48 protein-coding genes and 3 pseudogenes (1 of these 51 running past the window's edge) are annotated in these 57,671 nt (G+C 62.8%); 19 read left to right on the top strand and 32 right to left on the bottom strand.

What is annotated here, in order from left to right; translation table 11 throughout:
• Positions 1–220 precede the first annotated feature (220 nt).
• Positions 221–535 (bottom strand): annotated as a pseudogene (locus HDG33_RS15995) (galactose oxidase early set domain-containing protein); the annotation flags it as partial.
• Between the two features lie 12 nt (positions 536–547).
• Between HDG33_RS15995 and HDG33_RS16000 the strand changes: the two are divergent.
• Together HDG33_RS16000 and HDG33_RS16005 are read left to right on the top strand one after the other, a co-directional pair.
• Positions 548–1,087, top strand: coding sequence for a class I SAM-dependent methyltransferase (locus HDG33_RS16000; protein ID WP_311548309.1), 540 nt, complete (start codon positions 548–550; stop codon positions 1,085–1,087).
• Between the two features lie 49 nt (positions 1,088–1,136).
• Positions 1,137–1,442, top strand: a pseudogene (locus tag HDG33_RS16005) (cyclic nucleotide-binding domain-containing protein); the annotation flags it as partial.
• 91 nt (positions 1,443–1,533) lie between these two features.
• On the opposite strand, the gene HDG33_RS16010 reads toward HDG33_RS16005, so the two are convergent.
• Genes HDG33_RS16010 through HDG33_RS16035 form a run of 6 tightly spaced genes read right to left on the bottom strand, consistent with a single transcriptional unit; the run spans position 1,534 to position 12,087 of the window.
• The gene (locus HDG33_RS16010) at positions 1,534–2,070 is read right to left on the bottom strand and encodes a chromate transporter (RefSeq protein WP_184030074.1); all 537 of its coding nucleotides are present in this window, start codon (positions 2,068–2,070) and stop codon (positions 1,534–1,536) included.
• Between the two features lie 44 nt (positions 2,071–2,114).
• Positions 2,115–2,741: a chromate transporter gene (locus HDG33_RS16015; protein WP_184030077.1), complete on the bottom strand. Its 627-nt coding sequence runs from the start codon at positions 2,739–2,741 to the stop codon at positions 2,115–2,117.
• Between the two features lie 9 nt (positions 2,742–2,750).
• Positions 2,751–4,385: an efflux transporter outer membrane subunit gene (locus HDG33_RS16020; RefSeq protein ID WP_184030080.1), complete on the bottom strand. Its 1,635-nt coding sequence runs from the start codon at positions 4,383–4,385 to the stop codon at positions 2,751–2,753.
• Positions 4,382–7,699, bottom strand: coding sequence for an efflux RND transporter permease subunit (locus HDG33_RS16025; protein ID WP_184030083.1), 3,318 nt, complete (start codon positions 7,697–7,699; stop codon positions 4,382–4,384). Before HDG33_RS16025 ends, HDG33_RS16020 begins: the two co-directional genes overlap by 4 nt.
• The gene (locus tag HDG33_RS16030) at positions 7,696–10,851 is read right to left on the bottom strand and encodes an efflux RND transporter permease subunit (protein WP_184030086.1); all 3,156 of its coding nucleotides are present in this window, start codon (positions 10,849–10,851) and stop codon (positions 7,696–7,698) included. Before HDG33_RS16030 ends, HDG33_RS16025 begins: the two co-directional genes overlap by 4 nt.
• A 15-nt stretch (positions 10,852–10,866) precedes the next feature.
• Complete coding sequence (locus tag HDG33_RS16035; RefSeq protein WP_184030089.1) at positions 10,867–12,087, bottom strand: efflux RND transporter periplasmic adaptor subunit; 1,221 nt, start codon at positions 12,085–12,087, stop codon at positions 10,867–10,869.
• A 441-nt stretch (positions 12,088–12,528) separates the two neighbouring features.
• On the opposite strand from HDG33_RS16035, the gene HDG33_RS16040 reads away from it, so the two are divergent.
• The gene (locus HDG33_RS16040) at positions 12,529–13,419 is read left to right on the top strand and encodes a 2OG-Fe(II) oxygenase (RefSeq protein WP_184030092.1); all 891 of its coding nucleotides are present in this window, start codon (positions 12,529–12,531) and stop codon (positions 13,417–13,419) included.
• Between the two features lie 188 nt (positions 13,420–13,607).
• On the opposite strand, the gene HDG33_RS16045 is transcribed toward HDG33_RS16040, so the two are convergent.
• From HDG33_RS16045 to HDG33_RS16075, 7 genes are all read right to left on the bottom strand, one after another.
• Positions 13,608–14,615: a response regulator gene (locus HDG33_RS16045; protein ID WP_184030096.1), complete on the bottom strand. Its 1,008-nt coding sequence runs from the start codon at positions 14,613–14,615 to the stop codon at positions 13,608–13,610.
• Positions 14,615–15,739 carry a hybrid sensor histidine kinase/response regulator gene (locus HDG33_RS16050; RefSeq protein ID WP_184030099.1) on the bottom strand — a complete coding sequence of 375 codons (1,125 nt, stop codon included), beginning with the start codon at positions 15,737–15,739 and terminating at the stop codon, positions 14,615–14,617. The genes HDG33_RS16045 and HDG33_RS16050 overlap by 1 nt, the downstream gene beginning before the upstream one ends.
• A gap of 8 nt (positions 15,740–15,747) precedes the next feature.
• Positions 15,748–17,103 (bottom strand): sensor histidine kinase, encoded by a 1,356-nt coding sequence (locus HDG33_RS16055; protein WP_184030102.1) that lies wholly within the window; start codon positions 17,101–17,103, stop codon positions 15,748–15,750.
• Between the two features lie 22 nt (positions 17,104–17,125).
• The gene (locus HDG33_RS16060; RefSeq protein WP_184030105.1) at positions 17,126–18,517 is read right to left on the bottom strand and encodes a class I SAM-dependent methyltransferase; all 1,392 of its coding nucleotides are present in this window, start codon (positions 18,515–18,517) and stop codon (positions 17,126–17,128) included.
• 551 nt (positions 18,518–19,068) lie between these two features.
• The gene (locus tag HDG33_RS16065; protein WP_090807737.1) at positions 19,069–19,476 is read right to left on the bottom strand and encodes a DUF2000 domain-containing protein; all 408 of its coding nucleotides are present in this window, start codon (positions 19,474–19,476) and stop codon (positions 19,069–19,071) included.
• A gap of 44 nt (positions 19,477–19,520) precedes the next feature.
• Positions 19,521–20,366, bottom strand: coding sequence for an AraC family transcriptional regulator (locus HDG33_RS16070; RefSeq protein WP_184030108.1), 846 nt, complete (start codon positions 20,364–20,366; stop codon positions 19,521–19,523).
• Positions 20,367–20,548: 182 nt separating this feature from the next.
• Positions 20,549–21,061: a hypothetical protein gene (locus HDG33_RS16075; RefSeq protein ID WP_409259025.1), complete on the bottom strand. Its 513-nt coding sequence runs from the start codon at positions 21,059–21,061 to the stop codon at positions 20,549–20,551.
• 350 nt (positions 21,062–21,411) lie between these two features.
• On the opposite strand from HDG33_RS16075, the gene HDG33_RS16080 reads away from it, so the two are divergent.
• Positions 21,412–23,919, top strand: a complete 2,508-nt coding sequence (locus tag HDG33_RS16080; RefSeq protein ID WP_260330439.1) for an alkaline phosphatase family protein — start codon at positions 21,412–21,414, stop codon at positions 23,917–23,919.
• A 66-nt stretch (positions 23,920–23,985) separates the two neighbouring features.
• Positions 23,986–25,359, top strand: coding sequence for a cytochrome-c peroxidase (locus tag HDG33_RS16085; RefSeq protein WP_184030111.1), 1,374 nt, complete (start codon positions 23,986–23,988; stop codon positions 25,357–25,359).
• 67 nt (positions 25,360–25,426) lie between these two features.
• Here HDG33_RS16085 and HDG33_RS16090 read toward each other — a convergent pair whose 3' ends face one another.
• Positions 25,427–26,059 carry an isochorismatase family cysteine hydrolase gene (locus HDG33_RS16090; protein WP_184030114.1) on the bottom strand — a complete coding sequence of 211 codons (633 nt, stop codon included), beginning with the start codon at positions 26,057–26,059 and terminating at the stop codon, positions 25,427–25,429.
• A gap of 233 nt (positions 26,060–26,292) precedes the next feature.
• Between HDG33_RS16090 and HDG33_RS16095 the strand changes: the two genes are divergently transcribed.
• Together HDG33_RS16095 and HDG33_RS16100 are read left to right on the top strand one after the other, a co-directional pair.
• Positions 26,293–27,288, top strand: a complete 996-nt coding sequence (locus HDG33_RS16095; RefSeq protein WP_184031192.1) for an aldo/keto reductase — start codon at positions 26,293–26,295, stop codon at positions 27,286–27,288.
• Between the two features lie 159 nt (positions 27,289–27,447).
• Positions 27,448–27,774, top strand: coding sequence for a hypothetical protein (locus tag HDG33_RS16100; protein WP_260330440.1), 327 nt, complete (start codon positions 27,448–27,450; stop codon positions 27,772–27,774).
• 10 nt (positions 27,775–27,784) lie between these two features.
• On the opposite strand, the gene HDG33_RS16105 is transcribed toward HDG33_RS16100, so the two are convergent.
• Positions 27,785–29,425 carry an MFS transporter gene (locus HDG33_RS16105; RefSeq protein ID WP_184030120.1) on the bottom strand — a complete coding sequence of 547 codons (1,641 nt, stop codon included), beginning with the start codon at positions 29,423–29,425 and terminating at the stop codon, positions 27,785–27,787.
• A 202-nt stretch (positions 29,426–29,627) separates the two neighbouring features.
• Between HDG33_RS16105 and HDG33_RS16110 the strand changes: the two genes are divergently transcribed.
• On the top strand, positions 29,628–30,869 hold the full coding sequence (locus tag HDG33_RS16110) for a cystathionine gamma-synthase family protein (protein ID WP_184030122.1): 1,242 nt from the start codon (positions 29,628–29,630) through the stop codon (positions 30,867–30,869).
• A gap of 103 nt (positions 30,870–30,972) precedes the next feature.
• Here the strand turns inward: HDG33_RS16110 and HDG33_RS16115 are convergent, their stop codons facing one another.
• On the bottom strand, positions 30,973–31,341 hold the full coding sequence (locus HDG33_RS16115; protein ID WP_184030126.1) for an NUDIX hydrolase: 369 nt from the start codon (positions 31,339–31,341) through the stop codon (positions 30,973–30,975).
• A 242-nt stretch (positions 31,342–31,583) separates the two neighbouring features.
• On the opposite strand from HDG33_RS16115, the gene HDG33_RS16120 reads away from it, so the two are divergent.
• Positions 31,584–32,495: a CHAD domain-containing protein gene (locus HDG33_RS16120; protein WP_184030129.1), complete on the top strand. Its 912-nt coding sequence runs from the start codon at positions 31,584–31,586 to the stop codon at positions 32,493–32,495.
• Between the two features lie 603 nt (positions 32,496–33,098).
• Complete coding sequence (locus HDG33_RS16125; protein WP_184030132.1) at positions 33,099–36,884, top strand: autotransporter outer membrane beta-barrel domain-containing protein; 3,786 nt, start codon at positions 33,099–33,101, stop codon at positions 36,882–36,884.
• A gap of 285 nt (positions 36,885–37,169) precedes the next feature.
• On the opposite strand, the gene HDG33_RS16130 is transcribed toward HDG33_RS16125, so the two are convergent.
• Entirely contained in the window at positions 37,170–37,421 is a 252-nt protein-coding gene (locus HDG33_RS16130; RefSeq protein ID WP_184030135.1) for a DUF1488 domain-containing protein, read from the bottom strand.
• 69 nt (positions 37,422–37,490) lie between these two features.
• On the bottom strand, positions 37,491–37,808 hold the full coding sequence (locus HDG33_RS16135) for a hypothetical protein (protein ID WP_090807765.1): 318 nt from the start codon (positions 37,806–37,808) through the stop codon (positions 37,491–37,493).
• Between HDG33_RS16135 and HDG33_RS16140 the strand changes: the two genes are divergently transcribed.
• A complete protein-coding gene (locus HDG33_RS16140) occupies positions 37,800–38,045 on the top strand; it encodes a hypothetical protein (protein WP_184030138.1) in 246 nt (81 codons plus the stop codon). The genes HDG33_RS16135 and HDG33_RS16140 overlap by 9 nt on opposite strands.
• 137 nt (positions 38,046–38,182) lie before the next feature.
• Here the strand turns inward: HDG33_RS16140 and HDG33_RS16145 are convergent, their stop codons facing one another.
• Complete coding sequence (locus tag HDG33_RS16145; RefSeq protein ID WP_184030141.1) at positions 38,183–38,788, bottom strand: TetR/AcrR family transcriptional regulator; 606 nt, start codon at positions 38,786–38,788, stop codon at positions 38,183–38,185.
• A 130-nt stretch (positions 38,789–38,918) separates the two neighbouring features.
• Between HDG33_RS16145 and HDG33_RS16150 the strand changes: the two genes are divergently transcribed.
• Entirely contained in the window at positions 38,919–39,842 is a 924-nt protein-coding gene (locus tag HDG33_RS16150) for an NAD-dependent epimerase/dehydratase family protein (RefSeq protein ID WP_184030144.1), read from the top strand.
• A 2-nt stretch (positions 39,843–39,844) separates the two neighbouring features.
• Positions 39,845–40,189, top strand: coding sequence for a DoxX family protein (locus HDG33_RS16155; RefSeq protein ID WP_260330441.1), 345 nt, complete (start codon positions 39,845–39,847; stop codon positions 40,187–40,189).
• A gap of 257 nt (positions 40,190–40,446) precedes the next feature.
• Here HDG33_RS16155 and HDG33_RS16160 read toward each other — a convergent pair.
• Both HDG33_RS16160 and HDG33_RS16165 read right to left on the bottom strand, forming a co-directional pair.
• A pseudogene (locus HDG33_RS16160) lies at positions 40,447–40,581 on the bottom strand (alkene reductase); the annotation flags it as partial.
• 30 nt (positions 40,582–40,611) lie between these two features.
• On the bottom strand, positions 40,612–41,316 hold the full coding sequence (locus tag HDG33_RS16165; protein WP_184030150.1) for an SDR family oxidoreductase: 705 nt from the start codon (positions 41,314–41,316) through the stop codon (positions 40,612–40,614).
• A gap of 349 nt (positions 41,317–41,665) precedes the next feature.
• Between HDG33_RS16165 and HDG33_RS16170 the strand changes: the two genes are divergently transcribed.
• The gene (locus tag HDG33_RS16170; protein WP_184031195.1) at positions 41,666–42,277 is read left to right on the top strand and encodes a TetR/AcrR family transcriptional regulator; all 612 of its coding nucleotides are present in this window, start codon (positions 41,666–41,668) and stop codon (positions 42,275–42,277) included.
• Between the two features lie 250 nt (positions 42,278–42,527).
• Here the strand turns inward: HDG33_RS16170 and HDG33_RS16175 are convergent, their stop codons facing one another.
• The 4 genes from HDG33_RS16175 to HDG33_RS16190 form a co-directional block, all read right to left on the bottom strand.
• The gene (locus tag HDG33_RS16175; protein WP_184030153.1) at positions 42,528–43,244 is read right to left on the bottom strand and encodes an O-methyltransferase; all 717 of its coding nucleotides are present in this window, start codon (positions 43,242–43,244) and stop codon (positions 42,528–42,530) included.
• Positions 43,245–43,318: 74 nt separating this feature from the next.
• Positions 43,319–43,615: a 4Fe-4S dicluster domain-containing protein gene (locus HDG33_RS16180; protein ID WP_184030156.1), complete on the bottom strand. Its 297-nt coding sequence runs from the start codon at positions 43,613–43,615 to the stop codon at positions 43,319–43,321.
• A 2-nt stretch (positions 43,616–43,617) separates the two neighbouring features.
• Positions 43,618–43,926, bottom strand: a complete 309-nt coding sequence (locus HDG33_RS16185) for a hypothetical protein (protein WP_184030159.1) — start codon at positions 43,924–43,926, stop codon at positions 43,618–43,620.
• Between the two features lie 12 nt (positions 43,927–43,938).
• On the bottom strand, positions 43,939–44,520 hold the full coding sequence (locus HDG33_RS16190) for an RNA polymerase sigma factor (protein ID WP_184030162.1): 582 nt from the start codon (positions 44,518–44,520) through the stop codon (positions 43,939–43,941).
• A gap of 305 nt (positions 44,521–44,825) precedes the next feature.
• Between HDG33_RS16190 and HDG33_RS16195 the strand changes: the two genes are divergently transcribed.
• On the top strand, positions 44,826–45,563 hold the full coding sequence (locus HDG33_RS16195; RefSeq protein ID WP_184030165.1) for a transporter substrate-binding domain-containing protein: 738 nt from the start codon (positions 44,826–44,828) through the stop codon (positions 45,561–45,563).
• A 283-nt stretch (positions 45,564–45,846) separates the two neighbouring features.
• On the opposite strand, the gene HDG33_RS16200 is transcribed toward HDG33_RS16195, so the two are convergent.
• Positions 45,847–47,043: a TIGR03118 family protein gene (locus HDG33_RS16200; RefSeq protein ID WP_184030168.1), complete on the bottom strand. Its 1,197-nt coding sequence runs from the start codon at positions 47,041–47,043 to the stop codon at positions 45,847–45,849.
• 261 nt (positions 47,044–47,304) lie between these two features.
• On the opposite strand from HDG33_RS16200, the gene HDG33_RS16205 reads away from it, so the two are divergent.
• Positions 47,305–47,640 (top strand): hypothetical protein, encoded by a 336-nt coding sequence (locus tag HDG33_RS16205; RefSeq protein WP_184030171.1) that lies wholly within the window; start codon positions 47,305–47,307, stop codon positions 47,638–47,640.
• 247 nt (positions 47,641–47,887) lie between these two features.
• Here the strand turns inward: HDG33_RS16205 and HDG33_RS16210 are convergent, their stop codons facing one another.
• On the bottom strand, positions 47,888–49,105 hold the full coding sequence (locus HDG33_RS16210) for an FAD-dependent monooxygenase (RefSeq protein ID WP_184030174.1): 1,218 nt from the start codon (positions 49,103–49,105) through the stop codon (positions 47,888–47,890).
• A gap of 173 nt (positions 49,106–49,278) precedes the next feature.
• On the opposite strand from HDG33_RS16210, the gene HDG33_RS16215 reads away from it, so the two are divergent.
• Positions 49,279–50,223, top strand: a complete 945-nt coding sequence (locus HDG33_RS16215) for a LysR family transcriptional regulator (RefSeq protein WP_184030178.1) — start codon at positions 49,279–49,281, stop codon at positions 50,221–50,223.
• A 36-nt stretch (positions 50,224–50,259) separates the two neighbouring features.
• Here HDG33_RS16215 and HDG33_RS16220 read toward each other — a convergent pair whose 3' ends face one another.
• From HDG33_RS16220 to HDG33_RS16230, 3 genes are all read right to left on the bottom strand, one after another.
• A complete protein-coding gene (locus HDG33_RS16220; protein ID WP_184030182.1) occupies positions 50,260–50,877 on the bottom strand; it encodes a dihydrofolate reductase family protein in 618 nt (205 codons plus the stop codon).
• A 512-nt stretch (positions 50,878–51,389) separates the two neighbouring features.
• On the bottom strand, positions 51,390–52,457 hold the full coding sequence (locus tag HDG33_RS16225) for a rhodanese-like domain-containing protein (RefSeq protein ID WP_090807797.1): 1,068 nt from the start codon (positions 52,455–52,457) through the stop codon (positions 51,390–51,392).
• 57 nt (positions 52,458–52,514) lie between these two features.
• Positions 52,515–53,171 (bottom strand): peroxiredoxin, encoded by a 657-nt coding sequence (locus HDG33_RS16230; RefSeq protein ID WP_184030185.1) that lies wholly within the window; start codon positions 53,169–53,171, stop codon positions 52,515–52,517.
• Between the two features lie 913 nt (positions 53,172–54,084).
• On the opposite strand from HDG33_RS16230, the gene HDG33_RS16235 reads away from it, so the two are divergent.
• Positions 54,085–54,366, top strand: a complete 282-nt coding sequence (locus HDG33_RS16235) for a DUF4148 domain-containing protein (protein ID WP_184030195.1) — start codon at positions 54,085–54,087, stop codon at positions 54,364–54,366.
• 511 nt (positions 54,367–54,877) lie between these two features.
• Complete coding sequence (locus tag HDG33_RS16240) at positions 54,878–56,860, top strand: phosphatase PAP2 family protein (protein WP_184030225.1); 1,983 nt, start codon at positions 54,878–54,880, stop codon at positions 56,858–56,860.
• Between the two features lie 695 nt (positions 56,861–57,555).
• Here HDG33_RS16240 and HDG33_RS16245 read toward each other — a convergent pair.
• Positions 57,556–57,671 carry the 3' portion of a sterol desaturase family protein gene (locus tag HDG33_RS16245; protein ID WP_184030237.1) on the bottom strand. 850 nt of this gene lie beyond the right edge of the window, so 116 of the gene's 966 nt are visible here — the last part of the coding sequence; the start codon falls outside the window, past its right edge; the stop codon is at positions 57,556–57,558.

Raw genomic sequence — 57,671 nt, forward strand, 5'->3', positions numbered from 1 at the left:
CTGTCCACACCGTGCGGCTCTGGCAGCAATGCTAACCCGCGTTTGATTCCTCACGGCGGGCCAGCCTTTGCCTCACGGGAGTCATACTGTCTAAAGATCTCACGTCCCAGTTCGATGGATCGGGACGAATCGACGCCATTTGCCGCGGGTTCGACCGCAACCAGAAATATGGCCGCCACCACGTATATCTTGAAGGCGGCCCGATTCGAGGCGCGCGTCATCAATGGATTCGAATCGTGGTCGAGACGCTCGGTACGCCGTTCGCGTCGAGCGCGAATAACATGTAATAGCCGGGCACTGCGACTCCGGAATCGCCCGGAATCTGCAGCTCATACTGGCCTGGTTTTTTGCTCGCGCCAAAGCTTAACGGAACACGTCGCTGCTCGTTGTTGAGCGAATGCGTTGCCGACGATAGGCGCATCATCGAAAAAGCGCTGACCGCTCTATCAGTGCTCACTGAGATCGACGAACCCAGACTTGCGTTGGAAGGCGCCGACAAGATCGTGGGGCGTGATGCTGGCGAACCGTCCGCATTGGAGTAGATTCAGTGACATCGTCAAATGAATTGCCCTCCAAAGGGCTATCTTTGGTGAAAGGTGACGGTTTGATTTGCGAATTCGGAGTGTTTAGCGGAAGATCGATCAATTATATTGCGAGTCACGTAAATACCGAAGTCTACGGTTTTGACTCTGTTGAGGGCCTTCCCGAGCGTTGGAGAGATGGATATGGCCAGGGATTCTTTAAGGTCGACAGACTGCCAAAAGTTTCAAAAAATGTCGTGCTAATCAAAGGATGGTTTGATAAAACGCTGCCCGATTTTGTCAAAAGCCAATCAAAAGCGGTCGCTTTCCTGCATATAGATTGTGACCTCTATTCATCCACGAAGACCATCTTCGACAATCTTGGGGAAAAATTAAAGCCGGGATGCGTAATCGTCTTCGATGAATACTTTAATTACCCAGGGTGGAAGGAGGGGGAAATAAAGGCGTTTCATGAGTTTCTGGAGACGCACCATCTCAAATATGAATATATTGGGTACAACGCAAAGCACGAGCAGGCGGCCGTTGTGATAAAAGCACCGGCATGACCACCAGACGAACAACCGCTTCATCGAGTTGAACCGTTTTTTTAGTCCTGACGCGTTGTATTTCATCGAGTGCGGACGTGTCGAGGTCTCGTTTCCGCTCGACGATGGACGCTCGGTCCGGCTGCGCTCGTTCGGACCGGGGACGGTTGTCGGTGAAATGGCGGTCTACACGCTGCAACAGCGCAGTGTGGACGTGATCGCCGAGACGCCGACGCGGGTTCGCCGCTTGTCGACAACCCCTCTCATAGGACTCGAACAACAGGATCCGGCGGCCGCGCAACAGTCTCATCGGTTTCTCGTCAAGATCATCGCGGCTCGACTTGCCGTCGTCGACGAGGCACTGCGTGCGGCGTTGTCAGCGGTTTGCGCGTCGTGGCCGCTTCCGTACCTTACTCACTTTGCGTACCGACGACGTACCGCCACGATAAGACCGCCCGCCCCGCGCCCTATAACAACCCCGCAAAATGCACGAGCACAAACACAATCGCCCCGCCCGCGATCAGCACCAACGCATTGATACGCGTCCCCATCACGAGCACGGTCGCAATCGCCGCGGTGAGCCACGCGACCCAGCCACCTTCGAGTTCCTTGATCAGCACATAAACGGCCGCAAGAATCAGCCCGGCGGCCACGGGCCGCAAGCCGGCCTGCAACGCGTTCAGCCAACGCGCGCCTTCGTGCCGGTTCCACACGTGCACGACGCCGTACATCAGAAACGCGGTCGGCCCGAATAGCGCGACGGTCGCAACGAGCGCGCCGCCGAGGCCACCGACCTGATAGCCGATCAGCGTCGCGAGCAGCGAGCCCGGACCAGGCGCGAGCCGCGCGATCGCGAAGTCGCTGAGGAATTGCGCATGGGTCATCCAGTGATGGACGTCGACGACCTGGCGCTGCACTTCGGCGATGATCCCCTGGCCGCCGCCGACGGTCACGATCGATAGCGGCGCGAAAACGGAAAACAGAGTGATGAGAGTTCGAGACACGACGAAAGCTTTTCCGGAATTTGACTAACGGCGATCCAGGGCGATCAGGGCTGGCGCGCCTCGCGCACGTATTCATAGCCGACGCTCAACGCGCCGGCGATCAGCACGGTCCACACCAGCGATACGCGAAACACCGCCGCAGCCGCGAACGTCGCGAGCAGCACCAGATACGGAAACACGCGACGCGGCAGCCGGCGTGCGGCGGTGATCGCCATCGACAGCGACAGCCCGATCGCGCCGGCCGCGGCGCCAGCGAGCGCGATATGCGTGAGCGGAAACGATGCGATCGCCGAGAAGAACGCGCCGAGCAGAATGATCACGACGGCCGCCGGAAAGATGATGCCGCAGAATCCCGCAACAGCGCCGCGCCAGCCGAGCAGCCGGTAGCCGATCCAGATCGCCAGATTCTTCACGTTGACACCGGGCAGCGCCTGCGACAACGCGAGGCCGTTGAGAAATTCGTCTTCGCTCATCCAGCGGCGGTCGTGCACGAACTCGCGCATGAACCAGCCGCTCAGTCCGCCGCCGAAACTCGTCAGACCGATGCGGGCGAAGATCAGAAAGAGGCCGAGGGAGGTCACTTCGCGCGGCGGTGGTGAGAGGTGTGGCGCGTCGTCTTCGGGTGTCGATACCGGGTCGCTGACGTCTTGCCCGTGGATGCCTTTGGCCAATGCTCGTCCTTAGTCGTTTTGATCGTGCCGCACTTGCCGCGCGCCCGGCATGATAGCCGCAGACGTCGCCGATGACGTAGCCGATGAAGCAGACGCAGCCGAAGGCGAGGAAGCCGAAGAAGGTGCCTTGGCAGCCGAAGAAGCCGCCGCCGGATGCCGCGGATCATGCAGCTCATCGGTCGACCACCCGCCGCCCAGATCGCCAAACAACGACGCCGCGTGCAGCAAGCGCGATTCCTGCACGTTCAGCGCGGTCTGCCGCGTCGTCAATTGCGTCGCTTGCGCAATCGCGACCGTCGTGTAATCGACGGTGCCCGCCTGGTATTCGTTGAACGCGATCTCCGCGCCACGGTCCGCGTCGCGCACCGCCGTTTCGAGCACGAGCGCCTGCTCGGCGAGAATGCGCAGGCCGGACAGATCGTCCTCGACGTTCTGGAACGCGCCCAGCACCGTGCCTCGATAGTTGGCAACGGCCGCGTCGTAGGCCGCCTTCGCCGCGTCGACATCCGCGCAGCGCAGGCCGCCGTCGAACAGCGTCTCGGTCGCGCTGCCGCCGAGCGACCACACGTAGTTCGCGGCCTTCAGCAAACCGGACAGCGGCGACTGCGTGAATCCGGCCACGGCCGACAGCGAGATGTCCGGGTAATACGCGGCCACCTCGACGCCGATCGCCGCATTCTGCGCGGCCATCTTGCGCTCGGCGGCGGCGATGTCGGGGCGGCGTTCGAGCAGCGTCGACGGCACGCCGACCGGCGCCGACGGCAGCGCCGGCATCGCGGTGCTATGCGTGATCGACAGCTCTTCCGGGTTCTTGCCGACCAGCACCGCGATCGCATGCGCGTTCTGCGCGCGCGCGACGCCGAGCGCGATCAGATCGGACTTCGCGGTATTCAACTGGCTGCGCGCGGTGATCACGTCGCTCGGCGGAATCGTGCCCGCGCGATCCTGCTCGGTGACGACGTCGAGATAGTGCTGATACGCGACGACCGTTTGCTGCAGCAGGTCGATGTTCGCGTCGCTGGTGCGCAGCTCGATGATCGCGGTCGCGAGCGCGACCTGCTCGGAGAGCGTCGCATTCGCGAGCGTCGCTTCGCTCGACTGCGCACTCGCGGCGTTTTCCTCGACGGTGCGGCGCACCTGGCCCCACAGGTCCGGCGCCCAGCTCACGTTGCCTTCCAGCGAACCCGAATTGACGATGCGCGCCGCCGTACCATTGACGAAGCTTCCCGAGGCACTGACCGAACCGCCGCTCGCGCGTTCGCGCGTCGCCGAACCGGTAGCGCCGATGGTCGGAAACAGGGCCGCGTGCGCGGCGCGCACTTCGGCGAGCGCTTGCTGGTAGTTCGCGTAGTCCACGCGCACGGTCTGGTTCGACACCGCGACGAGCGGTTCGAGTTCGTCGATCAACGGATCGTTGAACGCGCTCCACCATGTGCCCTTCGGGCCGGTCGCATTCGGCTCGGCCTGGGTCCAGCCCGGCAGTTCCGAGTACGTGGCGGGCACGCTGACCTGCGGCCGGTGATAGTCCGGGCCGACCATGCAGCCGGCGTTGAACAGCGCCAGCAGCGCGACGGCGAGCGTCGCGATGCTCGGCAACCCGGCGCGAGACCCTGTCATTCGTTCAGTCGAAATCTTCATCGTCATGCCTTCGTATCCGCTTGTCCCGGCTTCGCGTCGCGGTTCCAGCGCAGCCCCGCGGACCATCTGACCAGCCGTGCACGCAGACGGTCGAGATACAGATAAATCACCGGCGTCGTATAGAGCGTAAACATCTGGCTCAGGATCAGCCCGCCCATCACCGTGATACCGAGCGGCTGGCGCAGCGAGCCGCCCTGGCCCATGCCGACCGCGAGCGGCACCGCGCCGAGCACGGCCGCGAACGTCGTCATCATGATCGGCCGCAGACGGATCAGCGCGGCCGCGTGGATTGCGTCGCGCGCGGGCATCTGTTGCTGGCGCTGCAACTGGATCGCGACGTCGACCATCATGATGCCGTTCTTCTTGACGATACCGATCAGCAGGATGATGCCGATCATCGCGATCACCGAGAACGGCGTGCCGAAGATCAGCAGCGCGAGCGTCGCGCCGATGCCCGCGGACGGCAGCGTCGACAGAATCGTCAGCGGGTGGATCGAGCTCTCGTACAGCACGCCGAGCACGATGTAGACGACGCCGAGCGCCGCGAGAATCAGCAGCGGCACCACGCCCATCGACTGCGAATAGGCCGCCGCCGCGCCCGCGAACGAGCCGTGGATGCTCGCGGGCATGCCGATCTCGCGGATCGTTTCGTTGATCGCCGCGCCCGCCTGGCTCAGCGACCCGCCGGCCGGCAGGTTGAACGAGATCGTCGCGGCGACGAGCCCGCTCTGGTGGTTCACCTGCGTCGACGTATGGCTGTTCCTATACGAGGTCAGCACCGACAGCGGCACCATCGTTTCGGCAGCCGTGCTGTCCGCGCTACCGGTCGAACTGCCGCCCTTGCTGTTGGCGATGCTGTTGTTGGTCGCGTTCGACTGCGCGTCCGAGTTGCGCGAGTTCGTGTTCGACGACGTGCCGGTCGTGGTCGCGGTAGTCGTCGCCGCCGACACCGTGCCGCGCGGCATCCGTGTCGCGGCCGTGCCGGTCGGATTGCCGGCGGACGTGCTCAGATAGATCCGGTTCAGCGTCTCTGGATACTGCCAGTACTCTGGCGCGACCTCCATCACGACGAAGTACTGGTTCAGCGGGTTGTAGATCGTCGACACGGTGCGCTGGCCGAACGCGTCGTACAGCACGTTGTCGATCTGGTTCGGCGCAAAGCCGTAGCGCGCGGCGGTCGCGCGATTGATCGTCAGGTAGGTCTGCAGGCCGTTCTGCTGCAAGTCGGAGTTCACGTCGAGCAGCCGCCCGCGCTCCTTCGACAATGCGGCGACGAGCTTCGGCGTCCACGCAAACAGCGCGGCGGAATCGTCGCTCGTCAGCGTGTACTGGTACTCGGCCGCCGATTGCCGCCCGCCGATGCGCAAATCCTGCTGCGCCTGCAGAAAGAGCCGCGCGCCCGACACTTCGTCGAGCTTCGGCCGCAGCCGGTTGACGACCTGGGTGGCCGTTGCGTGCCGCTGCGACAGCGGCTTCAGCTCGATGAACACGTTGGCGGTATTGAGCGCGCGCCCGCCGGTAAAGCCCGCGACGGACTGCACCGCCGGATCCCTTTGCACGATCGACTGCAACTGCGCGAGCTTCTTCTGCATCGCCGTGAACGAAATGCTCTGGTCGGCGATGATCTGCCCGATCACGATGCCGGTGTCCTGCTCGGGGAAGAAGGTGGCCGGCACCAGCTTCAGCATGAACACGTTGCCGACCAGCAGCGCGAACAGCAGCAGGATCACCAGCAGCGAATGATCGAGCACGGCCGTCAGCGTGCGTGCGTAGACGTCCTTGAAGCGATCGAACTGCCGCTCGATCCACCGCGCCCAACGCGCTTTCGAATGACCTGCGTTGTCGCGGCTCAGCACGTACGCGCACATCGCGGGCGTGACCGTCAGCGAGATCACCAGCGAAATCAGGATCGCGATCGACAGCGTGATCGCGAACTCATGGAACATCAGTCCGACGATGCCCGGAAACAGGATGATCGGCAGAAACACGGCGATCAGCGACAGGCTCATCGAGATCACCGTGAAGCCGACTTCGCCCGCACCCTTCAGCGCGGCCTCTTTCGGACTCAACCCCTGCTCCATGTACCGCACGACGTTTTCGAGCACGACGACCGCGTCGTCGACGACGAAGCCGGTGCCGATGGTCAGCGCCATCAGCGACAGATTGTCGATGCTATAGCCGAGCAGATACATCGGCCCGAAGGTACCGACGATCGACAGCGGCAACGCGACCGCCGGTATCAGCGTCGCGCGCGGCGACTGCAGGAAGATGAACACGACGCCGACCACCAGCAGCACCGCGATGAACAGCGTGCGCTCGGTATCGCTGACCGACGAGGTGACCGACTGCGAGCGATCGATCGCGACATCGACGTGCACGCTGCTCGGCAACGTCGCTTCGATCGCCGGCAGCACGTTGCGTATCTGCTGCACGGTGTTGACCACGTTGCTGCCCGGCATCGGATAGACGATCACGAGAATCGCCGACTTGCCGTTGAAGAGCCCCGCGTTGCGGATGTTTTCGTTCGAGTCGCGCACCTGGGCGATGTCGCGCAACTGCACCGGCGCGCCGTCGCGATACGCGACCACCAGATCGCGATACGGCGCCGCGTGCGTGATCTGATCGTTCGACGTGACCACGTAGCGCTGATCGCCGACGTCGATATGCCCCTTCGCGCTATCGGCATTGGCCGCACTGATCGCCGCGCGCACGTCTTCCATGCCGATCCCGTAGCTATTGAGCTTGCCCGGCTGCAACTCGACGCGCACGCTCGGCAACGCGCCGCCGCCGAGCGTGATCTGGCCGACGCCCTGCACCTGCGACAGCTGCTGCTGGATCACCGAATCGGCGGAGTCGTAGAGCTGCGCTTTGGTCAGCGTGTCCGAGGTCAGCGACAGCACCATGATCGGCGCGTCGGCCGGGTTGTACTGGCGGTAGCTCGGATTGCTGCGCAAGGTGGTGGGCAGATCGGCGCGCGCGGCCTGGATCGCCGCCTCGACGTCGCGCGCGGCGCCGTTGATGTCGCGCTTCAGGCCGAACTCGACGATGATCAACGACGAGCCGACATAGCTGATCGAGGTCAGCTCCGCCACGTCGGCGATGGTTGCGAGCCGCCGCTCGAGCGGCTCGGCTACCGTCGACGCCATGATGTTCGGGCTCGCGCCGGCCATGTTCGCCTGCACGACGATCACCGGAAACGCGATGTTCGGCAGCGGCGCGACCGGCATGCGGAAATACGCGAGCGTGCCGGAGATCAGGATCGCGATCGCGAGCAGCGTCGTCGCGACCGGCCGCCGGATGAAGATCGCCGGGATATTCACCGCGTGCCCTCCGCGCCGCCTTCCGGCGGACGCCCGCCCGGCTTGTCGCCGCCGTTGCGCCTGGCGCGCTCGGCGCGCCAGCGGTTCACACGCGTGGCCATACGGTCGAAGAACAGATAGATCACCGGCGTCGTGAACAGCGTCAGCACCTGGCTCAGCGTCAGGCCGCCGATGATCGCGAGACCGAGCGGCCGGCGCAGTTCCGAACCGGTGCCGGTGCCGAGCAGCATCGGCAGTGCGCCGAGCATCGCGGCGAACGTCGTCATCAGGATCGGCCGGAAACGCAGCAGCGACGCTTCGAAGATCGCATCGCGCGGCGCCTTGCCATGATTGCGTTCGGCATCGAGCGCGAAGTCGACCATCATGATCGCGTTCTTCTTGACGATGCCGATCAAGAGCACGATGCCGATGATGCCGATCACGTCGAGATCCATACCCGCGAGCATCAGCGAGAGCAGCGCGCCGATACCGGCCGACGGCAGCGTCGACAGGATCGTGACCGGATGGATGAAGCTCTCGTACAGCACGCCGAGCACGATATACACGGCAACGAGCGCCGCGATCAGCAGATAGACCTCGCTGGAGAGCGAATCCTCGAACGCCGCGGTCGCGCCTTGCAGCGACGACGTGATCGACGGCGGCAGGTCGATCGACTGCTCGGCCTGGTGAATCTCCTTGACCGCGGTGCTCAACGATGCGCCCTTGGCGAGATTGAACGACACCGTCACCGACGGAAACTGCGCGAGATGGCTGATCACGAGCGGCGCCTTCGCGATCTGGATCTTCGCGATGCCGGAAAGCGGCACCTGACCCGTGCTGCTGGTCTGGCTCGGCAGATACAGATTGCCGATCGACTGCACGGTCGGCATCGTTTCCGGCTTCGCGACCAGAATGACGCGGTACTGGGCCGACTGCTCGAAGATCGTCGACACGATGCGCTGGCCGAGCGCGTCGTACAACGCGTTGTCGATCGTCGCGGGCGTGATGCCGAAGCGCGCGGCCAGTTGCCGGTTCACTTCGACGTTCACGCTGAGGCCGTCGCTATTGAGATCGCTCTGCACGTCCGACAGCGACGGAATCTGCTTCAGGCGCGCGACGAGTTCCGGCACGTACTTCTGGAAGGCCTGCTGGCTCGGTCCGCGCAACACGAAGCTGTACTGGTTCGGCGACACGGTCGTGTCGAGCGTCAGGTCCTGCTCGGGCTGCATGAACAGCTTCACGCCGGGCACGTGCGCGACTTCCTGCGCAAGCCGGCGCGCGATTTCCTGGGCGGTGTCCGAGCGCTGGTCGCGCTCGCGCAGATTGATCAGGAAGCGTCCGTTGTTCAGCGTCGCATTGGTGCCGTCGATGCCCACGTACGACGTCAGCGAGACCACGTCCGGGTCCTTCAGGATCGCCTCGGCGAGCGCGCTCTGGCGCTGCACCATCGCCGCGTACGACACCGAGTTGTCGGCGACGCTGATGCCCTGGATCACGCCGACGTCCTGCACCGGAAACAGTCCCTTCGGAATCACCACATACAGGATGCCGGTCAGCACCACGGTGGCGATCGCGACCATCAGCGTCAGCGTCTGATGATCGAGCACCCAGCGCAGGCCGCGCTCGTAGGCGGCGAGCGTCTTGTCGAACAGGCCCTCGCTGATGCGCTCGAAGCGGCTCGGATGGCGCTCGGCCTGCGCGCGCAGCATCCGCGCGCACAGCATCGGCACCACTGTCAGCGACACGACCGCCGAAATCACGATCGTGACCGCGAGCGTCACCGCGAACTCGCTGAACAGCCGCCCGATCACGCCGCCCATGAACAACAGCGGAATCAGCACCGCGATCAGCGAAATAGTCAGCGACAGGATCGTGAAGCCGATCTGCCCCGCGCCTTCGAGGGCGGCTTCGAGCGGCGACATGCCCTCTTCCAGATAGCGCACGATGTTCTCGATCATCACGATCGAGTCGTCGACCACGAAGCCGGTCGCGATGATCAACGCCATCAGCGACAGGTTGTCGATCGAGTAGTTGAGCTGGTACATCACCGCGAGCGTGCCGATCAGCGAGACCGGCACCGAGATGCTCGGAATCAGCGTGGCGGGCACGTTGCGCAGGAACACGAAGATCACCGCGACCACCAGCACGATCGCGAGAATCAGTTCGAACGCGGCGTCCGCGACCGACGCGCGGATCACGCCGGTGCTGTCCGACACCACGGTCACTTTCATGCCGGCCGGCAGCGTCGATTCGAGCTGCGGCAGCTCCTTCATGATCTGGTTGACCGTCTGGATCACGTTGGCGCCCGGCTGGCGCTGCACGTTCAGCACGATCGCGGGCGAGCCGTTGTACCAGGCGCCGCGCTCGACGTCCTGGGCGGCCTGGCTCACGCGCGCGACGTCGCGCATGAATACGGGCGAGCCGTTCTGGTAAGCGATTACGGTGTCGAGGTAGTCCTTCGGATCGGTGATCTGATCATTGCCGTTGATCGTGTAGTCGAGATCGGGGCCGTCGAAATTGCCCTTCGGCTGGCTCACGTTGACATAGCTCAGCAGCGTGCGCAGATCGTCGATGTTCAGACCGTAGGCGGCGAGCTTGTGCGGGTCGGCTTCGACGCGGATCGCGGGCACGTTGCCGCCGCTCGTCGTCACGACGCCGACGCCCGCCACTTCCGAGATCTTCGTGCCGAGGCGGTTGTTCGCGACGTCCTCCAGTTGCGTCAGCGACATCGACTTCGAGGTGACCGCGAGCGTCAGAATAGGCTGGTCGGCGGGATTGACCTTTGCGTAGGTCGGCGGTGCCGGCAAGCCAGACGGCAGATAGCTGTTCGCCGCGTTGATCGCCTGCTGCACGTTCTGCTCGGCGATGTCGAGGTTCAGCGACAGATCGAACTGCAGCGTGATCACCGACGCCCCGTCAGAACTGTACGAGGTCATCTGCTGCAGGCCCGGAATCTCGCCGAGCTGCACCTCGAGCGGCGCGGTCACGGTGGTCGCCATCACCGTCGGGCTCGCGCCCGGATAAAAGGTCTGCACCTGAATCGTCGGATAGTCGACGTTCGGCAGCGACGACACCGGCAGCACGCGCATCGCGATCAGACCGACGAGCACGAGCGCGATCATCAGCAGCAGCGTCGCGACCGGGCGAAGAATGAACAGGCGGGAAATGTTCATCGGCGCGGGGGTCCGTTACGACGAGGCGGCTTCGGACGCGGCGGCGGGCGCCTTCGGGCCGGTTGCGGACGTGCCGCTCGCCGCGGCGGCGGACTTCGGATGCGCCGGCTGGATCTTCGCGCCGTCGTTCAGACGATCCATGCCGTCCGTCACGACCTGGTTGCCGGCCGCGAGTCCCGACACGATCACCGTGTTCTTGCCGTCGCTCGGTCCGAGCTTGACCTTGTGCACGGACACCGTGCTGTCCGGATTGACCAGATAGACGAAGTCGCCCGGCGCGCCGGACTGTACCGCGGCGGTCGGCACGAGCACCGCGTTCTGCATCGTGTCGACGAGCAGCTTCACGTTGACGAACTCGTTCGGGAACAGCGTTTCGTCGTCGTTCGCGAAGGTCGCGCGCAAGGTGACGGTGCCGGTCGCGGTGGCCATCTGGTTGCTGACCGCGTACAGCGTGCCGGTCGCGATCTCGCGCGAGTTATCGCTCGAATACGCGGTGACCGGCAGCTTCGCGCCGGTGGCCAGACGCTGCACGATCGGCGCGAGCGAATCCTGCGGCACCGTGAACTGCACCGTGGTCGGCTTCTCGGTCGTGATGACGACGATGCCCGTCGACGACGACGCGGTCACGTAGTTGCCCGGATCGACGAGCCGCAAGCCGACCTTGCCCGCGATCGGCGCGGTGATGCGGCAATAGGCGAGGTCGAGATCGAATTGGGCGATGTTGGCGAGGTCGACCTTCACCGCCGCTTCGTCCTGCTGCACGAGGAATTGCTGATCCGCGAAGGTTTGCTGCGCGATCGACTTGCGTTCGTTCAACTGCGTATAGCGCTCGAGATCGGCGCGCGCCTGCGCGAGCGACGCGCGGTCTTTCGCGAGCGTCGCTTCTGCCTGCTGCTTGCTGATCTGATACTGGCGCGGATCGATCTGCGCGAGGAACTGGCCTTTTTGCACCTCCTGGCCTTCGTGATAGCCGACTTCGGTCAGATAGCCGCTCAGCTGCGGCAGCACGGTCACGGTTGCGATCGGCGTGACGGTGCCGAGCTCGCTCAGCGTGACCGGCATCGAACCGAGCGTCGCCTGCGCGACGGTGACGACGATCGCCGCGTTCTCGCGCACCGGCTTCTTGCGCGTCATCAGATGAACCACGACGAGCGCGACCAGCACGAGCACGACAACCGCGAAGATGATGAGCCCGCGTCGGGAGCGCTTTGGCGGCGGGGACACGGTTTCGCTCATGTTGATCTCCGGGAACGGATATGGGTGTTGATACTCGGTTGGAAGCTCGTCCGCTGACGGGACTGCGCAAAAGTGCCATGGTTCACGCGCGTTGTCATCAGTCGAACGCCTCCGGACGCGTTGTTATGAAGACGTAAGGAATTGGAATGAGGGCTTGAATACGGGCATGCGTGAATGTAACCGGCTTGCGCCGGCCTTGAGTTACAGGGGTGCAACATGTTGGCCAGTGGAAGAGTCCGGGGCATCGATCGGGCGGCACGTGGGGGCGGACACCCGCATGGGCAGAGTTATGGGCCCGGCGGGACATCGCAATATGCGGTAACAGACGACAGCCAACTGACAACCGGGCCGTGCGTCCAGAATCGTCACAATCGTCCGCTACCATCGCGAGCCAGCGTCGCGCGCGCCGCGACTGTCACGACACCCCACAACCTCGCCCCGATGTCCATCACCGTCAATTTCCCAGCCGAAGTCCGCGACTGGATCGCCGCCAACCTTTCGCGCGGCGTCGCGCCCCAAGCGATCGTCAACGAACTGGTGAGCCGCGACAACGCGGCCGAGCTCGCGTCGGCGATGGTCGATGCGGTCGCATCGGCGTTCCTGTACGGTATGGCGCTGCCCGGCGACAAGCTCGAAGTCGGCAGCGCGCCGCTCAGCTACCAGCCCGAGCCGCTGCGCGTGCCCGACGCTCCGCTGATCCAACTCGGCGAGCGCAAGGTGCGCGTGTTGTCGCGGCTGCAACGACCGGCCGCCGTGCACATCGCCAATTTCCTGAGTGCCGATGAATGCGAGCAGCTGATCGCGCTCGCACAGCCGCGGCTCGACCGGTCGGCCGTCGTCGATCCAGTGACCGGCCGCGATGTGATCGCCGGTCATCGCAGCAGTCACGGGATGTTTTTCCGTTTGGGCGAGACGCCGTTGATCGCGCGCATCGAGGCGCGCATCGCGGAACTCACGGCAACCCCGGTCGAGAACGGCGAAGGCCTGCAAATGCTGCACTATGAGGAAGGCGCGGAGTCGACGCCGCACGTCGACTATCTGATGACGAGCAACGAAACGAATCGCGAGTCGATCGCGCGCAGCGGCCAGCGCATGGGCACGCTGCTGATGTATCTGAAAGATGTGGACGGCGGCGGTGAGACGGTGTTTCCGCAGCTTGGCTGGTCGGTCGCGCCGCAGCGCGGGCATGCGCTCTACTTCGAATACGGCAACCGCTACGGGCTGTGCGATCCGAGCTCGCTGCACGCGAGCACGCCGCTGCGCACGGGCGACAAGTGGGTGGCTACCAAGTGGATTCGGACGCGGCGCTTCGCGCCGCGCGTTCAGGCTTGAGAAGTCAGGCCTGACAGGCAACGCTTGTCGAGGTGAAAAGAGCGTGCTGTCTGTCCGCGCGCGCGGAAAAACATTCGAACGACTCGCGCGAGCCGTTGTCAGCTTCGCGCTGCTAGCCGAGGCGGGTTGCAGCGCGAAGCCAGTGCGAGTAGTGGCGCGTCAGACGCCGCGCCCTCGAAGCAAGCTCATCAGAACTGCTCGATCCACGTGGCGAGGCGATCGGCGGCGAACTCGCTACCGCGCTGCGCCGGCCGGAACGCGATCGCATTGCCTTCACTTGCCGGCTGCAGTGCAACGTCATTGCCGTCGAGCCACAGAAGGCTCGCCAGCCATACCGCGTGCCCGCTCGACACCGCGTTGTTGCCCGGCTCCGCGAGAAACTCCGCGAGTGTGGCCGGCTGGTCGCACACGAGACCATCGCCTTCGCGGCGCACATTGATGCCTGCCTCGGAAAATACCCCGGTCAGCGCCGTCAGTGCGTCGCTCGCAGTCACGCTCGCGCTGCCGTGACGGTTACGCAGCGTGGCGAGGTGCGCGGCCACCGTATGACCGAACGCGCCGCTGCGGGCACTCTCGGCCGCGATCAGATCGGAGTAGTCCTGCAGCAGCCAGTCCGGCTCGGAGTTCGGCACGTCGGCGAGTACCGCTGCGGCGAGATATGTCTCGACCGGCTGAAAGCGCTCGGGCCCGATCAGCGTGGCCGACAGCGAACGCACCAGACCGATGCGAGTGGCGACCACCTGCTTTTGCAGCACGCCCAGCTTCTCGCGCACCAGCGTGTCGCGCTCCTTGCGCAGCTCGGCCAGCTCGAGCGCCTGCTTCAGCTCCATGCGCAGCGCCGTGATGTCCCAAGGCTTCTTGATGTAGCGATGGATATGACCGAGGTTGACGGCCGCGACGGTCTGATCGATTTCCGAATACGCGGTGGTCAGAATCCGCACGACATGCGGAAAGCGCTCGCTCGCATAGCGCAGCAGCTCGTTGCCGAACTCGCCCGGCATACGCTGGTCGGAGACCAGCACCCCCACCCTGTCGCCGTGCTCGTCGAGCAGCGCCTTGCCCTCTTCCACCGAGCCGCCAGTCAGGACCGGCGCCAGGCTTCCGATGGCACGCTGGAAGTACTTTACGGCGGTAGCTTCGTCATCGACGAAGATGATCGCCGGCGCCAACTCCTCTGTGGCTTTTGCTTCGTTCATCAACAACTCCTGTGCGTTTGACCTTTGATATGGGGGAAATCCAGCACTACGGTGGTGCCTCCCTCCGACGTGGACTCGATCCTGAGTCCGCCGCCACAGGACTGCATGACACGGTTGCATAGAATCAGGCCCAAGCCGTTCCCCCCGGATTTCGCGTGCGTTGTTATTGGGTCCGTCAACAGGCGGTCTTTGATTTCGGGCGGAATTCCCGGCCCGTTGTCGCAGATGCCGATGCTCGGGTGGGGTTCCGTTGTCACGGTAAAGCGCACCGACGGCGACGGCACATCCGCGAGCGCGCGCAACGCGTTGGACAACAGCGACGACAGCACGAGCGCCACGCAATTCGGCTGCGTGAGCACGGCAAAGTCGCTGTCGACGTCGACCTGCACCCACGAGCGCTGCGCGGTCGTAAACGGATACGTATCGAGCAACGCCGAGATCAGCCCATGCGCGGTACTCTCGATGCGCGCCTCGTCGCCCTCCAGTTGCCGGCGCCGCCCGTTGTGCACCGAGCGCCAGAAGGACGACACCACCGCCATGCAGTACTGCGCGCTCTCGCGCATCGATTTCGCGGCGCCGAGAATTTCGCCTTCCGCATCGCGCTCAGCGTCGATGCGATCTTCGATGCTGTGCGCGTTCAACGCGATCGCCGCGAGCGGCGTGTTCAGTTCGTGCGCGATGAACGCCAGGGTTTCGTCGATGGCAATCAGGCGCTGATTCTGCATCGCGCGTTCGTGGTAACGATCAAACGCCAGTTGCAGCGTATCGCGCACTGCCGCCAGCTTCAGCGGCTTTTCGAGGATGCGGAACACCTCGCCGGTGTTGACCGTCTGCAATAACATCTCGACGTCTGCGTAAGCCGTGACCAGAATCCGCACGATGTGCGGATATTCCAGCGCCACCTGGCGCAGCAGGTCGCCACCGTCACGCCCCGGCATGCGGAAGTCCGTGACCAGCACCGCGATGCGGGCGTTGTCCTGCTCGAGGATAGCGATCGCCTCGTCGCTGCTCGTCGCGAGCAGGACCTCGTAATCGGCACCTACGGTGCGCGCGAAATATTTACAGGCCAACTCTTCGTCATCGACGTAGAGAAGAGTGGGCTGTGTCTGTCGGATGTCATTCATGGCATTTCTCAGGGTGCGGGCGACAGATCGAAACTGAATGAAGCCCAACTTCCCTGCTCGCTCTCAGCAAACAGCAGGCCGCCATGACGCTCGATCACCGCATAGCTGATCGACAGCCCGAGGCCCAGGCCCTGTCCCACTTCGCGGGTGGTAAAAAATGGCTCGAACACGCGCGCGATATGCTCCGGCGCGATGCCCGGCCCGTTGTCTTTTACCGTCACATGCAGGCGGTCTTCGGTCCATCTGACGTTGACGTGAATCGCCGGCGCGGGCGTGCCCGCCTTGCGCATCGCCAGCACCGCATTCGACAGCAGGTTGATCAGCACGCCGATGATGGCCGCCTCGTCGCCCTGCACCAGCGTATCCGCGGGCAGTTCGCGCGTGACGGTGACGCCGCGCAATTCATGGCCGACGAGCCGGATCGCCGAATCGAGCGCCTTTTCGAACAGGAACGGCGTGCCCAACTCCGCCTCGGCGCCGGGCTTGCGATACGCGAACGTCTTCAGGTCCGACACGATGTGCTGGATCCGCTGCATGCCCTGCCGCGCATCGACCAGACATTCCTGCAGCGTCGGCTCCTTCTTCGCGATCGGCTCTTCCAGCGCAACCTCGATTGCCATCAGACAGAAGTTCACCGGATTGTTCACTTCATGCAGCAGGCCGGCGGCGAGCGTACCGATCGCCGCCATTTTTTCCTGCTGCAGCAGTTGGCCCTTGATGTCGAGCAACTGCCGATTGATCACTTCGAGTTCGGCGTTCTTCGCGGAGACCTCCGCGTTTTTCTCGGACACCTCGGCCTTCAGGCGAAACAGCATGAAGCGCACGCGTTCGTTGAAAAACGTGTAGACGGCACTTGCGGCAGCGGCGAACAGAAGGAGCAGAACATTGACGGTCATCGTGCCGAGCGGCACGCCGTCATGCGGAGGCAACAGGCAGGCCAGCAGATACAGAAAGCAGGACAGCACGCCGAACACGAGGTTTTGCCACAGACCGAATGGCAACGCAATGCCGGACGCGAAGATGGCCAGATTCAGGCCCATGTAGTAGGGCGACAGAACACCATCGGTGCGCCAGATCATCCATGAAATCATCGCCTGCGGCAGCAGCAGCCAGGACAGCGTCAGCCATGGAGTAAGCCGCCGCCCCATGCTGGTGTCGAGCAAGGCGATGATACCGCCGATCATCAACGACACGAGCAGGCGCGCGAGCGCGAACGACGTCTGATACTGCGGATACTGCGCGTAATCCAGCCCCACGCCGAGCAGCACGAGCGCAATCGCTGTGCACGCGCCGCCCCGGCTGAACGTGACGCGAAAGTCGGCCAGCTCGGTTTGATAGCCGCTCTGCAGGGGACTGGTAGTCATGAACAGGGATGTCGACACGGTTTCAGAGGATCGTGGCTTCCGCGAACACATTCACCCCGGTCTCGTCGACGTAGAGCTTCTGGTCAGTGGAGTTGGCGGGAAGCAGCGAGCTCATGCCGCTTTCGTTCCGATAAATCAGATACCACTCGAGCAGATGCTCCATCCCGTACTTCTCCGGATTCGCCGAATGGACGTTGGTGACCAGCAACTGGCCGCCAGCTCGCGTGCGAGCGGCGAAGTAACTCAGGAGACGCGCGCAGACCTTGTCCGACAGATAGTCGAACAGACCCGCGCAGTACACCGCGTCGAATTCGCGCGCGGAGGGGTCCGTTGAAATTTTACGCTTGAGCAGATCGTGCACCGACTGATGCACCATTTGCACCGAGGCTTTATGGCCCGCGGCATTCGCCGAGCTTTCGATCGCGTCCTTCGTAAACGCCAGCGTTTCCTCGCTGAAGTCGACCAGCTCGAACGACAGCAGCTCCGGATGCGGATATTCGCGCACGAAGCGCTGGATCTCGAAAGCGGGCCCGCAACCGACGTTGAGGATGCGGAACGGCCTGCCGGCAGCGCGCGCCGCTTCGGCCTGACGCGTCAGAAAGTCGATCAGCAGCGTGATGCGGTTGCGGTGCGCGGTCGCGACCGCCGCGTGCAGGAACGCGGTATTGACGATCTGGAAGTATGTGGTCGGTCCCTGCTGCGGATCGCTGAGGATCTGGTTGACCATCTCGTAGTCGCCGGCATAGCCGAGCGGCTTGGTGAACGTGCGGTAGACGAATGGCGCGCGCAGCAGCAACGGATGCAGTGCCGCTTGCGCATACGTGCGATGCACGGGTGCGGTCTCGGCGTCGACGCGCTCGGCCTCTTCCTCCAGGCGGTCGAGGAAGAACTTGATCTTGAGCATGATCGGCGTGGCGAGCTCGTAGAACAGGTCCTCGCGCAGCCTGCCTTCTTCGGTCTTCGGCAAGCTCTCGGTCAGGTCGACCTGCTCGACCCAGCGCGACACTTCCGACAGGAATGCGCGCATCTCGTTCACGACGATCTGATAGTCGCGCCGGATATTGAAGCGCGCGTCCCAGTCGCTGATAAAGAGTTCTGCTTCCCGGCCGACCGACTTCGCTTCATTGGGCAGAACGCTAAGCTCGCGCCATTCGTCGATGAGTGCCAGCGAAACCACCGCGGTCAGACCGGTGTTCACCAGACTCACCACCACCGCCTTGCCGAGATAGGCATTCTTGGTGCCCATGCGCACGCTCAGCTCGCTTAACACCTCGCTGACCTGCACGATGGAATAGGGGTTATAGACCTCCATGACCAAAGACTTTCTCTGGAGGTTAATGATCGTCCCACGCACGTGCTCGCGCTGCGAGTTGCGGAAGCTGATCACCGGGTCGATTTGCGTTTGAGAGTACACGGTATTAGTACCTGAGGAATCCGGGAACGCAGCAGGGTGTTGGAGAAGTCCTGTGAATGGCTGCCGCACGCACGACACCGGCGACAAGTCGTGGACGCGTTTCAAACCACTTTGAGCTGGAAACACCAAAGCCCTTTGCCAGAATGGCTCCAGCGGCTTGCAGTGTAACATCAACACGTTCAATTCTGACTGAGGTCAAATTCAGGATGAAACGTATATGCAAGGATTTCTTGCGAGCATGTCCGTGCTGTAGAAAGCCGTTTTTGCAAAGAACCATTTGAAACGAGTTGGCGAGCGCGCGGGTGCAATCGCCGACAATTCGTTTCTCGACAACGACTTGCAATCGCATTGCCACGATGGCGGCACGATCCGCTATTGAGGGGGTGCGTTACTTGTGCCTTTCTGATCTATGCCCTTTGGATATGCCCCGTGCATTCGCCGAATAAGCCTTTTTTGTTTTAACGCAATTCGCGTCCGGCGCGGCAAACGTTTTTCTTTTAGAGTTCGGCGCGAATACCGTCGACAATCGAGCGACTCGCGCACTCGTTGACTCATTCGTGCAAGGCCAAACCTTTCACGGCCTTATCGACGGCTTTCTTCGGTCCGTGCAGTGCGAGACCGACGAGATCGAGATTCGCCGCGTCCTCGGCGCGAAAGACTGCGCGATTCGCCGCGTCATGCCCCGTCGAAAACATCGCGTGCACATACGGCACGATTCCGAGCTCGCGCGACAGCGCCTGCCGATGCGCGCCCTGCAGACCGAACCGGTCGGCGGCGAACACCATCATCGGCTGGCCGAGCATGCGGCCGTAGCGGTGCCCGGCGGCATCCTCGTAGGGCTCGCCCAGCGCATCGGGCGCCGCGGCCGCGACACCGGTCGCGAGAAACGCGACCACATTGAGCTTCTGCCAGACCGCGAGATCGCTGCGCACGATCAGCGCCACTTTGGTATCGAACATGACGACTCCTCGTTGAGCCGCTCATGATCGACGATGCCGCGCGATCAGTCTGGAACGTTTGTGCACATCTGCCGGTACGCCGCCGGCGTCATGCGGTACGCCCGACGAAACCAGCGGCCGAGATGGCTCTGATCCGCGAAGCCGACTTCGGCGGCGACCTGCGCGGGCGTGCGGCCGGTCGCGAGCAGGCGCCGCGCGGCGCGCAGGCGCAAGCGCACCAGATACGCATGCGGCGAGGTGCCGAACGCGCGCCGAAACAGACGCGTCAACCTGAACCGGTCGATGCCGGCAACTTCGGCGAGTTCGTCGAGTCCGAGATTGCCGTCCATGTGTTCGTGCAACAGATCGCGCACCCGCGTGATCGCGGGTGACGCGGCGGGGTCGCCGGTCAGCGGCGCATCGCGCAGCTGGGCACCGAGTTGCAGCAGCAGACGATCCAGCGTCTGGTCGCGCGCGAGCCGGCCCTCGTTGCCGTAAATCGCGGCGAAGGCCCGGCCGATCGCATCGATGAGCGCACGGTCGTCGACCAGCGTATGGCCGAACGCCGCCTCGACGCCGGCCAGTCCCGGCAGATCGAGCCGCCGCGCCGCGCGCTCGACCCAGGCTTGCGGCAGATACAGCATCGCGTAGGTGAAGCCGGCCGCCTCTGGCGCGTGACCGTCGTGCAGCGCGCCGGGCTCGATCAGGATCGCGCGGCCCGGCACGCTCGTGTGCAACGACCGATGACACTGGAAGCGTTGCACGCCCTGCTCCGTATAGCCGATCAACATGTCGTCGTGATCGTGCGGATCGTAGGCGTGGCCGCCGAAATGCGCGCGCAGGCTCTCGATGCCGGTTTCGGCATCGCGGCGGGCGATTAGCCAGTTGGCGGGACTGAGTGAAGTGGGCATGGGTTGGAGCTGGCGGGCAGCGGGCAATGCGGCCAGCGGACAGTGTACGGCAGCGGGGGAATCGGGTCGGGCCAACGCCCCCGTCGGCGAGACGTCCTCACGATGTCAGTGCAACTCAACCGCCCGTCGCCGACCAGAACGACGTTGCCAACGAGCGTTCCTGTCGACGAAGGCAACCAGCGTCACGGCTTCTTCGAACGCGGAGGCCGTGCGTTGACGAACGGGTTATAGCCGCGCGAACCCGCCGGCCGATCCTGTTCGGTCGCGCGGCGGCGCTTGCTGGATCGTCCGTCGCCCGACAATTGCGCAAGCAGTTCTTGCGATTCGGACTCCGACTCCACTTCCGTTTCATCCACGGGCGGCGCGGTTTTTTTGCGTCGCGCGGTGTTTGGCTGCGCTGCTTTCTCGTCCGTATCCGGCGCGACGCCCGCGATGTGTTCGATCACGGTCATGAACGATGCCGATGCCGATCGGACAGGTTGTCCCGGCAGCATCGTCAGCGCGACGATTTCGTGCAGTGAACGACCGTCGACGGAGCGGCCCTGCACCGTGTCATGCCAGTCGACATCCGCTTGCGCGAAGGCGCCGATCACACGTTCGAGCACGGCCGGCGCCAGGACGCCGCCGTCGTACAACCGGATGACGACGCTTTCGAACATCTGGAGCGGGGCGATGCCCGTTGTTTTCGACGCCACGTTTTGTCATCCGGTTGGGTTCTCTTCCAGTATCAGCCAGCAAATCATATGCCGATGTGGCGAGTAACTCATCGTGATCGCCCAATACGGCATGCACGAGTCGTGAATCATGCTCGCATGCAGGAGGTCGGCCCGCTTGCACAAGCAGGGCGTCGCCGGTCGAGCCATATCGACCGCGCCGTCGTAGCAAATTAGAGAGAACCATCGATCGAGCCGCGGGATGTCATCACGGCCTTGTCATATGGCGTTGGGAAGATCGCGGCGCCAGCCAGGCCCGCGACGTCGAGCGGTCTTGAGTCTTGCGGCACAGAAAAAAAACGACGACCGATAACCCACACGACCCAACGACCATGAAAAGAAGCGCCTCGACACTCGCCGGTTTGGGAGTCATGCTTTCGCTCGCCGCTTGCGGCCCCGACAATGTCAGCTCGCCCGCCACCGGCTCGAGTGCCAGCGCGAATACCAGCACCAGCGTCACCGCGACGGGCATCGCCGCCGCCGGCGCGCCCATCGTCGGCGTCACCGTCACGGTGACGGACAGCGACGGGAAGAGCACGCAGTCGAGCCTCACCGACGCGACCGGCAAGTTCACCGTGTCGATGACGGGCAAGGCGCCGTTCGTTCTGACCGCGCCATTCAACGATGCGGACGGCACGCCGGCCACCCTGTCCGCGGTCATCGATCCCGCGCCCGCGTCGTCGGGTGCGGCCGTGTCCGTGGTCGCCAATCTGAATCCGCTGACGTCGCTGCTCACGCAGCGCGTGCTGGGGATCGTGCCCAATGGCGCGCCGACCAGCGCGCAGATCGCGTCGGCGAAGATCTCCGCGAGCAGCATCGCCCAGGCCGACGCGGCCGTCGCGGGCGCGTTGCAGCCACTGTTCAGCGCGTTCAACGTGCCGGCCAATATCGTCGCGGACCCGATCGGCACGCCCTATCAGGCGAATGCGAGTAACCCGCTCGACAACCTGTTCGATATCGCGCGCTTCACGGTGCACGCCGGCACGGTCGCCGCCGGTGTCGACGCCAGCCGCGCGCAGGTTTCGATCCCGCCCACGGGCGCGGTCTCCGGCGCGATGCCGGCCGCCGCCGTGAGCTCGGCGCTCGCGTTGAGCAACAGCGCGACCACGACGCCGATTCAGCACGTCATCGTCGTGGTCGGCGAGAACCAGACTTTCGACGGCCTGTTCGGCGGCTATGTCGCGCCGGACGGCCAGACGGTCAAGAACCTGCTGTCGGAAGGCATCATCAACGCGGACGGCACGCCGGGTCCGAACTTCGCGCAGGCCGCCCAGAACCAGGGCACGACGCAAACGGCCTACACGATCAACCCGACGCGCGGCGCGGCATACGCGACTCTGCCGCAGCCGGAACAGATCGGCATCGAAAACCTCCAGACCTTCACGACCGGCGGCGGCACGGCCGACACGCGCTTTCCGGCCACGCTGCCTAACGGCCCGTTCCAGATCACCAGGTACGTACCGTACGCGCAGCAGGTCACGGCCGTCGCGCCCTTGCTGACGCTCTACGCGATGACCGGCGACCCGGTCCATCGCTTCTTCCAGATGTGGCAGCAAACCGGCGGCGACAACAGCAAGCACGACATGTTCACGTGGGTGGCCACCACGGTCGGCCAGGGCGGCGATACGACCGGCATCACGCCGCAGAATCCGTCGCAGGGCGGCGAACTGATGGGCTTCATGAACATGTCGACCGGCGATGCGCCGTATCTCCAGTCACTCGCGCAAACCTACGCGGTCAGCGACAACTATCACCAGTCGATCATGGGCGGCACCGGCGCGAACTTCTTCTCGATCGCGACGGCCGACGAGCCGTACTTCAACACGGCCGGCACGGTCGCAACGCCGCCGGCCAACCAGATCGAAAATCCTGACCCGATGGCGCAAACGGCGAACTTCTACACGCAGGACGGCTACGAAGGCGGCTCCTACGTGAACTGTTCCGATGCGAGCCAGGCCGGCGTGTCAGCCATTCTCAATTTCCTCGCCGCGAAGAAGGTCGCAAGCAATTGCGACGCGGGCAAGTACTATCTCGTCAACAACTACAACCCCGGTTATGACCTGAACGGCAACGTCCAGCCGATCGGTCCGAACAACTACAACTACCCGCCGCAGACCGTGCCCACCATCGCCGAGGCGCTGGCCGCCAAGGGCGTGTCGTGGAAGTGGTATACGGGCGGGCGCACCACCAGCGACCTTGCAGCTGAAACCCAGCTGCTGGAACTCGCGGACGGGTTGCCGGCGGCGCAGGCGGCGGCGCTTGCACAGTCGGCGCAGTACAACGTCATCGGCGACCCGCTGGTCGCGTCGAGCAAGGTGATGGGCACGCCCGCGCTGAAGGCGAACCTGACCGATCTGACGACGTTCGCCAACGACATCAAGAACAGCACGCTGCCCGCGGTGTCGTTCGTCGTGCCGAAGAACCTCGACAGCGGTCACCCCGGCTATTCGGCACCGGCCACCTATGAGGCGTTCCTGAAGACCGTGATCGCCAACGTTCAGGCCAATCCGACGCTGTGGGCGCATACGGCGATCCTGATCACCACCGACGAAGGCGGCGGCCACTTCGACACCGGCGCGATCCAGAACCTCGATTTCTTCGGCGACGGTCCGCGCATTCCGATGCTCGTGGTGTCGCCGTATGCCCGCAAGGGGATGGTCGACCACACGTACTACGATCATGCGTCGGTGCTCAAATTCATCGAACGCAACTGGCGCCTGCAGCCGCTGTCGACGCGTAGCCGCGACCGTCTGCCGAATCCGGTCACCTCGACGCAAAGCCCGTATCTGCCGATCAACACGACTTCGATCGGCGACCTGATGGCGATGTTCAATTTCTGATCGACGAGAGCATCGAAAAAACGGTGGGGCCTTCGCTCCACCGTCTTCCGTTGAAACGACGCACGCATGCAGATGATTCGAGATTGCTTCAAAGTGGCGAGTGGATTGGGCGCTGCAACGATTGCCGCCTTCGCCGCCTTCACGCTGGGTGCGAGCTTTTCAGCCACGGCACAAGCGCCGTCGAGCAATGGACTGACGGCCGCCGCGGGCGGCTTTGCCGCGGCATCGAAAGCGGTGCCCAAGGCGGCCGCCAAAGTCTCGGTGCAAAGATGGGTTCGCTACCCCGCGAGCGCTGCCGCGTTGAGCCAGCGGGCCGAACTTGGCAAACAGATATTCTTCGACGCGTCGCTATCGGCCTCGGGAAAGATGTCATGCGCGAGCTGCCATAGTCCCGAGCACGCCTACGGTCCACCGAACGGCCTTGCCGTGCAACTGGGCGGCGCCGACATGCGCCAGCCGGGTACGCGTTCGGTGCCGTCGCTGCGCTATCTGAGCTTCACGCCGTTGTTCAGCCGGCACTTCTATACGCCCGCCTCGGAAGATACCGAGGACGAAGGACCGACGGGCGGCTTCATGCGCGACGGCGCCGCCGCATCGTTGCACGATCAGGCGTCGATGCCGCTGCTCAATCCGAACGAGATGGCCAACCGCAGCGCGGCCGAAGTCGTCGCGAAGCTGCGGCACAGCGCTTATGCCGACACCTTCAGAAAGGTCTTCGGCGCCCAGGTCTTCTCGCAGACGGACAAGGCATTCGCGCACATCGGCGAAGCACTCGAAGCGTTTCAGACCGAAGACATGAGCTTCCATCCGTACACGAGCAAGTTCGATGCGGCGATGTCGGGCAATGCGGACTTCACGGCGCAGGAACTGCGCGGCTACGCGCTGTTCAACAACCCCGACAAGGGCAATTGCGCAAAATGCCATCTGGACGCGCCGGGGCCCGGCGGACGGCCGGCGCAATTCGCCGATTTTTCGTTCATTGCGCTCGGGGTGCCGCGCAACCCGGACATTCCGGCCAATCGCGATCCGACGTATTTCGACCTTGGCCTGTGCGGCCCCTATCGCTCTGATCTGGCGAAGGAAACCGGCTTCTGCGGCATGTTCAAGTCACCGACGCTGCGCAACGTTGCGACGCGCTCGGTGTTTTTCCACAACGGCCGCTTTCATAAGCTCGAGGACGTGATGCGCTTCTATGTCGAGCGCGATACCAATCCGGCAAAGTGGTATCCGAAGGGGGCCAACGGCAAGGTCGACAAATTCGACGATCTGCCGCGCCGCTATCGCAACAACGTCGACTTCGCGGATGTGCCGATGGATCGGAAGCTCGGCGGCAAGCCCGCGCTGAACGAGGCCGAGATTCGCGACGTCATCGCATTCCTGCAGACGCTGGACGACGGCTATTCGGTCACGCCGGGCGGGCCGAAAGCGCTGGTGCGATAGCGGGGTTTGTTCGTAGCGAAACCAACGGAACGCCGGGGAAAGACGTAATCGAGCTGGCGATATTGGTCTACGCGAGCAGCAGTAGCGCATCCGCCAGTGACAGCACCGTTGTGCGTGAATCGAATGCGGTAGAAAACAGATGCTCGTGGACCACCTGGTCCGGGTCGTAGCAGCAGTCCTTCACCGTAAACAGGCGGAAGTCCGCGTCGCTGGCGTACGCGACCGAGGAGAGCACGACTCCGGTCGACGCGATGCCGACCATGATCAGCGAATCGATACCTTGCCCGGAAAGCTTCGCCTCCAGATCGGTGCCGAAGAACACGCTCGCACGATGCGCGATGACGAGCGGTTCGTTGGCCTGCTGGCCCAACTCTGGCGCGGTCCGGTCTGCGAGGAAGAGGCCAAGACTTTTGATTCCCTGCCCATTCCTGTTCAACGGGCTGACTTCCGGATAGCCCGGACTGAACCTGAGGTTGGCGAAATAGACGCTCACGCCTTTGGCCCGGGCCGCGTCGCATAAGCTGCGCGTATTGGCGAGCAAGGCGGGCGCGACCGACGGAAAGAGTCCGAGAATGTCGGTCTGGTAGTGCATGACAACAAGCGCGGTTCGCGATGGTGCGATGGCCGGAATCCGTGCACTCGTGCGCGTGCCGCCGAGCCCGTCGTTCGCGATACCGTCAGAACCTGCGTTGGTTGTCATTACGCCACCTTCTTCCGGGTTCCACGTCCTGTTGTCGGAGCAGCCGCTTCGATGCCGTGGAAATCATACTTCATCGCATCGCGCGGGCGATCATCGATTCCGTCCGGACGCATACCCCACTTCAACGGCCCTGTCCGCTTGCTACACTATGTACAAAGGTCGCCGGCGCTCCCGCAAGGGTCATGAACCACCTGCGACGCAACTTCGCAAAAAAACAGAGGATGAGCATCCAAATGACGCTTTCGACGAGAAAATTTGGTCGTACCGGCTGGAATGTGTCGGAAATCGGTTTTGGGGCATGGGCGATCGGCGGCTCGTGGGGCAGTGTTGCGGAAGATGACGCCAAGGCCGCGCTGAATGCCGCGCTCGATAACGGTGTCACGTTCATCGACACGGCCGATGTCTACGGCGACGGTCGCTCCGAACGGATCATCCGCGACGTGCTGCGGCAACGAGGCGGCGAACGTCCGATTGTCGCCACCAAGCTCGGGCGCCGACTCGACCCGCATGTGACCAGCGGCTATCTGAACAAGCGCGAGCTCGAAGCTTTCATCGAGCGGAGTCGCTCGAATCTCGGCGTCGACACGCTCGACCTGGTCCAGTTGCATTGCCCGCCGACGGAGGTTTACTACCGTCCCGAGGTGTTCGACGCAATGGACGACTTCGTCGCCGCCGGCAAGATCCGCTACTACGGCGTGTCGGTCGAAAAGGTGGAAGAAGCGCTGAAGGCGATCGAATATCCGAACGTAGTTTCGGTGCAGATCATCTACAACATGTTCCGTCAGCGTCCATCCGATCTGTTCTTCAGGCAAGCGCAAAAGAAAGACGTTGCGGTCATCGCGCGAGTGCCTCTGGCCAGCGGCATGCTCACGGGCAAGATGTCCGCGGATTCGACTTTTGCATCAGACGACCATCGTGCATTCAATCGGCATGGCGAGGCGTTCGACGTCGGCGAAACGTTCTCCGGCGTGCCCTACGACGTCGCGTTGCAAGCGGTCGACGAACTGCGCGGCCTGGTACCCGTGAACGCCTCCATGGCGCAACTGGCTCTGCGCTGGATCCTGATGGAGGATGCCATCTCCGTCATCATCCCGGGCAGTAAAAACTCGGCCCAGGCGGCGTCGAACGTCTCGGCCGCGAGCCTCGCGCCGCTGTCCGACGAGATAATGCAACGGGTCCGGGATGTGTATCAGCGCCATATCGCGCCGCACGTCCACCAGCGCTGGTAAAGGCAACGCGGTGGCGGCTTCGCGGTGGGCGCATTCGACATGCAGGGAGCACCCGGAATAAATTGTGTTTGCACCTAGACTCTGGAGAACCTCATGACAGACATCGCACTTGCACGCAAAGATGCTTGCCTCGCAGTGGTTCATGCGGTACTGACGGACTTGAGCGACGACAGCAATCTGATCGGCGCGGCTCTACGTGTTGCGGACTACCTCGTAGATGATCTCGAAGGCAAGATCACCGAGACCGACGCCATACTGCTTGCTGTCACCGCACTAACCAAGGTCAATCGCGCGATTCGCGAGTGGAACGACGTGGACGGCAACTCGATGGACGCGATGAGAGTCGCGGATTTCGTCGTCGATGAACAAATGAACGGGTACGACAGCGCGCCACATCAACCGACTTCGTCGGCGGCAAGAATCGAGGCGCGAGCGGCCGCGGTGATCCGGCCGACGGGGTCCCCGGTGCGGCCTGTTCACCACTGAGTTTCGTTTCTCACTCCGGGCGCGCCACCGCCGGCCGTTTCAGCGGCTGGATGGTGGCCATCGCAAGCCCCGCTCCGACGAACGCACACGCGGCGCAGACGAGCGCGACGGCCCGCAGCGCGTCGGTCATCGCATCGGCTTGCGCGCGCGCCACAGATGTCTCGCGCGGCGTATGCGAGTCGCCCGCCGCCCCTCCCGCTTGCTCGACCGGCACCAGCAATTGCCCGATCTGGCGCGTATCTTGCGGTACATGCAGTTCGTCGAGGCGCGCCGATAGCGCCGCGTGGTGCGACCACACGAATACGATGCCGAGCACCGCAATCGCCAGCAGGCCCGCCACGCGCGCAACGGCGTTATTGATGCCGGACGCCACGCCTGTGCGGTCGCTCGGCACCGCGCCCATCACGGTCGTGGTAAGCGGCGCGACGGTGATCGTCATGCCGAGCCCGAGCACGACGAGCGCGGGGAAGAATTCAGCCCAATAGCTCCCGCGCACGAACGGCAGCGCCAGCAACGTGAACCCGACTCCGGCGACGCCCGGGCCGACGGTCAGCAGCGTGCGCGAACCGAAGCGGCTAGTCAGACCGCCAGTGAAGCGCGATAGCAAACCGATGATGAAAGGCACCGGCAACAGCGCCGCCCCCGCTTCGGTCGCGGTGTACCCGTGCGCGCGGATCAACGTGAACGGCAGGAAGAAGAACGTGCCGCCAAGGCCGAAGTAAAGCAGCAGTGTGACGAGGTTGGCGCCGGCGAAGTCGCGCGAGCGAAACAGGTCGAGCGGCATCATCGGGTTGGGGCTGCGCGCCTCAATGGTCACGAATGCGGCGAGCATCAGCACGCCGGCGCCAATCGCACAGAATACGAGCGGATGCGCGAAGCCACGCGCCGATGCTTCGGTCAGGCCGAACGTCAGCGCGGCGAGGCCCGTGGCCGCGCATAGTGCGCCGGGCCAGTCGAGCTGTCCAGGCGCATCGGCCCCGTGGCTGTTGGGCACCGCCGATATGGCGAGCGCGATCGTCAGCGCCGCGAGCGGGACGTTCAGGAAGAAGATCGCGCGCCACGACCACGCGTCGACGAGCCAGCCGCCCGCCACCGGCCCCACGGCCGACGTGATCGCGCCGACGCCCGCCCAGGTGCCGATTGCCCGTCCGCGCTCTGCGTCGTCGAACACTGCGCCGATGATCGCGAGACTGCTGGGTACCAGCAGTGACGCGCCGATGCCTTGAACCGCGCGCGCGGCGACCAGCGCAAACGCATTCGGTGCCAACCCGCAAGCGGCCGACGCCAGCGTGAAAAGCGCGACGCCCGCGATGAACACCGTGCGCCGGCCGAGCTTGTCGCCCATCGATCCGCCGACCAGCACGAGCGAGCCGAGAAACAGCAGATACGCGTTGACGACCCACTGCATCGCCGCGACGCTCGCGCCGAGTTCGCTCTGAATGGCCGGCAGCGCGACGTTGACGACGGAGCCATCGATGAACGCCATGCTCGAACCACCGATCGTCGCGGCCAGCGCGAGGCGCTTGCGCTGGCACGGGCGGCCGGTCGTGATGGGCTGCGTGCGGATGACGAGCTCGTCGCACGGGCTCGCCTGCGCGGCGATGATGTGCGCCGTCCTCGGCTTGCTACCAGGATGATCAGGGTCGGCCACGTTCGCTCCCGTGCTGGTCGATGAAGACCTAGAGCCTGTTCGTGCCACCGCGGCTAGTCAACCCCGAAGCGCAACATCGCGGAGCGGGTTTTGCCCATACGGGGTGTCCCGCGCCGCCGGACGGGACGCCAAGGACTTCGCCGGCGAGCGGTTACAGGCGATAATCGGTTGGAAGCAATCGATCTAAAAAAGCGGAGAAGGAATGGACAAGCAAGGTTTCACCACTGGCATCGTTCACGGCGACAGAATTGCGGGCACCGAGCACGGTGCCTTGCGTCAGCCAGTTCATACGTCCGTGCAATATGGTTTCGAGCGCGTCGAGGACCTGATCGGCGTGTTCCAGGGCACGAAGAAAGGCGGCTTCAATTACGCACGGCAGGGCACGCCCACCACCGCCGCGCTCGAGCGCAAGATCACCAGCCTCGAAGAAGGCGTCGGCACCATCTGCTTCAGCACAGGCATGGCCGGCATCACCGCGACGTTCCTCACGCTGCTGCGCGCGGGCGATCATCTCGTGTCGAGCCGTTACGTGTTCGGCAACACCAACAGTCTGTTCGGCACGTTGCGGGCGCTCGGCATCGAAGTCACGACCGTCGACGCATGCAACGTCGACGACGTGAAGAACGCAATCCGGCCGAATACGCGCATGGTGTTCGTCGAAACCATCGCGAATCCGGGCACGCAGATTCCCGACCTGCAAGGTATCGGTGACGTGTGCCGTGAGCGCGGCATCGTGTACTTCGTCGATAACACGATTACCTCGCCCGCATTGTTCAAGCCAAAGGCGGTCGGCGCGAGCCTCGTCATCAACTCGCTGACGAAGACTATCGCGGGTCATGGCGCCGCGCTCGGCGGCGCGGTGACGGATACCGGTCTGTTCGACTGGAGCGCGTATCCGAACATCGCCGACGACTATCGGCGTTCGGCGGCGAAGGATCAGGGGCTGCTGCAGATCCGCAAGAAAGGCCTGCGAGACATGGGCGCGGCATTGTCGTCCGAGCAGGCGCACTCGATCGCGATGGGCGCGGAAACGCTCGCCTTGCGCGTGAAGCAAAGTAGCGACAATGCGCTCGCGCTCGCGCAGTTTCTCGAAGGGCACGAAGCGATCGGCAACGTGTTCTATCCTGGCCTGAAGAGCCATCCGCAATACGAGATCGCACAGACGCTGTTCAAGGGCGCATCCTGGCTGTTGTCGTTCGAATTACTCAACGTGGATCGCATGGTCGAAGTCGTCAACGCGCTCAAGCTGCCGGTCAAGGCGACCGGTCTCGGCGACACGCGCACGCTGATCATTCCCGTCGCGCCGACGATCTTTTTCGAAGCCGGGCCGGAAACGCGCAAGGCGATGGGCATTTCCGACGGCATGCTGCGACTGTCCGCGGGCATCGAGGATATCGACGACCTGATTGCGGATTTCGCACAGGCGCTCAAGTTCGCGGCGTAGTTTTTCGGGCTTTCGAAATTCTGAGCGAGGCTGGTGCGCCGGCCTCGCTTGTTTAGTTCCTGGCAGTGCAATCGGACGCCGGGGTATCAGTTGAAGGTCTGGGCTACTTCCTGCGCCGCTGATACATGAGCTTCACGATATCGGTCGTCGGCCCGCTGGTCATGAGGCGACGGATCTCGTCCATGTGAACCCAGCGACACCTGGCTATTTCGTTACTCGGGCGAGCTTTGGCCCGATTCGGGATGTCGCAGGAAAACACGTGATGGTGCTTCTGCTTGCCACGGAAGTCGAAGAGATGCTTGGCCGACTTGCCGGATAGTTGAGTTTCTTCCTTGAGTTCCCGAAGTGCGGCGTCCGTGCGATGTTCTCCACGCTTGAGGATCCCGCCCGGTAAAGCCCACTTTGCTTGACTACGTGCGACCAGAAGGATTCGCTTACCTCTGCGACAGATCACGGTGGCGCGTTTTTTCAAACCGAACTCCCACTTATGCCCCAGATACTCTCAAGACGCGCACCACACGGCGGCGTATCGGGCGTTGCCAGACATAGTTGAGCATCCTAATACAGAACAGCAGAAGCCGGTAATGTTTCGAAGCGAGGACAGCGGACGCGCGGCAGCTTAAAGCATGTCATCACCGCGTCACAATCTCGGCGCTAGAGGGTCGCTATGGTAAGGTCTCGGCAAATGGATTTTCTATTCGACTCGAGGCTGCAATGGATATGGATGGTGACTGGTCCTTGCCACGGCCAAACACTCTCTTCAAAGTCAACCGCCGGACGGCCGGTTCATCACTTTCAAAAACGAGTTCCGTCGCCAGTACCTTCTCGTCGCTGGCGGCGCCAGTGGTGGCCGAAGCCGTGCAAAGGGCAAGAGAGCTATCCACGCAGAGCGATGCAGAAGGGTTTCATCAGCTTCGCGTCGCTTTCAGAAAGCTTCGGGCTTTGTACTGGGCGTACTCTCCATACCTCGGGGAGGAATCGACCGCGCAAGCCACCGAAGAATTCAAGCGTCTTGCGGCCGTGGCAGGCCGAACCCGTGACTGGGACATAGCAGGCGATCTGCTGAGAGCCGCCAAGGAGTCCGGCGCCTCGATCGAACTGCTGGTTACCGCGGCGCGCGAGAAGCGCGCGCAGGCGGTGGTGCATAGCCGGACGATGATCAAAAGCGACGATGTCGAGGCGTTTCTGAACGATGTCCTGCTTCGCGCGCAAACCACCCTGCTGTCGCGTTGCGACAATCTACCCATTCAGGCGTTCGCCGAGAAGCGTGTCCGTCTAGCGCGGCGTGCACTTCAAAAGCGAAGCAGACGCGCTGCACGCAGCGAGGACACCCACGAGGAGGATCTTCACGACGTTCGAAAGGCAGGCAAAAAACTGAGGTACCTGCTGGAGTTTTTTCAACCCGTTATCAAAGGCGGACACGGTCGCACCGTCAAGGAATTGACATCCGTGCAGAACAAGCTGGGGCAGTTCAACGACATTGCCGCAAGCGAGGCGCTGATTCGCAGCGCATCATTCAATGAGGTTCCGCCCGAGGTCGTGCGGGAATCGCTGCAATGGTTGGAAAAACAGAAGTCCCAACGGATGCGGGCGGCATCGCGGCGGGTCCGAGGCATCTCTAACTGAGGCGGGCGCGATCTGACTGTGTGGATGCCGAAGTATTACCGGCTTGTCGCGCAGTTGATAAACGGCTGCGCCCGGCCGCGAGGAGCCGCTCATTGGAAGCATCGCCGGGACAGTCAAACGTCAGTGGCAATCTGGAAAGCGGAGATCCAATCGGGACACGACGATATGCTCAGGCGCTTTTCTCGGGTGGCGAGCCGTTGGTAACTCGCATGACTGGACCGCAATCGAAGCCTTCCAGGCTAATTCTTGACAAATCAATCTGCCTACCTACTCTTAGCAGAACTTGGCAACAACTCAATCGCGTGCGCACAACCAGTAAGGCAACGACTGTTCGGGGAGATGCTTTCCAAAGTCAACGTCGATGGGTCGGTCTCCCGAAGTCAAGCTCGCTTGACCTGGCAAACTTCCACCGGCAGGTAACGGAGGGTCGTCGTGGCGGCAAGAGCGATTCATCGCGCATCGTTAAGCACGTTGGCCGGCGGCGCGCGCGGTCGATTGACGATTCCGCTGACGACGCGGCATCAGCAACTCAACTCTTTCTGCATCCTCCATGCCATATGGCTCATGGGCCTGGCACCCGTGCCGGCATTGGCGCAGCAGACGGTGACTGAACGACCCAATCTCTCCGGGAGCGAAACGATCGACACCCCCGCCAACAACGTCCTGTTCGTTGGCACCGATAACACGAGCACCAGCTTCTCCGGCACGATCAACAATGCTGGCGTTGCGAGCGATCCAACGTCGCAACAAGGCCAGTTTGTCAAAACGGGCGGCGGAACACTGACGATCGACGGCGCAAGGATCCGGGGGGGCTCCGCATTCGTGATTGGCGGTGGACTGGCGGCGACGAGCAGCGACGCCGCCATCGACTATCTTTCGCTGGGCCTGGGCAATGCCCCAACTCTTCCCGGATCGACGTCGTCTGGCACGTTGAACGTGAGCGGCGGCACGCTAACGTTCAACTCCGCGCTCCAGGTCGGCGACTTCGGCGGCACGGGCACGGTTACGCAGACCGCGGGCAACGTCGTCTTCGGTATGCCGGGCACGCCGGTGTCGCTGAACATCGGCAACCAGGGCGGTACGGGCACCTACAACCTGGCGGGCGGAACGGTCACATTCGGCAACAGCACCACCGACTTCATGACGCTCGGCCGCAATACGCAAGGCAACCCGAGCAGCGGCACGCTCAATCTGAGCGGCGGCACCTTCAACGTGGCTAACGGGACGCTGTTCATCGGCTCGAACGTCACGTCCACGGGTAGCCAGGGCACCGGTACGATCAACCAGACCGGCGGTACCCTTGCAATCGGCAGCGCGTCGAGACTGTTCCTCGCGGCGGCCGGCAACGGCACGTATAACCTGTCGGGCGGCACACTGCAGATTGGCGGAAGCTCGCTGTTCGGCGACTTCAACAATCTGGGTGGCACCTATGCATTCAATCTCGGTGGAGGAACGATACAGGTGGTGGGTTCGGCGCTGAGCGCAGGCGTCAACGCAACGCTGGTCGGAGGCACGACGTCGACCATCGACACCAACGGCATGGGCGCGACTTGGTCCGGCGTGCTCTCCGGAAGCGGGACACTGGCCAAGGCCGGCAACGGCGTGCTCACGCTGACCAATGCGAATACCTATACCGGCATGACGACCATCTCTGCCGGCACGCTGGCGCTGACGGGAAGCGGCAGCATCAATTTGACCAGTGGGATGTTAGACAACGGCACCTTCGATATTTCGGGCGTCACAAGCACTCCGATTCCGGGGGTCGCGACGGGCGTCGTGCCGCTGCCGAACCTGTCGGGCAGCGGCACCGTGATCGACGGCACGAACATACTGGTGGTTGGCACCGATAACACGAGCACCAGCTTCTCCGGCACGATCATCAATGCCGGCACGGCGAGCGACGCGCTGCACGGCATCTTCGTCAAGACTGGCGCAGGGACGTTCACGATCAACGGTGCGCGGATTCAGGGCGGCTCGGCTTTTGTAGTGGGCGGTGGACTAGCGGTCTCCAGCGGCAGCACCGCGATCGACTATCTTTCGCTGGGCCTCGGCAATACCCTCGCGACGCAGGTCCCCGGATCGACGTCGTCTGGCACGTTGAACGTGAGCGGCGGCACGCTAACGTTCAACTCCGCGCTCCAGGTCGGCGACTTCGGCGGCACGGGCACGGTTACGCAGACCGCGGGCAACGTCGTCTTCGGTATGCCGGGCACGCCGGTGTCGCTGAACATCGGCAACCAGGGCGGTACGGGCACCTACAACCTGGCGGGCGGAACGGTCACATTCGGCAACAGCACCACCGACTTCATGACGCTCGGCCGCAATACGCAAGGCAACCCGAGCAGCGGCACGCTCAACCTGAGCGGCGGCACCTTCAACGTGGCTAATGGGACGCTGTTCATCGGCTCGAACGTCACGTCCACGGGTAGCCAGGGCACCGGTACGATCAACCAGACCGGCGGTACCCTTGCAATCGGCAGCGCGTCGAGACTGTTCCTCGCGGCGGCCGGCAACGGCACGTATAACCTGTCGGGCGGCACACTGCAGATCGGCGGAAGCTCGCTGTTCGGCGACTTCAACAATCTGGGTGGCACCTATGCATTCAATCTCGGTGGAGGAACGATACAGGTGGTGGGTTCGGCGCTGAGCGCAGGCGTCAACGCAACGCTGGTCGGAGGCACGACGTCGACCATCGACACCAACGGCATGGGCGCGACATGGTCCGGCGTGCTCTCCGGAAGCGGGGCACTGGCCAAGGCCGGCAACGGCGTGCTCACGTTATCCGGCCAGAACACCTTTACTGGTCCGACCAACGTTCGCAATGGCGTGCTCAATCTGACCGGCTCGTTGCAGTCGCCGGTCAATGTGGAGGCGAACGGAACCCTGGGCGGTACAGGAACGGACTTGAACACCGTCACCAATGCGGGAACGGTTGAGCCGGGCTTCGGGCTCCCGGCAGGGCAATTCGGTGCGATGACTGTCAAAAATTTCGTGGGTGCCGGCGGCACGCTCGCGCTGCGCACCTTCCTCGGTCTGGATGGCTCGCCGTCGGACAGACTCATCATCAACGGCGGCAGCGCCGACCCTTCAGCCGTACGTATCACGAACGCGGGCGGCTCCGGTGGGTTGACGACGGGGAACGGCATTCTCGTCGTCGAGACAACCAACGGTGGCACCACGGCGTCGGACGCCTTTTCGCTCGTCGGCGAGGCGCGCGGTGGCGCCGAAGACTATCGTTTGTTTCGCGGTGGCCTCAACAGCAGCAATCCTGAGGACTGGTTTCTGCGCTCGTCGTTCGTCGTGCCGCCCCCACCGGGGGGAGGCGAAGAGGAACCGGGAACTGGACCTGGCACCGAGCCCCCACCGGATCCGCTGCCGCCAGGCGTCTACCCGATCATCGGGCCGGAACTGGCCACCTATGGCGTAGTCCAACCGGTCGCCCGGCAGATGGGTGTCGAGATGCTCGGGACGCTCCATGAGCGCATTGGCGACACGCTCACGACGGAGAGCGGCGGCGCGGGCGGCTCGGGCTGGACAAGCTCCGCCTGGGGACGCGTGTTCGGCGGCCAGATCGACAACCGCTACGAGGCTTACGCCGATCCGCGCGTGAGCGGCGGAGTCGGAGGCGTGCAGACCGGTCTCGACCTATGGCGTGGAAGCGTCTGGCCCGGTCATCGCGACGCTGCAGGCGTCTACTTTGCATATGGCTACGGCAGTGCAGATGTCGATGGCCTGGTCACCAACGCAGCGGCAACCGGATACACGCTGGAGCACACCGGCTCAATGCATCTGAATGCATATACAGGCGGAGGCTACTGGACGGACTACGGCCCCAGCGGCTGGTACGTCGATGCGGTTGTGCAGGGTACGCACTACGACGGCTCCGCGACCACTCAGTTTGCGAATCTGCCGGTCCGGGGTACGGGCTTCGCGACATCACTCGAGGGGGGCTATCCGATCCCGCTGCCGCTCGGCCCGGGTTTCGAGCTGGAGCCGCAAGCGCAGATCATCTGGCAGCACGTGTCGTTCTCCGACGCGAACGATGGTCTGGGTGAAGTCTCCCTCGGCTCCACTTCGGGCGCGAGTGGCCGCCTCGGCGTGCGCGGGAAGTGGACCATCGAAGGCAGCCAGGGAGCGGTGTGGCAGCCGTATGTGCGTGCCAACCTGTGGCGGGATTTCAATGCCCAGGCCACCACGACCTTCGCCAATGACCGGGTGCCGCTGAATGTGCAGGCCACGCGACTGGAGCTCGCCGGCGGTGTCACCGCCAGGCTCAAGGAGCGGCTGAACCTTTACGGACAGTTCGGCTACCAGTTCGCCGTGAGTGGAGACAGCAATGTCCGCCGTAGTGGCGTCGAGGGCGATCTCGGCGCGCGCTACCAATGGTAGGGCCTCCAGACGTGCAAGGTGTCCTGCATCCCGACCTTCCAGGTCGTGGATGCACAAATGTAGGCAGGCAAAGGAGACTTATAACTGCCTTGCCAGTCCTGATATCAAGAGTCGACTTCGGTCGAGAAGTCGTCAGCGATCGCCCCGGCGACTGGCCGAAGTGCATCAAAAACAGCCTCAGGATGCGGAAGCCGTCGACCGGCGGCAGCGGATCGAGCCTGTATGAAAACGCGTTGATCGCCTGAACCGGATCAACTCATTCAGCATGGGTGACCGGATGAAGCTTTAGTGCAGCGTGTAGAGAGTCTGCGGCCCCTCGGCATAGAGGGTCATGGCGACCTTCAGGATCTCATTGCGATTCCGGTCGAAGGAGGCCAGCACCTCGGCTTCGTCAGTACCGAGGGCGGCGTCGAAATGCTTCAGTACGCGGTCTTCCACAAAGAAGGTAATCTCGCGTGCTTTGTCGTATCCCCAGAACCACACGCCATGCCTGATCCCATCATAGCTGCGGCTGGGGTTGGAAAAACTGAGTGCCATGTGTCGTCCTTCGTTCTACGCCTCAGATGGACCGGGTTGCACGCTCACTACCTGCGCGGCGCGCTCCCGCTAGTGCGGATCGCCTTTCATGCTTTCGGCTTCCATCGCGGCGTGCAATTCCTCATACGCCTCGATTGGTTCCATGTCCTGATCGACGAACGCGGCTGCGCGCTCAGCGGCGCTCGACGCGTCGCCCGGGATATCGCTCTCGCTGTCGTCTTCGGTACTTGGCGGCAGCAGCATGTCCTCAAGCATCCCGCGCAGCTCGGGAGTATTCCATGGCTTGCCCAGCTTGGCCTTCCTGTTCAGGTAGTGACGAATTTCCGAGTCTTGCTCGGCCGTGAGCGGAAGCCCACGAAAAGTGGGGTCCGAGTGGTGATGGATCATGATGCGCCTCCCGAAGCGGTTTGCGCCTTCAACGTGGAGATATCAATTTACTGCGGTGAACGTTACAACTTGCATTTGATCGCTGTGCCGCGTGTCCGCGGCCAACCGATTTACGTCTTCTTCTTGGCGACACCTTCGTTCGCAACCCGCGAACGAACCGTGCTGAACGGCTTCGCCGGCACTGACGGCTTCGCGGGTTGCTTGGGCTTTTTCGCTTCGCGAGTGCTGCGTAATTGACTCTTGGCCATGGTGTTGCTCCTGATGCGTTGCGTGACAAGGTGGTATTCCCAGCATACGCGCTTAGTCTGGTCGCGGCGTCAAAATGAACTGATATGGAGTGTCGCTACGCGGAAAACTGACAGGGTTGGCCCATTTTAGCGAAGTGCAGCCGCCACGGCCTCGTCAATCTGCAGCGCAAAGCGCGCTTCAACATCGGGCACCGTGTAGCCAATTGACAGTTCCAGATACGCGTCGCCTAGCACCAACTGAACGAATGTCGCTGCCCGCAATACAGCAGTCGATTCGTCAAATCGCTTTCGCAGAATTTTTGCCGCGAAGGCACGCACGACCTTTGCGCCATTTTCGTAAAACACCTGGCCGAGTTCCGGAAGACGCTCGGCCTCAGCGACGATGGCCCGGTAAAGCCGCAGGTAATCCGGCACGATAAGGCTTCGTGCCAGCAACCACCCCAACTCGTGCAACTCGACTTCGGGTGATCCATCGGATTGCTCGTCCTGAGCCCCGGCAAGAAGTCCACCCACCTGAGCGCACATCGAACTCACCAGACCAACGAAGAGCGCCTCCTTCGACTTGAAGTGGCGGTAGACCGTCTGTTTGCCGACGCCAGCGGCCGCGGCGACATCGTCCATTGTTGCCAGGCCGAAACCTTGGCTTAAAAAAACGGCTCTCGCGCCTTCGAGGATGGCGGACCGCTTACGGCGTTGCAGCGGGCTCAGGTCGGGGAGAGAGGGTGTGTTCATCCCAGATAAATAACAGATCGCCGAGTAGTTGACAAGACTGGTCAGTCTCGTTTAGATTTGTCAAAACGAGACCGGCAAGTCTCGTTCGTGTGACTTATCAACTTTGCAGGCAATCATCGAGGAGAGCGCTATGGAACTGTTCATGACAGGTGGTACTGGCTACATCGGGCAAGCGGTCGCGCGCAAGGCAATCAGCCGCGGCCATCAGGTGACGGCGCTGGTGCGCCAGGATAGGTCGGCTGCTGCCAGCGCGCTGGCAGATCTCGGCGTGAAACTGCATTCCGGCGACCTGCGTGAGCCACAGTCTTTCGCTGCGACTGCCGGTGCCGCCGAGGGCGTGGTGCACATGGCGTCGACCAATGATGCTTCCGCCGGTGCCGTTGATGAGGCTGCGGCTGTAGCGATGCTTTCGCATTTGCAGCCGGGCGCGGCGTTTGTCTATACGTCGGGCACCTGGGTCTACGGCAATACGGAGGGGGAGCCCGCGACTGAAGCTTCGGCGCTGAACCCGACACCACTCATCGCCTGGCGGCCCGCAGTGGAGCAACATGTGCGGGCGCTAGCGGCGAGCCGCTCGATTGCCGCAGTGATTCTCAGGCCGGGGATGGTGCACGGCTACGGCGGTGGCGTCTTCGGCATGCTTGCCGGGATGGTCCGTCAGACCGGCAGTGTGAGGGTCGTCGGCGATGGTCGCGATCACTGGCCTGCCGTTCACGTCGACGATCTCGCCACGGCTTACCTGAGCGCGGTGGAGCAGGCGGCAAGCGGGGACGATCGGGTCACGGGACAGATCTTCAACGTGGTCGCGGAAGATGCCGTTGCCGTTGCCGAAATGGGTGAAGCGATTCGGGCCTCGGTCGGCGCCGATCGCGTCGAACTCTGGTCGCTCGACGATGCTCGCAAATCGCTTGGACTGTTCGCTGACGCACTGGCGCTCGACCAGGCAGTAAGCGGCCAGCATGCCCGCCGAGTTCTTGCGTGGGAGCCCCATGGTCCCGGCCTGATTGCGGACCTCTCTGCACAAAAACACTTTCAGCAAATCAACGGAGCATGACGATGGCGTGGAACAGTGCGTCTTTAGAATCGATCCTCGCGACGATCGTAGCGGTTCTGTTCGCGGTTGCTGGGGTGGTCAATCTCGCAAGACCCGGCGCGGTGAAGCGCGACTTCGCACGCTGGGGTTATCCGGCATGGTTTCAGTGGCTCTGTGGCGCTCTCGAGTTGTTGAGTGCGGCACTTCTTGCTGGACGACAAACCAGAGTCTTAGGCCTAACGCTGGCTGGTGCGATCATGATCGGTGCGCTCTTCACGTTGCTACGAAATCGGGAACCGTTCCGGCATCTCGCCCCGGCGCTGATCTTCTCGGCTCTCATTGTGGTTACTGTGGCGGTCCGCGGTTGAGGCTTCCTTGCCACCAGGCGAGTGAGCCCGGGACGCTAACAGGCCGTGCGGGCAATCCGTGCTGCAGGTACTTGAAATACGCATACGGATAGCTGCATTGGAGCAACTCCAGTTTGATCGCGTGCGTCATGCGTCCGCTTTTTGTAGCGATGGCTGGGCGCTCCGGGTCGCCTGCCGCAGATCGCCGCCTTACGTGCCACGGGAAACGGTCCCTCATGCATGGGGCAGCGCGCGGCCACTACCGGCCATTCGCGGCGCATATCCCCGGCGTGGAAGATGGGATCGGAGACTCGCCCGACGTGCCAGAGCTGGGAGACGATCAGACCGCCGGCTGCGTGAACCGCAGAGGTCACCTCCTTCCAGCCCGCGACCTGCTTTTCCGTCCAGATGCCCGCGCGCGACGAGCGGGCGCTCCAGCGCCTTCAGTGCGGCGCCGGAGCGTCGAGATAGACACCTGCCGACAATCCGGCCTTCACCTGCCGCGTGAACTCGTCGGTGGACACTTCCTCCGCCCCTGCCTCGATCGCGTCGTATGCCTGACGCACGACGTCGGCCGGCGTCGCCTTCGGCACTTCCAGCCCGCGCGTCAGATCCGTATCGATAAAACCGGCATGCAGCCCGACCACCTGCGTGTGCTGCTCGCGCAGCGAGTGACGCAGGCCGTTGGTCACCGCCCACGCGGCCGACTTCGACACGCCATAAGCCGCGAGGATCGGCCGGTTTATCCAGCTCGCAACAGACAGTACGTTCAGGATCGCACCGCCGCCGTTGCCGGCAAGGTGGCCCGCGAACGCCTGCGACATCGACAGCATCCCGAACACGTTGGTGTCGAAGTGATCGCGTAACGCGTCGAGCGCGCCGTCGTCCGTCAGACTGCCGAGCCGCGCTATGCCCGCGTTGTTGATCAGAAGCGTGACGTCGCCCGCCACGTCGGCGGCAGCGGCCACGGCCGCCGGATCGGTCACGTCAAGCTTCACGGGCACGACACCCGTCAGCGTTACGCTGGCCGGATCGCGCGCGCCCGCATAGACCTTGCGCGCGCCTCTTTCGAGCGCCTGCTTCGCGAACTCGAGGCCAAGCCCGCGGTTCGCACCCGTCACGAAAACAACAGCACCTTCGATCTTCATATCTCATCCTTTCGCATGATGAATCGCATGTGCGCCGGTTCGCAGCGCGCGTGAAATCCGGAGAAAACAAACCTGCCCTTGCGTACCGAACCGTTGCGCCGCCGAACGGCGCCAACGTCGGTCGCCCGCCGCCCGCCGCCCGCCGGCATCAAAGAACCGCGATCAACCTGGACTGCCATCCGTGCCACGCCGGCGTTGCTTCGCGTTGTGCGCGAAAGTCGGCTACACTCATCTCAATGTCGATCACCATCGTCTTATGGCGAATTGTGTCGACGTAATTCGGGTATGTCAATGGTGATCGACATTGTGTTTTTCAATCGACGCGATCGCTTGTATAAGGGAGAGATCGATGGGGGTGTCACGACAGCAGGCCGCCGAGAACCGCAGCGCGATTGTCGCGGCCGCCGAGCGGCTTTTCCGGGTACGCGGAGTCGATGCCGTGGGGCTGACGGAGTTGATGAAGGAAGCCGGTTTTAGCCAGGGCGGCTTCTACAACCACTTCAAGTCGAAGGATGCGCTGGTCACCGCGGTCATGGAAAAGGCGATGCAAGACTACGCGGATTCGCCAAACGGCGGCAGCCTGGGGAAGCAGGCGGCACGCTACCTGTCCGCCTCGCACCGCGACAACGTCGAAGCAGGGTGCCCGCTGTCCGGCTTCGCTGGCGACGCTCCGCGGATGACCGACGCGGCGCGTGCGTCCTACGCGCGCGGCCTCGCCGCGTATCTCGACCGGCTTGCAGCCATGATCGCCACGGAAGGCGCGACGACGGAACAAACCCGTCGCGATGCGATTGCAGCGTTCAGTCAGATGGTCGGGGCGCTCGTGCTGTCGCGTGCGATCGCAGGCGCCGATCCGGCCTTCGCCGACGAAATCCTCGACGCGGGGCGGCGCACGCTCGTCGACGCGCTCGAAGACCCGGTCACGTCGGACAGCGGGCGCCGCAGCAGGTCGGATGGCTGATACGCCGCCTGCGGCCCCGGGGGCCCTGCGTGGGAATGCGTAGGTCGGCGGGGGGCAGCACGACTTGCGCGCAGTCTGTCCACAGGCGCAGCGCCGGCCATTCCGCCATCGTGCTGTCCGGACTTAACGAGGAGTTGCTATGACATCTAGCGCATCCGCCCCGGATGGTCGACAAGACATCGCATCGCTGAACCTTCCAGATTGAATGGCACATGAACCGGATTCTGGACGGCGTCCACTCTTCGTCAGCCTATGACACGACGACTGTAAATTCGACCCCTGATTCAAAGTCCAGCGTCGTGGTCGAAAAGCGCGGATCGCCGTCGAGATAGTGCTTGTATGGCCGAACGGCGTCCTCGGCGGTGTACATGTTGTCGGCGAGAACGATAGATCCCGGGCGTAGCAGGCGCTCAATCTGCTTGAACAGATTCAGATAGGTGTTGGCCCATACGTCGATAAACACCATGTCGAAAGTGCCGTCCAGTTCGGAAACGGTCTGGAAGACATCGCCCTCCCGCAGGTCAACATAAGCGTCTACGCCCGCCGTTCTGACGTGGGCCCGAAGTTGTGCGCACTTAACAGCATCGAGTTCAGTCGCGACAACCGTCCCACTGCCTAACGTGCGAAGGGCTTCGGCGATATACAGCGTGGACACGCCGCAGGAACTGCCGAGCTCGAGGATTCGAGCCGGCTTGTGCGAAAGCACCATGTTGCGTAAGAACCGTCCCGTTTCCGCTGACACGGCTAACGATAGAGGAGTGCCTTGCGAGGATTCGAAATCTTCGCTCGATAGCCCGAGCGTTTCGAGAAACCGTCCACGGAGTCGAGGTACGAGCGTTTCGTATTCCTCCGCAAGAGTCAGAAACTCCTCGCTCGATCCCTGAAATTGCGCCTGTGCGCGGGCTATCAGTTCTGTCTGGCTCTGTTCGTGAAGCTGTCGCAGAAGATCCGTGGTTGATGAAGCCATGTGCGCTCCTTGAGGAGATCGATAATACTGACCACTGCGCCAGGCGGCCTGCGCTGTTCTTAAAACGCGTAACGCTATGCCGTTCTGGCGAGCTTGATCGCGCGTTCAGGGCACGCCGTCACACAAAGACCGCACGACCGGCAGGCGTACGCGTTCGGTGTGTAGGCGACTTTCATTCCATGCACGCGTAGCTTGAGGCGGTGCATCAAATCGAGGCTGAGATAATCGACGTCATCGATGCGCCGGATCTCAAACACATTCTCAGGGCAGACCTCCAGGCAATCGCCCTTGCCTTCGCAACGTTTCAGGTCGACGACTGGCGCAATCACGCCCGGCTTCTGTTTGCAGTCGTACGTTGATTTCTCGCGCATGGTCAATCTCCCGCGCGCCGGTCGCGGCCCGATCGCCATGCCGTCTGGAAGTGCTCCCGTTCTTCGGGCGTCATCGCTTCCCATTTGCGCCAGTGACGCCGTTCGCGCCAGCCGCCGTGTCCGCGGAATCCGCCAAACAGGATGCGGCTCAAAACCAGCAAGCCCAACGCATGCGCGAAGTCGATCGCACGGGCGCCAACGAATAGCGCCGGAATCACCCAATTCCATAGCGTCATGACCACCCATCCCAGCACGCCTATGGCGACCACCACCAGCAGCGCTTTGCCCACACATCTGATTCGAAACTTCATCCCTCGACTCCTCTATATATCCAGTTCGTCATAAATGGCCTGCAGTCGGGCGCGCAGATGCAAGACCGCGTAGCGTTTGCGCGCGAGCAGCGTATTGAGCGCGACGCCGCTTTCCGCCACCATGTCTTTGAAGGGCCGCCCCTCCAGCTCGTGCGCGATAAATACCTCACGTTGATTCGGCGGCAACTCATCGAGCGCATCCTGCAAGGCCTTGAGCAATACAGCGCGAGCGTAAAGCGCTTCGGGGCCTGCATCGTGCGCCGGCAGGGCGAGGTCGAGGCGATACTCACCGCTGGCGTCGTCCTCGGCCTCCGACAGATCGGTCAGCGGCTGCTCCTTCTTCTTGCGAAAACGATCGATGATGCGATTGCGCGCGGCATGGAAAAGCCACGCGCTCGCCTGTTCGATCGGAGCGGGAAGCCGGTAAGCCTGCACGAATTCGTGGAACACATCCTGCAGGATGTCTTCGGCGTCGTCCGGGTCGCGTATTCGACGCCGGATAAAATTGACGAGCCTCGTGCGCTCACGCACCACGGTCGCGGTGATGTCGCTGTCTCGGTCGGTCATCGGGTGCGAGGTGGGTGGCGGTTCCATGCGCCTGAAGACGTTTCAGGAGCGCGAATATTGTGGTGAGCGCGAAAAATCTTTCCTTGAGCAACTGCCGGTTCGCTTGAGGCAGTGCGTGACAGGGTTGTGACCATGGATTGACCGGAAGACGTGGCTGCGTTTCCGTAGCGATGCCGCGCAATCCAACCAACGTCCATAAGACCGACACCCGATCCAGGCATAACCGCGTTCGTTTCAGAGAGAGCCGCCGCAACGACAACCGCGCATGTAAGTAGAATCGTCAACATTCGGCCCGGCATTTGATGGCCGTTCCCAATTGGCGAGACACAGCGATGAAGGTAACGATTGCGTACATCGAAGAACCCCCGTTCGGTTGGACGGAAGCAGATGGTACCCCCACGGGCGCTGACATCGATCTGGCCGACGCGGTTCTTCGGGCGATCGGCGTAGCCCGGATCGAGCATCATCTGACGTCGTTTAGTGAACTCCTGCCCGGCATTGAAGCAGGCAGGTGGGATATGAACGTTCCACTGTTCGTCACACGCGAACGCGCCAATATGGTCGCGTTCAGCGTCCCGGTATGGGGGATCGCAGACGGTTTTCTGGTTCGGACTGGAAACCCGAAAGCGCTCGACAGCTACGTGTCGCTTGCCAAACGCGCTGATGCGCGCCTTGGCATCATAGCCGGACAGGTGCAGCACGACTCAGCGAAAGCGTCTGGCGTAAGCGAGGACCAAATAGTCGTCTTCGAGCATCAGGCCGACGCTGTCGAAGCGGTTCTCTCTGGCGCCGTCGATGCGTATGCGAGCACGGCCTTGGGGAATCGGATCATTGCGAACCGGATCGGAGGCTCAATGCTCGAGGCTATCGAGCACGAACCGGGAACGAAGGGCAAGCAGCAGAAGCCTCCGCTCGGGGCATTCTCGTTCAATAGAAGTAACAGCGATCTGATCCAGGCGGTAAACAAAGCCCTTCGTTCATATCTGGGCTCGCCAGATCATCGTGCTCGCATGGCGGAATTCGGCCTGACAAACAACGAGATCGATCCCGCTCTCGCGGGTCGAGTATAAGACGGGCGTCGGCCACGTGCTGCACCGAACCGAAAAATGCTACGATTGCCCGCTGCAGAATGTGCAATCCGTGCGAGGGGCATTTGCAGTTCAGCAGATATTGCGGGCATGCCGGCGTCAGAATCAGATGTGAGTCAGGGCAGTCAGGACCTGACATCGCTGGTGCTCAACCACGCGTGGATGTGATGATCATCACTCGCACTGCTCAAGCACAAATCGTCTCGCATAAGCAATACCGCCGTTCTCGCATCGAGAGCGGCGCTTCTCAATTGCGCGCTTAGCGCTACATTCCAATGCTCATCCCGCCGCCCGCGCTTGTGCCGGTGTTCGTACCCGTGTTCGTGCCCGTGTTCGTACCTGAGCTCGACGTCGTATTCAGATCGATTCTTCCGTAGACGCCATCGGCTTCGTCATTCGGCCCCGCCGCGAAGAAGAGCGTGCTGGAAGGCTGATTGCTGAGATCGTTGCCGAACGCGATGCCCCACACGCCCTGCTCGACGATCGGACTGCCGTTCGGTCCACTGATCTGTCCCATCGACTGACCGCTCGACGCGTTGAACGCATTGATCATGCCATCGCCGAAATTGCCGATCAGTATTGCGCCGCTCATCGAGCCGAAGTTCGCGGGCGCTTGCGCAATGCCCCACGGCGCGTTCAACGGACCGCCTGTCGCGAAGCGTTGCTTCAGGTTGCCCGCGGTGTCGTACACATCGACCATGCCGAGCCCCGCGCCCGGGACATCGTCGTGTTTGGCTGCGTCTTGCATCGCGTAGGTGACGAACAGATTCGAGCCGATCGCCTGAATGCCGAACGGCGCGAAGCCGGCTGGAATCGCCGGGTCCGTGAAGGCGCCGGGCATCGCGACCTTCGTGAACGCGGTATCGAAGACGTCGATCTTGTTGTTATGGAAGTCCGTCGCGTAAAGGAAGTTGCCGTTGTTCATCGCGGCGAGCGCGAGACCCTTGTAGACGGCGCCGCCCGTACCGTCGTCGTACATGACGAACGCATTGGTCGGCCCTACGGCGGGCGCCCAGGCGGTGATGGTGCCGCCTTCGCCCGTGAAGATGAACGCAGCGACTCCAGACTTGCCGTTTTCCGTGACGCGGAAGCTTTGTGTTCCATTGAAAACGATGCCCGTGGGCGATGCGGAGCCGTTCTTGCCGTCGGGTATCGTAACGACCAGCGATTGCGGCACGCCATTGCCGTCATAGAGCGTCGCGACGTTGGTGCCGTTGTCCGCGACCCAGACGAAACCTTTGGGATTGAAGGCCACGCCCCAAGGGTTTTTGAGATTAGCGTCGGTGTGTGCAGCGGGCACCGCGCCATCGGATACGAGGGCCGTCGCTGTGAATGACGACTGGACGGGTGGGCTCGCGCTGCTCGAACTCGAGCCACCGCCGCCACCGCCGCCGCATGACATCAGAGTCGCGACGGCCGCGCCGCATGCAACGACGCCGAATAGAGCGAGTAGAGACTTCATGACCGCACTCCTTGTTCTGCCCAAAGGACTTAACGGTCAATGAACGAGAACGGCGCGGGGTTTATTCCGGCGGAGAGGGGCTTATTTCGCGGCAGATCTCGTGCGATCCAATGGCTGGAGTCGCCCCACGACCGCCACTCGGTGCGCCGCCGATCGCTTCGCTACCTACAGAACCACGCGGCACGCTGTTTGCGACATTGCTGTAGCGCGGGCGGCAACTGTCTGCGTCTATCTTCCAGTCCTATTAAGGAGGTGTGGATCGTGAGCAAGGCAACCATCACACTAGTCGCGGCCGTCGCCGCACTCTCGCTGTCGGGCGGCGCTTATGCGCAGGCGGCCGGAGGCCAGAGCGGCAGCGGTTCGACCGGTACAGCCGGCAGCACGGCTAGTTCGTCGAACCAGATGAACGGCGCAACGACGGGCGGCTACGGCATGCCAGGCACCACCAACTCGGACAGCGGCATGGGCGCCAAGGCACCGAACTCGGGCCTGCCGAGCAGCAATAGCAGCTCGACGTCTGACACCACCGCCGCTCCCAAGAGCAACAACACGCTGGCGACCCCGAGCGTGGTGTCGCCAGCCGCTACCGGCCATTGACAGCTGGTAGAAATGACCGTCAGCCGTGAATCAGCGCAAGCACAAAGGGCTGCGATCGCAGCGACATAGGTGCAATTGCCACCGGCGCGCAGTTTCCCGGCTAGTAGACGAGCGGCAATATAGGTAACGTGATCAGGTTGACGCGCCACTCGGTCAATGGGTTGCATGTGACGCGTAGTGGCTGGAGAGAGGCGCCTGGCATGAGCATGCGGCCCACCGCCTCCCTATTGAAGCCTCATGGAGAGGCTCAAAGCCACGTGCCGCCTTGTCGCGCGCTCGGCTCTTGCGCAAGCGCATCGAAATCGTGAATCCAGTCGAGGTGATGCAGCATGCTGTCGCGCGCCCCTAGCCGCGCGTTGCGTTCCTGCGCGGCGGGGCCGTCCGGCAGATGCAGCACGTCCGCGGTGCTGATCGACGCGTACTGCACCTTGCGCGTGCGGCCCCGGCGCAGACGCTCGTAGGCTTCCTGCGCTTCCCGCCACTTACCCGGGCCCGCCTTGGCGAGTTGCGCGGCCAGCACCACGGCATCCTCGATCGACTGGTTGGCGCCCTGGCCGTGATGCGGCACGAGCGCATGCGCGGCATCGCCGATCAGCGTCACGCGGCCCTTGCTCCAGCGGCCAAGCGGCGGACGGTGAAACAGGCCCCAGCGCTGACTGATCGGCACGGCCGTGATCATCTGCACGACGGCCGGATGCCAATCCTTGAACAGGCGCAGCTGCTCGCCTTCGGTCGACGGCATAACCCAGTCGCGCGACGGCCACGGCGACGGATGACGCTCGACCAGCAGGAAGTTCTGATCGCCCTTGTCGCCGATCGGATAATGCAGCAGATGGCCGCCGGGCCCGACCCAGAACTGGATCGTCTGCGGATCGGGCAACAGGTCCATGCGCTCGGCCGGCACGATGCCACGAAAGCCCGAGCAACCGGAATACAGCACGTCGTCGTAGCCGAGCATCCAGCGTCGTGTAATCGAGCGCGCGCCGTCGGCGCCGATCACGAGATCGGCATCGATGCGCCGACCGTTGTCGAACGCGAGACTCACGCGATCGGGATGCTGCACGAGATCGACCAGGCGATGGCTGAGCTCGATGTGCTCGAGACCAACTGCCTTCGACAGCACCGCCTGCAGATCGGCGCGATGAACGCCCCAGTACGAGCCACCGAACTGCTCGCGATAGCTGGGCATGCCGCGATGATGTCCAATGACGCTGCCGCTGCGGCCATCACGATAAATGAGCCCGGGTACTTCGGCGCACACGTTTTCGAACGCGGAGCGTAGCCCCATGCGCTCGTAAAAGCGCGTCGCGTTGGCCGACAGTGCGACGGCCGCGCCCACTTCGCGCAACTCATCGGTCTGCTCGTAGAGTTGCGCATCGATACCATGTTCGCGTAGTGCGAGCGCCAGCGTAAGGCCGCCGATGCCGGCGCCGACGATCGCGATGCTCAGATCCATCCGGTTCATGATTGTGTCTCCGATATGCGGGTTTATCGATTCGGGCCACTCTGGAACGCGCGCCCGGCGCGTCGCATGCGGATACCGTGTTGGTATTTTCAGCACTAGACGATCATTGCTCAATAAGATGAAATGAATCTACTTCATCACTGAAATGAATGACCTTAGGTCATGCCGAGACCATGGAACTGAGCGATCTCGATCTCAACCTGCTGCTGCTGTTCCAGCGGCTGATGCAGGAGCGGCGCGTGGCGAGCGTCGCCGAGCAAATGAACATGAGCCAGCCGGGCGTCAGCAATGCGCTCGCGAAGCTGCGCCGCCTGCTCGGTGATCCGCTGTTCGTGCGGGCGCCGGGCGGCGTGGTGCCTACCCCGTTCGCGCTGCGTCTCGCGGAACCGGTCTCGCAGGCGCTCGCCACCTTGCACGCCGCGCTCAATCCGGTGACGGGCTTCGATCCGCTGCGCGAGATCCGAACGATGACGATCGGTATGACCGACATCGGCGAAGTCGTGTTTTTGCCCGCATTGCTGGAACGATTGTCGCGCGTCGCGCCAGGCATCGCGATGAATACGGTGCGCAATACGAGCGTCAATCTGAGCAACGAAATGGCCGACGGCCGGGTCGACCTGGCGATCGGTCTGTTGCCGCAGTTGAAGGGTGGTTTCTATCAGCGGCGTCTGTTCGATCAGCGCTACGTCTGTCTGTTCAGACGCGCTCACCCACTCGAGGACGCGCCGCTCACGCTTTCCGCGTGGCGCGAAGCCGAGCATCTGGTGGTGGTGTCGGCCGGCACCGGCCACGGTCAAGTGGACGAGTGGCTGAAACGGCGCGGCGTGCGGCGTCAGGTGCGACTGACGGTGCCGCACTTCATGAGCGTCGGCTATATCCTGCAACGTACCGACCTGATCGCCACGGTGCCCGAGCGCCTCGCTCTGGAGTTGGCCACGCCGTTCTCGCTCAGCCTGCGCGCGCTGCCGATGACGCTGCCCGCCGCGCCGATCCATTTGTTGTGGCACGAGCGCGTCCATCAGGATGAAGGCAATCGCTGGCTGCGCGAGGTCGTGATCGACCTGTTCGCCGATACCGTGGCGCGTGGCAGGCGAGCGCGGGACGTGAGGAAGAAATAGGCCTTCGTTTGTAAGCGTCGATCGGAAGCTTCGCGCTTACTCGAACGTTCCGGTTCGGACTTCGCCGTTGCGGGTGTAGCGCGTAATCAGCACGCCGCCGGGGGTGCTCGTCGCGTGTGCCAGCGTGAAGGCGGACGCTTGCGCATCGTTGCCGAACAGGCGTTTGCCGTGCCCGAGCATGACGGGATAAATCAGGAGTTGGAGTTCATCCACGAGGCCCGCCGCCAGCAGTTGGCGCACCGTGTCGCCGCTGCCGAACGTCAATAGATCGGCACCGTCCTGAAGTTTCAGCGCGCGTATCGCGTCGGCAAGGTCGCCCTTCAGTGCATGACTGTTGTGCCAACCGAGCGTATCGGATCGATGCGTGGCCACGTGCTTGCGGACCTGATTGAACTGGTCGGCCATGTCGCGGTTGCGTGAATCGGCCGGTACATATGGCCAATAAGACGCGAATATGTCGTACGTGCAACGCCCTGGCAGCAACTCGAACGGCTGCGCGAGCAGATGATGCACACTTGCGCCGACCGCTTCGTCGGCGTAAGGGACGGTCCACCCACCCAAACGAAAATCACCACTGGCATCCTCCTCGGGCGCGCCGGGGGATTGAGCGACGCCATCCAGACTGAGGAACATGGAAACGATGTGCTTGCGCATGATGTGCTCCCGGGCGATGAACCTGATCGGTTCCATCTGTACGACGAACGAGTCGCGTGCGGATCGACAATCGACGTCCGCACCGGGTGAAGCCGCGCGAGCGAGCATCGCGCGGTCGGCGCACAATGACTGGACCCACGGGTGCCTGCGCCGCAGGTGTGAAGGTGCGCACCACTCGCCAGCGCATGGTCGGAAAATCGCCCGACACAGTGATGCGGACATAGCAGCCGGCGTAACGTCCGGTCGCCCGTGGCATTTCGTTCGATGGCCAATGGGTCTCAGCGGCCGTATTTGGCGTGCCCGTGCGACGCGTGGCAAGACGCGAAGCACCCGCATCCGCCTGCGTTTCATTAACCCCGTTGCGCTTCACCCTTGAAACCGCCCGGAAAGCACACGCGACCGGCGCAACGGAGCGCTGGCTATTCGAAGGCTGGCACGGCTTTGGGGCAAGGTCGAGGCTGTCGCCAAGGCCAAGGCTGAGCCTGTGAGGGACCCGAAGCGCCGATTCCCCCTCAAACGCTATCCGACGCAACCGGCAACCCCTCCGTCCTCCACCGCAGCATCCCACCGGCAAGATTCGCCACCTTGCCAAACCCCGCCTTCGTCAGCAACACGCTTGCCTGCGCCGAGCGCACGCCGGACCGGCACACCGCGACCACCGGCCGCTCGCGCTCCAGTTCATCGAGCCGCCCTGTCAATTGCGACAGCGGCACCAGCTTCGCGCCCGGCAGATGACCCAAACGATCGATGAACTCGGGCGCCTCGCGCACATCGACGATCTGAAACGCGGCGCCATGCTCGAGCAGCGCCATCGGCTCGATTTCCCACACGCCGCTAAAGCGCAGCGTCAACGGTGCCCAATCCGGCGTTTCGGTCGCAACTTCGGCGCCGCCTTCCGGCTGCCCGCAACGCATGTTTGCGGGCACCGCGACCGCCATCTGCTTCGGATGCGGCAAATTCAGGTTGTTCATGTACCCGGCGAAATCGCCGACGTCGACGTCGCCGCCCAGACGCGGATTGAAGCGCCGCTCCTCGGTTACGCTCGTCACCGTGATGCCGCGATAATCGTGCGCGGGATAGAGGAGGCAGTCGTCCGGCAGTGACAGGATCTGCTCGCGCACGGACGCGAACAACTGCTGCGGACTGCCCTGCTGAAAATCGGTGCGGCCACAGCCGCGAATCAGCAGGCTGTCGCCGGTAAAGGCCATGCTCAGATCGTCGAGCACGTAGGTCAGGCAGCCGTTCGTATGGCCAGGCGTCGCGCGCACAGTCAGATGACGCGTGCCGAAGTCGATCCGATCGCCATGCGCGAGCGCTCGCGTGACGCCTTTCGCCTCGACGACCCCGGCAAGCCCGATCTCGCTGCCGCAACGCAAACGCATGCGCCATGCGCCGGTTACGTGATCAGCGTGCACGTGGGTATCGAGCGTCGTGAGCAGCCATAGGCCCAGCTCGCGCAGCAGCGCCTGATCGCGCGGCACCTGCTCGTAGACGGGGTCGATGAGCACCGCCTCGCCGCTGTCGCCGAGTAAGTACGTGTAGGTCGACGAAGCAGGATCGAACAGCTGACGAAAAATCATCTGTATCCCTTAGGAAGGTCGGCGAGGCGGCCGCAAGCGGCCGCCTCGCCACATCTGTCAGCCCGGTTGCCTGGTGGTGCGCAGATACGGTTTGATGGTCTTGAAACCAGGGAAAATCTGCTGCGCCTCTTCGTTGCTGACCGCGGACGTGATGATCACGTCTTCGCCCTGCTTCCAGTTGACCGGCGTCGCGACCTTGTGTTTGGCGGTCAGTTGGATCGAATCGAGCACGCGCAGGATTTCGTCGAAGTTGCGGCCGGTGCTCATCGGGTAGGTCAGCGTCAGCTTGATCTTCTTGTCGGGACCGATGATGAAGACCGAGCGCACGGTCGCGTTGGTCGCGGCGGTGCGGCCCTCGCTGGTATCGCCCGCGTCGGCCGGCAGCATGTTGTACAGCTTGGCGATAGCGAGGTCGGTGTCGCCGATCATCGGGTATTTGACGGCGGCGCCCTGCGTTTCCTCGATGTCCGCCGCCCATTTTTCGTGGTCTTCGACCGGATCGACCGACAACCCGATCAGCTTCGCGTTGCGCCTGGTGAACTCCGGCTCGATCTTCGCCATGTAGCCCAGTTCAGTCGTGCAAACCGGCGTGAAGTCTTTCGGATGAGAGAACAGGACCGCCCATTGGTCGCCGATCCAGTCGTGGAAATCGATGGTGCCCTGCGTGGTCCGCGCGGTGAAGTTGGGCGCGGTGTCATTGATACGAAGTGACATATTGCCGTCCTGTGAAGTCGTGGTTAAGCGGAAGACCCGAGCCAGGCCTGGCTGCAACGGTCCAACACGAGCCCGGTTAATCTCGGGGATTGAAAATCACCAACGCTCACAACGATAGACGAAGCTTTCGCGGCGCATACACGCGCGGCAAGTAGGGCGTCGCCGTGCAGAAGAAGCTCGAGATCGCCGCCTGTCGGGCGAATACGAGCATTGCCGCATCGCGCAGTGAGATTTCAAATATAGCGCGTTACGCACAAGCCATGCTGACACCCATCGAAGTCAGTCCGGCTGGCCACTTCGAAACGGCTTAGGGGAATGACGTTTACCGGTAAATCATGGACATTCGACTCGCCGGCGTGTGTTCGATAGCGCACAGATTTACCGACCCTGATTTGATCAGACCGTTCGGTCGTCCAATGCCGGGCGCTAACGCGTGGTGCCCGGCGTGGCCGTCTCGTCGTCCACGCCATGCGAGCAAGCGCGAGGCGCGTCGGAGCGTGCGGTACTGAAGCGCTTGCAACAAACGCAGCCTCCGTCCGCTCGAAACACATCTGCTGAATGCTCGCAATGATGGCCCGGTTTGGCGGCGCAGTGCGGATATTCGCGATTGCGGCGGGTCAGTCCGCAGTGCCTGGCGAGTCAGGCGAACCCGGTTCGTCAAAGAGACTGCCAAATCGCCTTTATCGATAAACGGTCGGAACATGGCTCGCGGACGCCGCGCATTTTTCGGAGACGGGATAAGCGGCTTTTAAGGTTGCAGGGCGTACCGTCATATCCACGCACTGAATACCGGGCGCCCCGTCGATCGCTATCTGTTCGCGGTCCACCTCAGCGTGAAGATCGACTCGCTTTATGCAGTTAGCGTGGTCCATTCGATCCATCGAAATTTGCTTATTCACTAAGGAGCCAACTTATGAAAGTACTTATCGCTCATGCGATCCTTGCAACCACAATCGCCATTCCAGCGCTCTCGTCGGCGCAGACCCTCACTCGCTCCGAGGTGGAAGCGAACGTCATACAGGCCGAACAGAACGGCACGCTCCATCAATCGAAAGTGCACTATCCGGACGAGAGCAGCCCGCGGCAGGCACACGCGAATAACGACTACGGGTCAGGGCCGGTAGTGAATTCGCAATCCGGACATCGCCTTTCCTTCGCAACGCCCTCAGAGAACGCGCTTTTCTCGCATCACTGAAGTGCTGGTGAGCGTTCGACATTCCATACGAGTGTTTCGGTACTTCCACACGCCTAACTTCCGGTTCTCATGCGGACGTCGCGCGTCCGATCCAACGTCGATATGAAAAAGCTAGTGCGCTCGATTGACTTCATTCTGTTGACCGCCGCGTCGGTGGGCCTCGTCATGTTTGTCGTCTGGCGAGTGGCGACGGTAAAGGGGTGGTTTTAGGCTCACGCGAAACGGTTGTCCGTTAAAGGATCGCCCTGTGGTTGGCGTTCCGAATCGACATTGCACCAATACCTCGCGGAATGAAACCTTTCGCATGCTTCGCCAATGTGGATGAGCCGCAATCAAATACTAAGGAGTTCTGCGTTCACACGTCTGCGACGCATGTGCAGCTTCCACCACCAGGTCTTCCGGGATACCTGCGAATCGCGCCACGATATCCGATACCGCGTAATCAGTCGCAACAATGCCGTCATAATTCACCCGCACAATCCGACGCCACCAACAACAAGAAAGTCTCGTGATGCCACATTTTCGCGTCCCTCTCCCGCTGCGCCTCACGGTGCTCGCAAGCGTGGCGGTACTAGCCGCGTGCGGTGGTAGCAATGATTCTTCTACGCCGAGCGCCTCGAACACTTCGACGACGACGGCGACGGCCTCGATCCCGGCGCCCCCTGCCGACCCCGGTTTTGTCGACAACGCCGCAATCCCCGACGTGCCCGCGTTCGTCGACACGATTGCGACTAACCAGCGCGGCGATGCGCGATATGCGACGCTCGCCACGAATGCGGGCGTGCGTGTCGTCTCGCGATTCCTCGACATCTGGCAACCGTTGACCGAGATCGTCGATGCGGGCGTCTCCGCGCCCGCCAATGGTTCCTTTCCGGCTGTCGTGCAGTCCACGTGGACAGGACTACCCAATGACGGTACGCCGGGTGGGGCTGTCGTGAACAGTGCCGTCCATGCCGCAAACATTCAATTCGTGGTCACCGAGACGACCAACCGAACTCAGGCACAGGCCGACGCAGCCTACTACGACGACCGGCGCGGCAAAGGTTATAGCGTGACCGATGGCATGGGACCGCTCACCAATGCGTGGCGCGCGGCGGCGCAGCAGGTAACGACCATCACGTCGATTCCGGCGGATGCGACGACCGTTCTGTACAACGACAACGGCAACAACATTGGCGTCGGCAGCAGTGGCGGCAACACCAGTTTCGGCCAGGTTGTCGACCTGCTCAACATCATGGGCAACAACGCGTCCACCGAGCCGGCCAAGCGCTTCTACAAATACGCGCGGCCATACCGCTGGAGCACGAGTGTCGTGGTAGATCCGACTCTGGTGCCTGCCGAGAGCACCACGCCTCCGACCGATGGCGGATTTATCAGCGGTCACGAGGCGGAGGCCATGCGCGACGCGATGACGATGGCCTACGTGCTGCCGGAGCGGTTCCAGGAGATGGCGAGCCGCGGCCTCGAACTTGGCGAAAACCGCATTTTCGCCGGTATGCATTCGCCGCTCGACGTCATTGCTGGTCGAATGTTTGCACTTGCGGCGACTGCTGCGAATCTTTCCGATCCGAGCAACGCCACGTTGAAGAGCGCCGCATTTAGCCAGGCGCACGCGGCCCTGATGCAGTCGACGAATACCAATTCGACGAGCTTCGCCGCTTTCGCCCACTCCGGCACGGCAGCGACGGACCGCTTCGCCGACTACGCGACGAACAAAGCGGACTTCGCTCGCCGTATGACGTTCGGCTTTGCTCCGATCGAATCGACCAATGCGCCTCCCGTTGTGCCGAAGGGTGCGGAGGTGTTACTGGAGACGCGCTTTCCGTATCTGAGCGCTGAGCAGCGCCGCGTGGTGCTCAAAACGACCGAGCTTCCTTCCGGCTATCCGGTCATGGACGATGCGGAAGGGTGGGGCCGCCTCAACATGTTTGCAGCCGGGGACGGATATGGTGCGTTCCATGGCAGCGTCATCGTTTCGATGGATGCGTCCCAGGGCGGATTCAACGCGTCGGATTTGTGGCGCAACGACATTGCCGGCGCAGGGAAGTTGACGCTGCAGGGTAGCGGAACATTGAAGCTCGGCGGCAACAACACCTGGTCGGGCGGCTCCCAGGTAAGCGGCGGCGTGCTCGAGGCCGATTCTCCGAATGCGTTCGGCACGGGCGACGTGTATGTGGGTGCGGGTGGCATCACCATCGCGGCGGAGTCGCCCGTGTCCATCGTCGGCAAGTACACGCAGCTCGCCGGCACGACACTCGAACTCGACATTGACGGTAAAGGCGCCGGCCAACTGCACGTTGGTAATCAGCTGACCATCGCCGGCGGCACGCTACACGTGAAGTTCGTGAGCGGCTATGCGCCCAAGGTCGGCGACACCATCGATCTGATCGATGGCAACGGGGCGACGAAGCAGTTCACGACGATCACGGTCGACGGCCACAAGGCGACGCCGGTCTACTCGTCGACCGGCGTGTCGGTGCACATCGATTCGTAATCCGGCCATATTTGGCTATGTGTCGCCCGGATAACCCGCTGTCTGTAATGCGGATGATCGGTGATCGCGCCTGAACACCAGGGAAAGGAAGTCGAAGCGTCGGGTTGCCAGCCGCGAGGGCGCTGCTCTGTAGCTCCAGACGCCCGACGTTTGCATCGCGGGACTGCCTGGAAATCAAATGCGCCACGCCTGTCTTTGACGTTTAGCCTTCGGAGACGCGTCGTAGCAGATACACGACAATCACCGCGGAACCGCCGACAAAGATTGCCAGCCCGATCGCTTTACGCGCGAGCGTGCGAACGCGCGCGCGGGGCGTGTAACGCACAAACCAGGAACTGGTTCTGCGCAACATCATTCACTCCATGGGCGCCTTGACGGGCGCGTCGCGTCGGGGAGAGACAGCCCCCTATGTTGCCGGAGCGCAGGCCGTATCGCGACGTGTATTTGCCCTGATCTTTGCTTGACAGTCTTTACCACTTCGAACTCTTTGAACTGAGGATAGCTGGATAGAGCGGGTAGATGCCGGTATCCGGGCATTCTGAAACCGGCAACTGCAATTATCGCACCTCAGGTTCAAAGGCACAGAGCAGATGCTTTACGGTCTACTGACAGGGTCTTCGCACCAGCCGGTCCGGATCAAATCCAGGCGCACATGAACCGGCCCGTTTGGGCATTGGCGCAATGCAGGGATGTTCTCAGGAGGAACTGCGGCGAGCCTTTGCCGGTTGCCGCCACTGTTCAAGGAAAAACTGCAAGCCGCCCAGTTGCTGTGCGATGTAGCCGCCCGTGGCCATCGATTCCGGTGCGCGCC

Source organism: Paraburkholderia sp. Cpub6, assembly GCF_014201065.1.
GTDB lineage: Bacteria > Pseudomonadota > Gammaproteobacteria > Burkholderiales > Burkholderiaceae > Paraburkholderia > Paraburkholderia tuberum.

Bases quoted from the DNA above. Each gene is read 5' to 3' on its own strand.
- HDG33_RS16065 (WP_090807737.1), bottom strand. From the start codon at position 19,476: ATGTTCGATACCAAAGTGGCGCTGATCGTGCGCAGCGATCTCGCGGTC.
- HDG33_RS16055 (WP_184030102.1), bottom strand. From the start codon at position 17,103: ATGACTACCAGTCCCCTGCAGAGCGGCTATCAAACCGAGCTGGCCGAC.
- HDG33_RS16110 (WP_184030122.1), top strand. From the start codon at position 29,628: ATGGACAAGCAAGGTTTCACCACTGGCATCGTTCACGGCGACAGAATT.
- HDG33_RS16200 (WP_184030168.1), bottom strand. From the start codon at position 47,043: ATGAAGTCTCTACTCGCTCTATTCGGCGTCGTTGCATGCGGCGCGGCC.
- HDG33_RS16080 (WP_260330439.1), top strand. From the start codon at position 21,412: ATGAAAAGAAGCGCCTCGACACTCGCCGGTTTGGGAGTCATGCTTTCG.
- HDG33_RS16090 (WP_184030114.1), bottom strand. From the start codon at position 26,059: ATGACAACCAACGCAGGTTCTGACGGTATCGCGAACGACGGGCTCGGC.
- HDG33_RS16195 (WP_184030165.1), top strand. From the start codon at position 44,826: ATGAAGGTAACGATTGCGTACATCGAAGAACCCCCGTTCGGTTGGACG.
- HDG33_RS16145 (WP_184030141.1), bottom strand. From the start codon at position 38,788: ATGAACACACCCTCTCTCCCCGACCTGAGCCCGCTGCAACGCCGTAAG.
- HDG33_RS16020 (WP_184030080.1), bottom strand. From the start codon at position 4,385: ATGACGATGAAGATTTCGACTGAACGAATGACAGGGTCTCGCGCCGGG.
- HDG33_RS16240 (WP_184030225.1), top strand. From the start codon at position 54,878: ATGCCACATTTTCGCGTCCCTCTCCCGCTGCGCCTCACGGTGCTCGCA.
- HDG33_RS16235 (WP_184030195.1), top strand. From the start codon at position 54,085: ATGAAAGTACTTATCGCTCATGCGATCCTTGCAACCACAATCGCCATT.
- HDG33_RS16120 (WP_184030129.1), top strand. From the start codon at position 31,584: ATGGATATGGATGGTGACTGGTCCTTGCCACGGCCAAACACTCTCTTC.
- HDG33_RS16150 (WP_184030144.1), top strand. From the start codon at position 38,919: ATGGAACTGTTCATGACAGGTGGTACTGGCTACATCGGGCAAGCGGTC.
- HDG33_RS16170 (WP_184031195.1), top strand. From the start codon at position 41,666: ATGGGGGTGTCACGACAGCAGGCCGCCGAGAACCGCAGCGCGATTGTC.
- HDG33_RS16155 (WP_260330441.1), top strand. From the start codon at position 39,845: ATGGCGTGGAACAGTGCGTCTTTAGAATCGATCCTCGCGACGATCGTA.
- HDG33_RS16190 (WP_184030162.1), bottom strand. From the start codon at position 44,520: ATGGAACCGCCACCCACCTCGCACCCGATGACCGACCGAGACAGCGAC.
- HDG33_RS16045 (WP_184030096.1), bottom strand. From the start codon at position 14,615: ATGAACGAAGCAAAAGCCACAGAGGAGTTGGCGCCGGCGATCATCTTC.
- HDG33_RS16175 (WP_184030153.1), bottom strand. From the start codon at position 43,244: ATGGCTTCATCAACCACGGATCTTCTGCGACAGCTTCACGAACAGAGC.
- HDG33_RS16165 (WP_184030150.1), bottom strand. From the start codon at position 41,316: ATGAAGATCGAAGGTGCTGTTGTTTTCGTGACGGGTGCGAACCGCGGG.
- HDG33_RS16185 (WP_184030159.1), bottom strand. From the start codon at position 43,926: ATGAAGTTTCGAATCAGATGTGTGGGCAAAGCGCTGCTGGTGGTGGTC.
- HDG33_RS16050 (WP_184030099.1), bottom strand. From the start codon at position 15,739: ATGAATGACATCCGACAGACACAGCCCACTCTTCTCTACGTCGATGAC.
- HDG33_RS16030 (WP_184030086.1), bottom strand. From the start codon at position 10,851: ATGAACATTTCCCGCCTGTTCATTCTTCGCCCGGTCGCGACGCTGCTG.
- HDG33_RS16230 (WP_184030185.1), bottom strand. From the start codon at position 53,171: ATGTCACTTCGTATCAATGACACCGCGCCCAACTTCACCGCGCGGACC.
- HDG33_RS16095 (WP_184031192.1), top strand. From the start codon at position 26,293: ATGACGCTTTCGACGAGAAAATTTGGTCGTACCGGCTGGAATGTGTCG.
- HDG33_RS16210 (WP_184030174.1), bottom strand. From the start codon at position 49,105: ATGAACCGGATGGATCTGAGCATCGCGATCGTCGGCGCCGGCATCGGC.
- HDG33_RS16135 (WP_090807765.1), bottom strand. From the start codon at position 37,808: ATGATCCATCACCACTCGGACCCCACTTTTCGTGGGCTTCCGCTCACG.
- HDG33_RS16085 (WP_184030111.1), top strand. From the start codon at position 23,986: ATGCAGATGATTCGAGATTGCTTCAAAGTGGCGAGTGGATTGGGCGCT.
- HDG33_RS16040 (WP_184030092.1), top strand. From the start codon at position 12,529: ATGTCCATCACCGTCAATTTCCCAGCCGAAGTCCGCGACTGGATCGCC.
- HDG33_RS16215 (WP_184030178.1), top strand. From the start codon at position 49,279: ATGGAACTGAGCGATCTCGATCTCAACCTGCTGCTGCTGTTCCAGCGG.
- HDG33_RS16220 (WP_184030182.1), bottom strand. From the start codon at position 50,877: ATGCGCAAGCACATCGTTTCCATGTTCCTCAGTCTGGATGGCGTCGCT.
- HDG33_RS16070 (WP_184030108.1), bottom strand. From the start codon at position 20,366: ATGCCCACTTCACTCAGTCCCGCCAACTGGCTAATCGCCCGCCGCGAT.
- HDG33_RS16225 (WP_090807797.1), bottom strand. From the start codon at position 52,457: ATGATTTTTCGTCAGCTGTTCGATCCTGCTTCGTCGACCTACACGTAC.
- HDG33_RS16140 (WP_184030138.1), top strand. From the start codon at position 37,800: ATGGATCATGATGCGCCTCCCGAAGCGGTTTGCGCCTTCAACGTGGAG.
- HDG33_RS16180 (WP_184030156.1), bottom strand. From the start codon at position 43,615: ATGCGCGAGAAATCAACGTACGACTGCAAACAGAAGCCGGGCGTGATT.
- HDG33_RS16130 (WP_184030135.1), bottom strand. From the start codon at position 37,421: ATGGCACTCAGTTTTTCCAACCCCAGCCGCAGCTATGATGGGATCAGG.
- HDG33_RS16035 (WP_184030089.1), bottom strand. From the start codon at position 12,087: ATGAGCGAAACCGTGTCCCCGCCGCCAAAGCGCTCCCGACGCGGGCTC.